Genomic DNA, 57671 nt, shown 5'->3' with positions numbered 1-57671 from the left:
CTTTGAAAGGGACACTCTAAAAATAATTTTTTTGATAGCTTATTTAAATAATTCCAAACATTCATTTCTTAAAACGTTTTTTGCGACTTTTATTTTCCTAAATGACTTATCGATTACCTCTTCGCAAGATATATTAATTTGTGATTGATTTACTGAAATTAAATCTTGAATTGAAGCACCATATACAATCTCTGATAAACCACTCCAAACACAAGCAGTTGCACACATTGGACAAGGTTCGCCAGTTGTATATATGCTATAGCCTTCTAAAGAGGGGTTTTTCAGTTTAGCTGTTAAACTACGAATAGCATTGATTTCTGCATGAGCTGATGGATCGTTGTCTTTCCTCACAGTATTATGAGCTACGGCAACGACTTCGTTCTCTTTAACAATCACTGCACCGTAGGGTGCATCGCCTTTTTTTGCTTCTGCCAATGCTAAATGCATAAAAGATTCTGGGTTCATATAAGCTGAGGTTAACATAAGGATAATGGTTAATAATATCGTATTTCTAATGTTATAACTGGGAATTAAGATGTATTAATGGTCGAATATGTTACTGAGCAGACAAGAAACAGAATTTTACTTAGAAGACCTAGAAACACCAATAGGTAAAGCGATAAATTTAACCCTTGCCTCTTTGGTGCTAATATCATCAGGAATTTTTGTGGCAGAAACATATAATATTCCTGATTATATGCGGTTTCAGTTAAATGTAGCTGATACTGCGATCGTCATCATCTTCGCTGTGGAATATTTGCTTCGCCTGTGGAGTGCGGAAAACAAAATTAAGTATATTTTTAGCTTTTATTCGATTATTGACTTAATGGCGATTCTGCCGTTTTTTCTAGGTATGGTAGATATTAGCTTTATCCGCCTATTACGATGGTTTCGGATTTTACGATTAATTAGATTTATAGATAGAAAGTTTTTATTCGCTAGTATCAGCAGTGAAGATGGAATGATTTTTGCGCGAATATTATTTACATTATTTGCAATTGTTTTTATTTACTCTGGCTTAATTTATCAAGTCGAGCATCCGGTTAATCCAGAAAATTACGGTACATTTTTGGATGCATTTTACTTCTCTGTTGTCACAATGACAACTGTAGGATTTGGTGATGTTATTCCAATTTCGGAATTAGGGCGCTTGCTAACAGTATTGATGATTTTTACCGGAATCGCACTGATTCCTTGGCAAGTGGGGGATTTAATTAAACAAGTGGTGAAAACTGCTAATCAGGTAGAAATAGTTTGTTCAGGTTGTGGTTTAGCTTTCCATGATGTAAATGCTGGATTTTGTCAGAGATGCGGGACTAAGTTACCTAGTCGCAGGATTGATTAAACATCTGGTTAAATTAAATATGCATTATCCATAATCCTTGGAGAGATGTAGCAGTGCTACATCTCTCCATTCTTTTTAACTCTTATAGGATATCTCCCTTGATGTTCAGTTTAGGGTGTCGTCTGCGGTGGATTAGTGGAATTAGGAAATGGAAGGATTGGTACGATTACAGGCTTTGCTTTTGCGCCTTGCAGTTGAATTTGGGCTTGATTGCGGCCGTCTATTGCTTGTTGGTAATTAGGCTTGTATTTTATTGCTCGATCGTAAGAAGCGATCGCATCTTGATATCGTTTTAAATTTAATAGAGCATTGCCTCTACTATACCAGCTTTCGGAATGGTCTACTTTATAACGAACTGCCTTATTATAAGACGCGATCGCATCTTCGTATTTCTGCAATATGTATTGTGAATTCCCCAAATTATACCAAAGTTGATAGTTATTTTGCTTAATTGTCGCCGCTTTACTATAAGCCTTTATTGCTTCTTCATAGCGTTGGTTTTGATGCAGCGACCATCCCAAATTATACCATGCTTGATAGCTTCTGGGGTTGTATTTAATTACTTGATTAAAAGATTCAATCGCTTCTGGATAACGCTGTAAATTCAGTAATATATTACCTCTAGATAACCAAGCTTGGTAATAATTTGGCTGATATTGCACCGATTTATCATAAGCTGCAAATGCATCTTGATAGCGTTTTAAATTAACTAATGCATTCCCTAAATTATACCAGGCTTGCTCGTAATCTGGTTTTAAATCAACGACTTTTTGATAGGCTGCGATCGCTTCTTCATATTGCCTAGAATTCTGCAAAGCTAATCCTTTTTTATACCAAGCTTCGTAATTATCTGGTTTGAGTTCAATTGCCTTTTCATAAGACTTAATTGCCTGGTCATATTGGTTTAAATTACTGAAAGCTTCACCCCTAGCATTCCAGACTTCTGAGTTGTCATTCTTTAATTCTAAGGCTTTGTCAAAAGAGGCGATCGCTTCTTGATATCGCTGTAAATTTCCTAAGACAGTACCACGTCCAATCCAAGCATCTAAATAATCTGGCTGAATTTGAATTGCTTTGTCATACGCCACTAATGCGTCTTTGTATTTTCTTAATTTATTTAGCGTTTTACCTTGACCATTCCAAGCTTGAGCATAATCTGGTCTAAGATTAACGGCTTTTTCATATACTTCTAGCGCGTCTGGATAGCGTTGCAAATCAAAAAATGTATTTCCTTGTTTAGATAATTCTATAGCATTATTTGAATTAATGTAATTCCAAATAAATATTGATGCTACTCCGCCAACAGCAAAGAAAAATATTGTTAGTAAAATTTTACCTAAAATACCTTTTTTTGGTTCAGGTTTGTTGATATTTTTTGGTGAAGAAGGAGGAGTTAACGCTATTGTCTGAACAGGTGGTTGTCTTAACTCTTTCAGCGCTTGTAATGCCACCGTTGCCGAAGGATAGCGTTGCCGAAAGTCGTAGCACACCATTCTATCTAAGAATTGAGAAAATTCTGGTGTTACCGTGGCTTTATCGTGCCAGATAATTTCATTAGTATCAGCATCTTTTACTATTTCTTCTGGTGATAATCCAGTGAGAGCTTGAATAGCAATTATTCCCGCAGCATAGATATCACTGCTTAATTTTGGCGTACCATGAGCTTGTTCGCCAGGAATATATCCAGGCGTACCGATAGCTACTGTTGCTAAAGTTTGACCTTGGGGAGTAATAACTTGAGTTGCAATTTGTTTAACTGCACCAAAATCAATTAAAATTAGTTTGCCATCTGGTTGGCGTCTCAGAATATTGTGGGGATTGACATCACGATGAATTACATTCTGTTGATGGACAAATTCTAAGATTGTCAAAAGTTCTTGTAAAAGTGAAATGACTTCTTCTTGACTGAGGATTTTACCTGATGTTAATTCTTTACTCAGGTCATGACCTTCGATCAATTCCTGTACAAGATAGAATTCGGCATTTTCCTCAAAGTAAGCTAAAAGTTGGGGAATGCGATCGTGAGTTCCTAATTTATACAGAACTTGTGCTTCCGTATCAAATAAACGCCTAGCTGTTTCCAAAGTTACCGGATCGCTTGCTTGGGGTTTGAGTTTCTTAACAACACATAGAGGTGAACCAGGTAATTGGGTATCGCAAGCCACAAAAGTTTCACCAAAACCCCCACCTCCCAAGTTACTAATAATTTGGTATCTTCCTACAAGTGTGTTTCCTAGCATCTTGTTTGCCTAGTTAAGTGCAATGCGATCTGATTTCAATCTTGCCACAGGTTAAGAAGGAGTGATGGAGTGAAGGAGTGGGGAGCAGAGGGGCAGAGGGGCAGAGGAGCAGAGGAGCAGAAATAGAAAACTAATAACTAACGACCAATGACAAATGACTAATGACAAATATATATGATTCCTATTAGTGATAACATTCCTTGTCGAAAAAAACCAATTATTAATTACTGGTTGATTGCCATTAACCTGGCTGTATTTTTATGGGAACTTCAACTAGAGTTTAGCGGTCAATTAGGTTATTTTGTCAATACTTGGGGTATGATTCCAGCGCAGATTAGTGGAGCAGTTACCAATGCTCTCTTTTTCAACTCTGCTGCTTGGATAGTTGTCATTTGGCGGGTATTTACCCTATTTTTTAGCATATTTCTGCACGGCAGTTTTAGTCAAATATTAGGAAATCTACTATTTTTGTGGGTTTTTGGGAAAACTGTAGAAAATCTTCTAGGACACAGACGCTATCTAGGATTTTATCTGGCTGCTGGTGTAGTGACAGGTGTAATACAAATTCTGCTTGAACCGAGTTTGACAGTTCCATTAATTGGGTCAAATGGTGCGATCGCAGCTATTTTAGGAGTATACGTTATGAAGTTTCCTAAAGCTAAAATTGACACTGTTTTGCCGCTAATAATCTTATATATTCCTATCCAACTACCAGCCTTTTTCTGTATATTTTGGTGGTTTGTACAACAATTATTTTATGGTATCGGCAGTTTAAATATTCCTCCTGTTGGCGTAAATCAATCGGGTGTTGTCTTCTTAGGGCAGGTTGTGGCACTATTAATTGGTGCAGCTTTCATCCGATTGAAGAAATAAATTTTAATTTAACTATCTGGCTATTATTTGTAGGGTGGGTACTATTAACTGATTGATGTCACAAAGCCCAATTTTGATATTTTTGGCAGTGCTTACCCTACAGTTATCGAAACTCATATATACCTTTTGGCTGAAATACATAAATTGTTTTTGCTTAATAAAGCATAATTAATCGAACTTTACGCTGGATTAATTTTTAATTTTTAATTTTTAATTCCACCTTGCGGTACTAGAAAATACCTCCTCTTCAAGCCGATATTGTTAAATATTAGCGGTGTACAATATGCAAAATGTTGAGAAAATTAACTTTAAACTTACTGATGAATTAGCAGTTTTGCGGCAGCGGTTAGCTGAGTTAGAGCAATCAGAGATATTTTATCAACAAAGGCAAGCAGCACTTGAAGAACAATTAACAGAACTAAAAAGAAAGCTGCCAGTAGAAGCAGAAAATCCTTCTATTGAAATTAAGGAAACATCTGTATATGCCAATCTGCCTACAGAGGTAGCAGTAATTTTAGAGCAACTCCAACAAGAAATTGCGGCGCGACAGCAGCTAGAAGTATTTCTCAAGGAGAGTGAAGAACGGCTGAGGTTAACTCTAGAAGTATCCCAGATGGGCTTGTGGGATTGGAATATTGTTACCAATAAAGTCATTTGGTCTGAAAATTATGAACTGCTTTTTGGTCTACTCCCAAGTAGTTTTGACAGCCCTTATGAGACGTTTAAAAAATGCGTTCATCCTGAAGATAGCCAATCGGTAATGCAAGCGATCGCCCACGCTTTAGCACAAAAGACTGACTACAATGATGAATTTCGCATAGTTCGCTCAGACCAAAGTACACATTGGATTTCTGCTAACGGAAAATTTATCTATAACGCTCAAGGGCAAGCGGTGCGAATGATCGGCGTTTGTATGGAAACTACTGTGTGTAAGCAGGCAAAAGAAAGTACTCGCGAACTCACAACACAAGTTCAAGAACAGGCAAATGTTTTAAATGCCATCCTCACCGCCTCAGTCGATCATATTTACATCTTTAATCGCCAAGGTTGTTATCAGTATGTCAGCCGTGATGGAGCAACTATACTAGATTTAAATCCCCAAGATATTATCGGCAAAAGTTTGCCAGAAATGGATTTACCCACCGACCTAATAACCCAGATAGAGAATCAACGACTTGCTGTGATGAAAACTGGGCAACCGATTAAAGATGAGTGTAAATATATTAATCGTGATAGCCTACATTATTATGAATATATTCTCACACCATTACGGAATGTTGACCAAACTATTGAAGGCGTAATTACTGTTTCTCGCGATATTACCGAACACAAACGGGCAGAAAAAATTTTACGTGAAAGTGAAGCACGGTTTCGGCGTTTGTTTGAATCTAACTTGATTGGGGTTGCTTTTTGGAATGTGCATGGCTTTGTGATTGATGCCAATGATGCCTTTCTCCAACTAGCTGGCTACACTCGTGATGAGTTTGCTACTTTAGGCAGAATTAATTGGAAAGAACTTACTCCTGTTGAGTATCAGGATTTAGACGATCGCGCCCTTTTGGAGGTGCAAACCACTGGAGTTTCCAAAATTTATGAGAAAGAGTACATCCAGCGCAACGGCAAGCGAGTAGCGATTGTTTTGGGGATAGCTTTGCTAAATGATTCCCAAGAACATGGTGTTGCTTTTGTACTCGACATCACCAAGCGCAAATTGGCTGAAAAAGAATGCCATCGCCTACTCGGCTGCGAAAGGACAGCACGACAACAAGCAGAAATCGCCAACAAAATTAAAGATGAATTTCTGGCGGTTCTCTCCCATGAACTGCGAACCCCACTCAACTCTATTCTGGGATGGTCGAAAATGCTGCGGACTCGCAAGTTTGATGAAAAAACTACTCATCACGCCTTAGAAACCATTGAACGCAACGCCAAGTTACAAACCCAGCTAATTGAAGATTTGTTGGATGTATCGCGCATTCTCCAAGGAAAATTAAACTTGAATATCTGTCCTGTCAGCTTGGTAATGGTAGTTGAAGCAGCGCTAGAAACAGTAAAACTAGCAGCACAAGCCAAATCAATTCAAATTCAGACCGTATTTGATGCCAGTTTGGGACAAGTGATGGGCGACCCAAATCGGCTGCAACAAATTGTGTGGAACTTGCTTTCTAATGCAGTAAAATTTACACCAACAGGAGGACGGGTAGAAGTTCGACTCATGGAAGTTGGTAATCAGGCTCAAATTCAGGTCAGCGATACAGGTAAGGGAATTAGCCTAGACTTTTTGCCTTATGTGTTCGATTACTTTCGTCAAGCTGATGGCACAAGTACACGCACATTTGGTGGACTAGGTTTAGGACTAGCGATCGTGCGTAAGGTTGTAGAAATGCATGGGGGAAATGTTCAAGCCGAAAGCCTTGGAGAAGGATTGGGTGCAAGCTTCACTGTCGAGTTACCGCTTTTGCTTAGAAGCGAACACGTTTGGGGTGATGAGAATCAGTCTTCATATTCGGAGCCGGAATCCTCGCTGCTTGCGGACACTCAAGTTTTGGTAGTGGACGATGAACCAGATATCCGCGATTTAGTTACCTTTATTTTGCAAGACTACGGTGTAGAAGTAACCGCCGTGTCATCAGCACAGGAAGCACTAGAAGCGCTATCTGAGTCGATACCAGATGTTTTAATTAGCGATATTGGAATGCCAAAAACAGACGGTTATATGCTGATGCGTGAAGTGCGATCGCGATCCCCTGAACAAGGAGGAAACGTACCAGCGATCGCTCTGACAGCTTATGCAGGGGAAATGAATCAGCAGCAAGCATTAGCCGCAGGATTTCAAATGCATATCTCCAAACCAGTAGATCCAGATGTATTGGTAAAGGCGATCGCTGATTTGATAAAGTAGTCATTAGTCATTGGTCATTGGTCATTAGTCATTGTTTTTTGGTACATACGGAGTGTTTGGTTGGAGAAAAACTTCTGTTGAGCAGATCGTGAAAGAAGCCTTAACTTTGCCCAGTGCAGCGAGAACATTGTTGGCAGAAAAGCTGGTTGAAAGTCTTGAATTTGATGTAGACGAAACACTTCAAATACTGTGGACAGATGAAGCCAAAAAGTGTAGAGATGAAGTTCGTAGCGGTGCAGTTTCACCCATTTCTGGAGAGAAAGCGTTAGCTAGAGTAAGACAACTTTTGGAGTAATGAAATACGTCTTTACATCCAGCAGCATTGAGTGAATACGGAGAATGGGTTGGGGGATGAGGGCAAATTTTGCGACAATACAGTTCAGAATGAGCAACAAAATCCAGATTGTAGAGACGCGATTTATCGCGTCTTGAGAGGTCAATCGCATTGTCAGCCAAAACAATGCCATTGTTAGTCGAAACAATCGCATTGTCAGTCGAAACAATCGCATTGTTAGTCGATGCAATCGCATTGTTAGTCGGAACAATCGCATTGTTAGCCAAAACAATGGCATTGTCAGCCGATGCAATCGCATTATCAGTCGAAACAATCGCATTGTCAGCCAAAACGCGATCGCTCATACTCAGGAACACTACTAAAGGTACTAGTTATCCCTTTGAAAATCGCTATAAGATGACAAAAAGGGTCTTCTAGGTTTGGATGAAAATGACTGAGCAACGTGATGCTGATTTACCATCAACTGATTCTCAGCAATTGAGCGAACCGGCCGACAAAACGATTACCAAGTCGGCCGATAATTCCTGGAAAAATCAGATTGCTGGTGCGTGGAACAAAGCAACAACACGTCTAACACAACACCTACCCGTAGAACAACTGGCACAGACAGTTGTGGAATGGTTTAGTGTGAGCGATACTCAGGTTGCAGAGATTTTAGAGAAAATCCGAGCCGAACTGCCAACCACAGAAGCCCTCTTAATTGGTAAACCCCAAGCCGGAAAAAGTTCTATTGTGCGGGGATTGACGGGAGTTTCTGGTGAAATTGTCGGTCAAGGATTTCGCCCACACACGCAACACACCCAGCGCTATGCCTATCCTTCCAATGACCTGCCGCTACTAATTTTTACTGATACAGTGGGACTGGGTGATGTCAAACAAGATACTCAAAAAATTATTCAGGAGTTAGTTGGCGATTTACAACAGGAAACTCGTTCCGCCAGAATCCTACTTTTGACGGTTAAAATTAATGATTTTGCAACTGATACCCTACGACAAATTGCTCAACAACTGCGCCAGAAGTATCCAGACATTCCCTGTCTGCTGGTAGTTACCTGCTTACACGAAGTTTATCCTGGCGATACCGTCGATCATCCCACCTATCCGCCAGATTATCAGGAAGTCAACCGCGCATTTGTCGCAATCCAACAAGCCTTTGCAGGAATAAGCGATCGCTCTGTACTGATTGACTTTACCTTAGAAGAAGATGGCTACACTCAAGTATTTTATGGCTTAGAAGCACTGCGAGATTCCTTAGCAGAACTACTCCCACAAGCAGAAGCCCAAGCGATTTATCAGCTATTAGATCGAGAAGAAGTTGGGAAGCAAATTGGCAACCTTTACCGAGATACTGCACGCCGTTATATTTTGCCATTTGCGATCATGTCTGCAACTCTTGCTGCCGTACCTCTACCATTTGCCACAATGCCCGTACTCACTGCTTTGCAAGGATCAATGGTGGGACTGTTAGGTAAATTATATGGGCAAACAGTTACTCCATCTCAGGCAGGAGGCGTTGTGAGTGCGATCGCAGGTGGTTTTTTTGCACAGGCAATTGCCCGAGAGTTAATTAAATTTATACCAGGTTTTGGGAGTGCGATCGCCGCTTCTTGGGCAGCCGCCTATACTTGGGCACTAGGCGAAGCAGCCTGCGTTTACTTTGGCGATCTAATGGGAGGTAAGAAACCCGATCCCCAAAAAATTCAATTGGTGATGCAAGAAGCATTTAAAGCAGCGCAAGAACGGTTTAAGGGAATTAAACGCTATTAGACATCTGGTGAAATTAAATATAAATACAGCAGTTCTCTTATCTCTTACCCCCCTTAATCCCCCCGATATATTGGGGGGAAACAACCTCCCCTTTATAAGGCTACGGTGTATACACAAGTCGCTTCATCTGCACGTTTGTTGTATCGCCCCGCACGTTTGTTGCATCGCCCTGCACGTTTGTTGTATCGCCCCGCACGTTTGTTACATCGCCCTGCACGTTTGTTGCATCGCCCCGCACGTTTGTTGCATCGCCCCGCACGTTTGTTGCATCGCCCTACAAAAATTAACCCACCCAACGTTACGCAGCAACTTTAAAAGATTTGTGTATACACGGTAGCCTTTATAAGGGGAGAGTTAGGGTGGGGTAAAACCTTGGTTAATCAGCTATTTCAGACTTGTGTGTACACCGTAGCCAATACATACGGGCAGGGTTAGGGTGGGGTGATGCGTTGAGTGATTGTAAGCAAGTGGACTTAATATGAATCCATTCCTAGACATAACTATAAATAAAAAAAACTAGTCGAAATACTTATTTAAAAGTATTTTTTTTATCCGACTAGAGGCTGATGAAGATAAAACATTTGACTAGTTTCCTAGATAAGGAGAGGCTACACAAATATCGGATAAAAGTTTGGCGACTCTTTGATTTTGTGTAAGCAGTCTCTGCAATTAACGAGGAATTCAAATGTTTTATCACACTAAGAAACTCCAGTATTTTAAGCCGCCAGAAAAACCAGATGCGGTTTATGCAATGAAAATTCAAGAACTCATCGGCGGCACTTTTGGTGAAATGACCGTGATGATGCAGTATCTGTTTCAGGGCTGGAACTGTCGAGGCCCTGCCAAGTACCGGGATATGCTGCTAGATGTTGGGACTGAAGAAATCGGTCATATTGAGATGTTGGCAACGATGATTGCCCATCTTCTAGATAAAGCGCCGCTCAAAATGCAAGAAGAAAGCGTCAAAGATGCGGTTGTGGGTGCTGTGATGGGCGGTAGTAACCCACGGGATGTAATTATGGCGGCAGCGATGAACCCCCAACACGCCATTGTCTCTGGTTTGGGTGCAACACCATCTGATAGCGTCGGCTATCCTTGGAATGGTCGTTTTATTGTCTCCAGTGGCAACCTGTTGGCAGATTTCCGGTCTAATCTCCACGCAGAAAGTCAGGGACGTTTGCAAGCAGTGCGACTGTATGAGATGACGGACGATCCAGGAGTGAAAGATACCTTGAGCTTTATGATCGCTCGTGATACGATGCACCAAAACCTGTGGCTAGCAACCATTGAAGATTTAGAAAGTTCTGGAATGGAAACCACTCCGGTTCCCAGTTCCTTCCCGTTGGATTTGGAGAAACGCGAGTTCTCTTATCAGTTCTGGAATCACTCAGAAGGAACCGAAAGCGCCGAAGGTCGTTGGGCAAAAGGCCCCTCAATGGATGGCAAAGGCGAATTCGAGTATGTGAAAAATCCCCAACCACTAGGCCCAGAACCGGAACCACCTCAGCCCGATCCCCGACTGCATGGTACGCCAAAAGTTGGACAAACAGAAGGCAAAGGCGACGGTTCGAGTGCATCTTCTTTGATTGACCGCAGGACTATCGGTTAGCTAATCATATTTCCAGCACTTATACCATTCCACGAAACATCTGATACAGATACATAGCTTTGGTAGCACAGCTAGCTAGCTGTGTTACCTGCATCCAAAGGAGAGTGCTATATTGCAATACGGTTCAGTCTTTCAAGATGCGATAAATCGCGTCTCTACATCATCAGGGTTTTGTTGCTCATTCTCAACTGTATTGCGCTATATCGTCTCTCCTACACTTTCTCCTTTGCTGCTGGCACAATGCCAAACTTATTTAAACCTGCATCGATTTCCCTAAGTGTTTTAAAATCTTCCTCCGGTAAAGGATAGCTGCTACTACTGAACAAACCCCCGCTGAAAGTAGGCTGCTTTTCCAAAAAAGAGAAAGCTTGGCGAAACTGATGCGGTTTAGCTTTAATCGGCGAATCAAAGTGGCAGGGAATTATCCACTCAAAGTCCCAACTTGCAACTTTATCAGCCCAGTCAATGGTTTCCTTCGGTGCGCGGTTGAGAATTAGTGTTTGTAAAATTGGTGCGATAAATAAACGCCCATCACCTCGTAGGGCATTAAACGATCGCTGCCAATCTGACTGCCATTTAAAGGGATACAATCCAAAATAAGCTTTTCTTGAGCGTTCTGGTGCTTTCAAGGCATCTTGCAATACCTGACCCCATCGGCGTATATCCAATGCCTTTGGTTGAAAGTACAAAGCAAACAGACAGATGCGCTGCCAACCCTTACGGCGATTTACCTGACTATCTGCAACAATATCAGAAGCATAATCCTTGGCATGAAATAATAAGGGATATGAATCTAATAGAACGATCGCAGGTGGATCTTCTGGAATCGAAAGTACAGAATCCGTTACTAAAAGAGTATGCGATCGCTTGTGGAAAAAAGCAACTTCCGCAAACCTACCAGGGCCAAGACCGATGGGGCCCAGCATTGCATAATCAAACTCGTCAGCAAAGGGTGTTTTGCTACTATCTTCTGGAAGTACTTGAGTTCGTTTTGGGGGTAAGCCAAGCCAGCTAAGGGGAAGATTTAGCGGGAAACTCCACTGATGGGGAGCCACAAACACCTGTGCAGTCGGAAAGTATCTGGCGAAGGGGCCAACGAAAACTTTGTGTTCTATACCAGAGATAGTTGGCAGAATGATGTACTTAATGCTGCCATATTTCGCCACCAACTCATTCACAAGTCTCATACATTCGGGCGTTGGTGCAACAGGCGCATAGACGAGAAGGCCCCCGGTTTCCAACTTCACAACAGTCATGCGAATCGGGACAACAACGTAGAAAATGCCTTGAATCTGGTCAAAATTCCAGATTGTGTCCTTAAGCACTTCTTGACGAATTGTCTGCCGTCTACCGTAGGGGTAGAGTGGCACAACAGGCCATAATCCCCAGGAAAAATCCTTTGGATAAATCTGTTGTGTATTGACTATGCGTTCATCAGCCACTCTGCAACCCCTCCAAATTCCCAATACTCAAATTGTTTTTAGCAAATTGTTGAGATAATAATACCAATTTGTAATTCGCAATACTGGCCAAAGGTAAGAAGTAACCTACGTAATTAGTAATTCGTAATTAAGAGGGGTTATATTTAATCTGGATTTCCAGCTTTGCATCTGTAGGTTTTTTTGCAAATGGTATTACCAAAAGGAGATGTTACGGCACTGGGATTCTTTTTATGCGTCCTCATAAAGGATTGGTATCAGTCCTAAAAACAATTAATCGGAGAACATCGTGAAAATAGCGATTATTGCTAAAACATTAATTACATCTATAGGTTTGTTAACTTTGTTTGCTCCAAGTCAAGCATCGGCTCAACTGATACCGCAACCTTGGGTTTCAGTCGGTGGAAAAGATGGCGATGTAACTTATGCTGTCGGAGCTAGGGCTTTGAATTTCGGGGTTGAAGTGGGAACTGGCGCTGATGGTGCTACGGGAGTAGATGTTTTAAAATTTATCAATTTGCCAGTAATTTCACCTTATGTAGGAATTGGACTTTATTCGGAGGATAAAGGCGTTGCAGTTTCAGGTGGCGTTCAGGTAAGTGCTACTAATAACGTTTTTGTTGGTGCTGGTTACAATACTATTCGTGGCTTTAACGGGCAACTGGGAATAAGATTTTAACTTAATATCATGTCCGGTTAAAGACTTATCATTAAGACCGCAGAGGCGCAGAGGAGCAGAGGTGCAGAGGGGAGGAGTTTTTGGGCTTTCTGCATAGATTTAGGAATTATAACTAATTAGTCGGACATGATATTAAACCTGAAGAACCCCACCCCCGCCAAAGCTATGCTTTGTCTCCCCTCCCCGCTCTTCGGGCTACGGTGTACACACAAGTTTCTTGTGACCTGCAATGGCATTGTATAGACTGACAATGGTATTGCATTGACTGACAATGGCATCGCATCGACTAACAATGGCATCGCATCGACTGACAATGGTATTGCATCGACTAACAATGGCATCGCATCGACTGACAATGGTATTGCATCGACTAACAATGGCATCGCATCGACTAACAATGGCATTGCATCGACTAACAATGGTATTTCTCTCGTTCTCATGCTTTGTATAAGAATGAGTTAAGCCTCATCAAGCTAGGTTTTTAGGTACTTGTATGTACACCGTAGGCTCTTCAGCAGGGGCTGGGGGTAGGGTGTATTGACCTTTTTTTTAATTTTTAATTGGAGCGAAGCGACTTGACTGTGGTTAGCATAACTAATTATGCAGGGGGAGTAATTGAAGTTGAGATTAGTTCTCTAACATGCTCTGCGGAATCTTGTTGTAATGCTGATGCCGCGATCGCTTCACTTTCAACTATACAAAACCTAGCGATCGCCTGCTTCACTCCAGGTATACTTTGAGGATTTACGCTCAACTCATCCAGCCCTAAACCCAATAAAATTGGTGTTGCTAAAGTATCTGCTGCCAATTCTCCACATAATCCTACCGAAATCCCCGCCCTATGCGCAGCTTGGACAGTTTCCTGCACCATTCGCAACACGGCTGGATGTAGTGCATCAACCAAATTTGCCACGCGGGGATTAGTGCGATCGCTAGCCATGACATACTGACTCAGATCGTTAGTCCCGATACTAAAGAAGTCTACTTCAGCAGCTAACCGATCGGCGATCGCTACTGCTGAGGGAACCTCTACCATAATTCCTACTTTCATCGCTGGATCAAATGCAATACCAGCTTGATTTAGTTCAGCCTGCGCTTCGCCCAAAATTACCTTAGCTGCGCGTACTTCAGTTACAGTAGCAATCATCGGCAACATGATTTTAATTTGGTGTCGGACACTAGCTCTCAAAATTGCCCGTAACTGAGTTTTGAAGAGTTCTGGACGATCTAAACAGAAACGAATTCCCCGCCAACCTAAAAAAGGGTTAGCTTCTGGGAAGCCTACTTTAATATAGGGAAGTGGCTTATCACCACCGACATCGAGAGTACGAATAATTAGCGGACGATTATCTAAAACTTGAGCGATCGCCTGATACACTAATAATTGTTCTTCTTCAGTCGGGGCGCTAGTTCGGTCTAAATACAGAAATTCAGTGCGGAGTAGTCCCACACCTTCTGCACCGCTAGCCACAGCAACTTGCACATCATTTATACTACCAATATTGGCGAAGACGCTAATTTGCCGACCATCACGAGTAATCGCTGGCTGATGTGCCGTAGCTCGTGCTTCCTGTTGGGCAGTTTGCCAAGCTTCTTGCTTTGCTGCGAGTAAATCCAAGATGTCTGATTCTGGTTCTACCCAAGCTCTGCCACTTTCACCATCAAGTGCCATCATTGTGCCATCTGCCAAGTGCAACACCTGGGCATCCACTCCCAAAACTGCCGGAATACCCAATGTCCGGGCGATAATGGCACTGTGGGAAGTTGCACTACCAGAAGTTGTACAAATACCCAACACCTTTGTCGGATCTAGTCCAGCCGTATCTGAGGGGGTTAAATCAGTCGCCACCAAAATCGCTGGTGACTCCAGATGCAAGTTAGCCGCAGCATTCCCAGCGAGTAATCGCAGCACTCTTCGCCCGACATCTACAACATCGTCAACTCGCTCTTGCAGATAAGAATCCTCAAGTGCGCGGTAGGAAGTCGCTACTTCATCGACTACAGCTTGCCAAGCGGCTTCAGCATTTATATGGTTATCTAAAATGCGCTGATGAGCCGCTGACAACAGTACTGGATCTTCTAAAAATAGTAATTGGGCATCAAAGATGGCGGCTTCAGCATCACCAATTTGCAGAGATGCTTGTGAGAAAACGGCTTGAATTTCTTGTCGGGCAGTATTAATCGCTGCTTGTAATCGCTGCCACTCTGCATCAGGATCGTCTACGTGGTATTCCGTAATTTGGATGTGAGTGGGTTGATAACGAACAACAGGTGCGATCGCTACTCCTGGAGAAGCTGCAATCCCCGAAAGTTCGCCGTGAGTTGTTGGTGTAACTTCATGGTGAAATGCTGGTGGAGAATTCAAGGCAACATTATCTTCACCAAAGTTATTGGCGAATAATGCCTGTAATGCCGCTAGCGCCTCATCTGCATCAGAACCAGTGGCAGCGATCAGCAGTTCGTGTCCTTGACGCACCCCCAAAGTTGTGACTTGGTTAATACTGTCACCCCTAACTAGCTCAGTATTTCTCGTTAAATTCCGTACCAGAATTTGGGATTGAAACCGGGTTGCCGTTGCTACAAACTGGGCGGCGGGGCGGGCGTGTAATCCTAAGCGATTGCTCACAATCAGCCGGATTTCTCGCGTTGGCGATTCTATATTGGTTGTTGTTGGGGTGACAACTGACAACGCCCTACTAACTACACCCAATTGAGTTGCTTTTGCTAAGAGTGCGCCGCGTGCTTCCGCCATCACTTGGTGAATATCTCTACCAGCTGCCGCCGCGACTACAGCAGCGATCGCGCCTTCTACTAGAGGTGCTTCACACAAATACACTTTCTCCTGCTGTGCTTCTGGCAAAAACTCGATTGCCATTTCCGCACTCAGCAAAGCACTACCCAAATCCATTAACACCAAGACACCATCATCAGAAAAAACAGAAGCGATCGCCTCATAAACCTGAATCGGATCTGTACCCAATGGATTTTCCGGATCTTCAATACCTGCTGCAACAGCAATGGAAACTTGGCCTTGAACCATTTGCGCGGCGAGTTCCCGCACACCCAAAGCTAGTTGTTTACTGTGAGAAACGATAACAATTGCGATCGCGGCCACACCGTCAACCTTGTTGAGAGGTTTGCGTTTAGCTAGTTATCCATTTCATTTTCCCATTCCGCACCGCTAAAATCAGAGGAGGCAGAGGGCAGGAGGCAGGAGGCAGGAGGAAAGAATTATGAATCAAAAATTCAGTCCTGGATCTAGAGCCGCAGTTTAAAAAGAAGAATTGTATTTAACGGAAAATCCCGATACATACAAAGCATCCTTGCTTCAATCCCACGCATTGCGTCTGGGTTTTTCCTACCTCCTGCCTCCTGCCTCCTTCAATACAATTGCAACTGCCCGAAAATATTCCGGTCTTTCCAGCTAGAGATACGAATAAAATAGCCTTCTGTTACGGAAATACGTGGTGTCCACTCATAAACTCCATCGCTAGCAGTACGGGAAGAAATGTTTTGGATAAGTTTGTTCCCATCGTACAACTTAATCGAGACATCGCCGTCAAAATTATCCCGCCACAATATTAAAAAAGGCTGATCTTTCTTTGGAAGTACTTTACCATCTGGTTGAGCGATCGAGATTTTTGGCGCAATCTGATTTGTGCTTTTCTTACGGAATCCCAGATAATGAGGTAGGTGTCGGAAAGTAGGATTTTCTTGCAGATTAGACAGTTGGGGAACAATAATGTTTCCCTTTTGGGAATTGAACAAATAAGTCGATCTGCCGCCGTCAACGGTAATGATATCGCTTTTGACTCCTAATTTACGTAATAAATCGGCTGCCTCATCCAGAGTTGCTTGGTTCACCGTCATAATCAATAACAACTCGTCACCTTTAACACCATCCTTGTTTAGAGTACCGATGACTTGATATTTATTCGCTTGGTTTTGGGCTAATACTCTCGCCGGATGATCGCTATATCGGTAAGTGACAATCGCATTCTTCACTGCTTTTTGGTTAAGAGGCGCACCGCTAGCTTGGTTGTAATCGGTAATATATGCCTGTTTATCATCCCAGACTAAAGTCTTGAGGCGAATATTACGATAATATTTATCTTTTGGTTCCTTGATTGGGCCATAAGGACTACTGCCACCAGTGATGACTACACCATTGAGTTTAATTGGAAAGGATAATTGAGTACTAGATTGATATTGCTCAAAAAAAGAACAATTAATCATCGAAAAAACGTTGCTTGCGTAAAGTTTTTTATATTCATCCGTAACTTCAGAAAACAACTTATTTTGGAAAAAAGGGCTGTAATGTCCACCTTCTCCTTTATAATACTTACCTTCATTTAGACCCATATTATCTATCTCTCCGGTAATTTGGTCTATATGCATTTTGCGGATATTAATAACTTGTAAATATGCTTCGTTACCATTCGTTAATTGTTTTTTATATAAAGCTGCACCGTCTACAGTTTGGAGAGGCTGATAAGAAGATAGAGGGTTGAAAGTTTGGGCAATCCACAGGCTACTCAGAATCGGCAGAAGAAAAAGCAGTAAATTGATTAGAACATTCATCGTCTTGCGATCGCAATTCCACAAAAAGTTGTTGTTACTACTTTAAGGTTAATCAGTTACGATGTCTGCGGTTTTTGCTAGCCTACCCATGACGGTATTCACTATATGCGATTAAAATTAAAAACGCAGACATAATCCAATTTAGCCAATAACACCTGCAAACCATCCAGACTCATATCGAAAGTTGAGAAACAAAACCCAACATCTACTCTTTGTTAACAGTAATTGCATTGAGCACTATCGTTTGCAAGGTGCTTTTGTAAGCACCTCGCAACCCGTCTCGCTTAACGATTAGAGAATCTAATTACAATTAAACAAGCACAAAATTCTTTTCAGTTAGTGACAGGCCAGCAGATAGTTGTGTAAATTTTACCTGAGTAAACCCAGATGCACTGCCGTCCTGGTCAAAGAACAATGCACCTGTATCAAAATCGTAGATAAATCGTTGATTGGTTGTCGTTGCAGATGTTCCAATGGTAAACTGACTTGTCTCAAGTGAACCTTTTGATAACCCGCCACTAAAACCAGGAGCATATACCTGAATTAATTCATTAGTGGCGTTGAAGTCATAAATAGTGTCAACACCCCCATTGTAATTATAGAAACCAAAGGTATCAGTCCCATCACCTCCAATTAGGCTGTCATTACCGTCTGCACCAAAAAGGATATCATTACCATTGCTGCCAACAATATTGTCATCATAGCTCGTACCTGAGATATTTAATTGTTCGATATTGTTGTAATTAACTCGATACAAGCCCACCGTAATTGAGCCATTATTAGTAGTGGCATTGAACGTCGAAGTAATTCCCCCAGCACTATAGTTGTAAATGGTGAACAACGAATCGTCACCATTACCCCCATCTACCGTTTGAGTCACTAAATCAGACAGGTCAGTATCTACGGAATTAGTGATTAGATTGAAGGAATCATTGCCATCGCCCCCAGACAGAAGGTTATCGCCTGTTGAATTGCTAAAGCTCAAGCGATCGTCACCAGCGCCTCCTTCTAAAGTATTATTACCAGACGGGCGAGAGTCGGAGTAGTCGGAGGAGGCATAATAGGAGTAGTCGCCAGAAATGTCAAGCGAATCATTGCCATCACCTCCAGAGAGCAAGTTATCACCTGTTGAACCACCAGCACTCAAGGTGTCGTCACCTACACCTCCATTAAGAGTGTTATTGCCTAATGAGCGAGAGTCGGAGTACTGGCCAGAATTGTTGCTGTAGTTGCCAAATATGTCAAGAGAATCATTGCCATCACCCCCAAAGAGCAGGTTATTACCTTTTGAACCACCAGCACGCAATGCATCGTTACCGACACCTCCGTTGAGAGTATTATTGCCTAATGAGCGAGAGTCGGAGGCGTAGCCATAATTGTTGCTGTAGCTGCCAGAAATATCAAGGGAATCATTACCATCGCCCCCAGAGAGTAGGTTATCACCTTTTGAACCGCTAGCACTCAAAGTATCGTTACCTGTACCTCCATTGAGAGTGTTATTGCCTAATGAGCGAGAGTCGAAATTGCCGAATCTGTTATTAACTGTGTCGCTGAATATGCTGCCAGAGATATCAAGAGAATCATTACCATCGCCCCCAAAGAGCAGGTTATCGCCTGTTGAACTGATAGCACTCAAGCTATCGTCACCAATACCTCCTTCTAAGGTGTTATTTCCCGCACCACCTCTGAGCAGGTCATTACCACTCAAGCCGTCGATGATGTCGTCACCCCCCTGACCATTGATGACATCATTAGAGTTGTCAAAACCCGTAATGTTGTTATCCAGGTCATTCAGGAAAGTAACAGTGTTCCTGTTGAACACAGTAGTTTGAGTGGAATCAGCATCAAACACATCAAAACTGTCGCTGATGCTGGTTTGTCCATTAAACAGGATATTGCCAATAGCTGGTCGTGAAGAAGTTGCTGGCAGATTATCCAGGTTTTCTAACTTGAAGTTTTGCAAAAGAACTTTGCTGTCATTACCGAAACCTTCAAAGGTAATTTCTAAGTTGTTACCATTTTGAGTTAATTGCAGATTTGGAGCAGTGAAGAAGATACGACCTGTAAATTGCAAGGTGTCTAAGGAGTCAACCACGGTTGCTGAGGGATTTGAACCTTTACCTACGCCACCGAAATCGGTGATAATATCAGTATTAGTGCCGTCATCGTAGCTGTTGCTCAAGTCATAAACAAATTTATCATTGCCCGTGCCACCAGTTAGGGTGTCCTCACCACTCCCACCTGCCAAGATATCATTACCTGCACCGCCAATAATCGTATCTTTGCCATTGCTCCCGGAGAGCGTATCGTTCCCACTGTTCCCCAGAATGTTATCGTCGTAAGCTGTGCCTAAGATATTTAATCGTTCGATGTTCTTGTAGTTAACCCGATTTGTGGCCACCGTAATTGAGCCAGTGTTAGTAGCGGCATTGAATGTCGTTGCGATCCCCTTGGTAATATTGACATTGGAGATGTAATCAACAGACAATACATCGTCACCCTCACCCCCATCTATCGTATCTTTGCCACTATTGCCTGTTGAGAGTGTATCGTTGCCACTATTGCCAACAATCTTGTCGTCGTAAACTGTACCTGAGATATTTAATCGTTCGATATTCTTGTAGTTAACCTGATTTGTGCCTGCCGTAATTACTCCCTTGTTTGTAGTGGCATTGAATGTTGTTGCGATCCCCCCTGTAGGATTGCTGTAGGTGTAATCAACGGACAACAGATCGTCACCTGCTCCCCCATCGATTGTATCTTTGCCACCATACCCCCCAGAGAGGGTATCATTCCCATTGCTCCCCACAATGTTGTCATCGTAGATAGTACCTGAGATATTTAATCCTTCTATATCCTTGTAGCTAACCCGATAAGTACCCGCTGTAACTTCTCCAATGTTAGTAGTAGCATTGAATGTCGTTGTAATCCCTTCTGTAGCTAACGTATAATCGACAGATAACAAATCGTCACCTATACCTCCATCTACCGTTTGAGTTGTTAAATCAGAGGAAGCAGTCTCTGGGGATGTCGTCTTTAAATAGAAAGAATCATTGCCATCGCCCCCAGAGAAGAAGTTATTGCTTGTTGAATACTCAGCACGCAATGTATCGTCACCACCACCACCATTGAGGGTGTTATTGCCTGAGGAGGTTAAAAAATTGTCGAAGGGAGTGACATAGCCAGAAATGTCAAGAAAATCATTGCCATCTCCCCCAGAGAGTAAGTTATTCCCTGTCGAAATCTCAGCACGTAATGTATCGTCACCAGTACCACCATCAAGGGTATTATTGCCTGATGAACTAAAATTAGGCTCCGACCTATAAGTATAAATGCCGGAGGTGGAGAGATAATCATTGCCATCGTCTCCAGAGAGCAAGTTATTGCCTGATGGAGAATCAGCATTCAAGGTATCGTCACCAGCGCCACCATTGAGGGTGTTATTACTTGAGGAGGGGTAATAAATGTATCCGCTGACGCTACTATAAACGTTAGAGGTAGAGAGATAATCATTGCCATCGCCCCCAGAGAGTAAGTTATTGCCAGATGTTGCCCCAGCATTCAAAACATCGTCACCAACGCCACCGTTGAGGGTGTTATCACCTGTTGAAAATTCGACATTCAAGATATCATTGCCCGCACCACCAACGAGAGTATCATTGCCTGTGAGGGAGTCATTCCCCACACCACCAACGAGAGTATCATTCCCCACACCACCAACGAGGAAGTCATTACCCGCACCACCTCTGAGTATGTCGTTGCCACTTAAGCCGTCAATGAGGTCATCCCCGCCCTGACCATTGATGACATCATTTGAGTTATCAAAGCCGCTAACATTATTGTTGAGGTCGTTAAGAAAAGTGACTGTATTCAAGTTGAAGATAGTGCTTTGAGTGGAGTTAGCATTGAAGACATCAAAGCTATCTATAGTGCTAGTTTCTCCATCAAATAAGATATTGCCCAAGTCTACAGTAGCACCTGTAGATTTGCTGAGGTTATCCAGGTTTTCCAAAGCAAAGTTTTGCAGGATAACTGGGGGATCAAAAAACCTCGTTATATAAGCATCCCCTGCAAAGCTGATTTCCAAATTGTTGCCTTTTTGGGTCAACAACAAATTTTGGGCTATGGCACCAGTGCCCTGGAATTCTAGGGTATCCACTTCGGCAATGACTGCTGCTGTCGGGTTTGTCCCTTTACCTACACCACCAAAATCGGTGACGATCGCAGTATTGTTATTGTTGTAGTTGTAGTTGTAGTAGTAGTAGACGAATTTATCATTGCCGCTTCCCCCACTTAAAGTGTCTTTACCACCGTTAGGATATATGGTATCGTTGCCTGCAAGACCCTTAATGGTATCCGCTTCATTATAAGTACCCTCTAGGATATTATCACCGTTAGTTCCAATGATATTTGCCATAATTTTTACCTTTCTAAATCATTTTTTTCAGTAATTTCAGTTGTCAATTTGCAGATTGTGGTATTTAAGGGCGCAAAAATCCACCGAAATCTACATACTTTATACGTCACCCTTGAAAAACAGTAAATTTATCAAAAATTTCCCCAATTTCAAGGTTTTTACGTATACTTTTTTATCTCAAACTATTTAAGTCTTAAACACTGTACAAATTAATTAGCGTGTGAATTTGCGAGAACTGGTCATTTCAGGTTTTTTATCATCCTTTTTGAGTAACAATTACTCTTTTAAGTACCAAAAAATTCAGCTTCAATGCCTAAAATTCATCCTTAATATTTATTCTTTTGCCAGCGCCTAAGTCTTACTAGAAGATAAAAATAATCAACAATTGACTTTTAATCGGGAAAAAGATTTTGATGCCTTCCTTGTAGCCTGTTATCCGTGGGTGTCTAGGTTGAAAATAGAGAACATCTCAAGAGCCTCAAAAGAACTACACAGTCAATATCATACTTAGATGTTTATACTTAAATACTCATCTTTGCATACTCTTCACATTACTGGCTGAAAAATGTATACACAAGTATTGAGCTTTGTATATTCTTCATCTTCTTCTCGTGTCTAGGCAATAATAAAGTAGAACCTAGTAGGCAAATCTTTTAAAGAGTGATAAAAAATACATATTTTTTTAAAGGCTGCGATCGCCTGCGATTTTGCTAGCCTATGCCTTGGTTAACTTCTACTACGATCGAGAGCGATCGCCTGCCAATATATATCCGTGCAAGAATCGCTATAGGTTATAAAAATTATCAACGCAGACATAAATCAACTTCACCAAGAATACTGCAAACTAATCGAATGTGAAATGCCCTTTTGGGCATTTCACAACCTGTACTTAGAATGATAGCAAAGCGGTAATCACGATTAAACGACCACAAAGTTGTTTTCGGTTATTGTCACACTACCCAAAAGTTGTGCAAATTTTACCTGACTAAATTCATCTGCACTGCCATCGGCATCAAAGTACAATGCACCCGTAATATTGTCATAGATAAATCGTTGATTAATTGTCGTTGCAGATGTTCCGATTGTAAATTGATTAGCGAAAAGTGAACCTATTGAGAACCTTGGAGATGTTTCGAGTATAAACGGACTACCGTATCTTAATGATAACGATGACTGCGATACCTCGTTCTCAAAACCAGCAGCCGATATCTGAATTAAGTCATCGGTGGCGTTGAAGTCATAAATAGTATCAACACTTCCATAGTAACTATTGAAAACAAAGGTATCAGTACCAGTTCCTCCATAAAGACTATCATTACCCTGGCCACCTGTGAGGATATCATTGCCATCATCCCCAGAGAGTAGGTTATTGCCTGAATAGACAGCAGCACTCAAGCTATCATTACCTGCACCCCCATCTATTGTATCATTGCCTCTATTGCCAGAGAGCGTATCGTTGCCATTGCTCCCTACAATGTTGTCATCGTACTCTGTACCTGAGATATATAATCGTTCGATATTCTTGTAGCTAACGCTATTCGTGCCCGCCGTCATTAAGCCAATGTTAGTACTGGCATTGAATGTGGTTGTGATTCCCGGTGTACCATAAAAATAGACGGACAATAAATCGTCACCCTTACCCCCATCTATTGTATCATTGCCACTCCTACCATAATTTCCATCATCATTGTTGCCGGAGAGAGTATCGTTGCCATCGTTCCCCACAATAAAATCATCGTACTCTGTACCTGCGATATACAATCGTTCGATATTCTTGTAGCTAACGCTATTCGTGCCCGCCGTAATTGAGCCAATGTTAGTAGTGGCATTGAATGTCGTTGTAATTCCTGCGCTAGCAAACCTATAATTGCCAGACAATACATCGTCACCCTTGCCCCCATCTATCGTATCATTGCCACTACCGCCTGTAGAAAGCGTATCGTTGCCATCGTTCCCCACAATAAAATCATCGTACTGTGTACCTGAAATATTTAATCGTTCGATATTCTTGTAGCTAACGCTATTCGTGCCCGCCGTAATTAAGCCAACGTTAGTACTGGCATTGAATGTTGTTGTAATCGCCCCTGTAGCATTATAGTAGTAATCGACGGACAACAACAAATCGTCACCTGCTCCCCCATCTATCGTATCTTTGCCACCATCGCCTGTAGAGAGCGTATCGTTGCCATCGTTCCCCACAATAAAATCATCGAACTTTGTAGCTGAGATATTTAATCGTTCGATATTCTTGTAGCTAACGCTATACTTGCCTGCCGTAATCGATCTAATGTTAGTAGTGGCATTGAATGTTGTTGTGATTCCTCTAGTAGGATCGCCAAAATTGACTGACAAAACATCGTCACCCTTACCCCCATCTACCGTTTGTGTCACTAAATCAGAGGGGATATAATAATCTACGGATGGGAATCTTAGATAGAAAGAATCATCACCATCGCCCCCGAAGAGCAGATTATCGCCTGTCGAACCGCTAGCATCTAAGGTATCATCACCAGCGCCACCGTTAAGGGTGTTATTGCCAGATGAGACAGAGTTAGTGGAGGTGTCGCCACTTCCACTCTGGTTGCCAGAGATGTTAAGAAAATCATTGCCATCGCCCCCAGAGAGCAGATTATCGCCTCTTGAACCGCTAGCACCCAAGGTATCGTTACCAGCGCCACCGTTGAGGGTGTTATTGCCAGATGAGACAGAGTTAGTGGAGGTGTAGTAGTACACGCCGCCATTTCCAGACTCATAGCCAGAGATGTCAAGATAATCATTACCATCGCCTCCAGAGAGCAGGTTATCGCCCTTTGAACCCCTAGCACTCAAGGTATCGTTACCAGCACCACCGTTGAGGGTATTATTACCTAACAAGAGAAGGTCGTATGCGTATAAGGGGCCGGAGTTGTACTGGTAGCCAGAGGCAAAGAGAAAATCATTGCCATCGCTCCCAAAGAGCAAATTATCGCCTAGTGAATAGTCAACATTCAAGGTATCATTACCAGCACCACCATTGAGAGTATTATTGCCCGCACCACCCCTCAAAAGATCGTTGCCACTTTTGCCATCAATGATGTCATCACCCCCTTGACCATTAATCACATCATCTGAGTTGTCAAAGCCGTTAACATTATTGTCGAGGTCATTTAGAAAAGTGGCTGTATTCAAGTTGAAGATAGTGCTTTGGGTGGAGTCGGCATTGAAGACATCAAAGCTATCTGTGATGGTAGTTTGCCCATAAAAAAGAATATTGCCCACGTCTACAGTGGCTCCTGTAGATAAGCTTAGGTTATCCAGGTTTTCCAGAGCTAAGTTTTCCAGGATGAGTTTGCGACTACCAAACACCCCAGAAAAGGTGATTTCCAGATTGTTGCCATTCTGAGTCAACAGCAGATTTTTGGCAGTCAAGCCTACACCTTGAAATGTTAGGGTGTCTACTTCCGCAATGACTCCTGCTGTCGGGTTTGTCCCTTTACCTACGGCACCGAAATCAGCAATCTTACTATTGTTGTAAAGGAAAGAGTTGTAAACAAATTTATCTTTACCACCGCCACCTGTGAAGATATTTTTGCCATTGCCATCTATGAGGATATCACCGCCATTACCACCGTTGAGGGTATTATTACCAAAAGCGCCAGAAACAGAAAGAGAATCATTGCCATCGCCCCCAAATAGCAGGTTATCAGCTGGTGAATTGCTAGCATCCAAGGTATCTTCACCAGTACCACCGTTAAGGGTGTTTTTGTCAGCCGAGTCTTGTTGCGGGAAGGAGTATTGCTGATCGGGAGAGGAGCTAGAGACGGAGAGAAAATCATTGCCATCGCCCCCATTCAGTAGCTTATCGCCTGATGAATCGCTACCACTTAAGGTATCGTCACCAGCACTACCAATGAGAGTATCATTTCCTGCTACACCACCCCTCAAAATGTCATTGCCACCTTTACCGTCAATAATGTCATCACCTCCTTGACCATTAATCACATCATCTGAGTTGTCAAAGCCGTTGACATTGTTGTCGAGGTCGTTAAGGAAGGTGACTGTGTTCTTGTTAAAGATAGTGCTTTGGGTAGAGTCGGCATTGAAGACATCAAAGCTGTCTGTGATACTAGTTTGCCCATCAAACACGATATTGCCAACCTGGGCTAAATTGTCTAGGTTTTCCAAGGCAAAGTTCTGCAAGACTACTTTGACACCACCTTTCCCTTCAAAGGTGATTTCTAAATTTTTACCATTTTGAGTTAATTGCAAATTTCTGGCAGTGAATTGCTCATCTCCTGTAAATTGCATGGTATCTGCTTCAGCAATTACCGATGCTGATGGGTTTGAGTTTTTACCAATGCCACCGAAATCAGTGATGGTAATGGTACCAGAAGCGCCCTTGCCGCCAGCGTAAACAAATTTATCCTTGCCGCCGCCACCAGTTGTCAAGTCATTAACATAACTAATTACCTTATCATAATAAAAGGTGTCATTCCCATTGCCACCGTTAAGGGTGTTATTACCATAGAAGATATAGGAGTTAGAGGTTGAGACAATATCGTTAGAGGTCAAGAAAGTATCATTGCCATCGCCTCCAAAGAGCAAGTTATTGCCTGATGAATGTTCAGCATTCAAAGTATCATCACCAGTGCCACCGTTGAGGGTAGTATTGCCTGATGAATAGTCAACATTCAAGTAATCGTTACCAGGATCGCCGTTAAGGATGTCGTAGCTTCTCTTACCATATAGTTTATCGTCACCTGCTAAACCATTAATCAGGTCATCACTCGTTGTCCCATAGAGAGTATCATTACCGTTAGTGCCATTGATATTTGCCATAACTTTCTACCTATCTAAATCGATTTTTTCAGTAACTTTCAGTTCTAAACCTACGGTTTGTACATTTTTAGGGTACAAAGAATTTAGCGAAGTTTGACATTTTTGGCATACTTTCATTTCTTCCCTCTTGAAGAAAAGTAATCTTTCTCTAAGCTCGACTTTATCCAAAATTAAGAACTCGCTTTCTTTATCCAGCAAAAACCCTAGCTTTTTGGCAAATACTTTTTCCACGTCACAAATTATAGATGAAGTTAAAAAAGTAAAACCACTGTCCTACAAAGGTTTCAGCTTAAGCGATCGCGTTGCGAAAAAAATGGATAAAGTCGAGCTAAAATCGCCTGTGGTTTTTACTAGCCTACGCGTGTCAATGTATTGTATTTAAGCAAGAATTGTTAGAAGTTGCTAAAATTACAAACGCAGACATGATCCAACTTAGCCAAGAACACTTGCAAACCATCCGCACCCATGCCGAAAGCACCTACCCAGATGAGTGCTGTGGTATAATTTTGGGCTATCTGGCTAATGAGGGCAAAACTGTGGTAGAAGTCATGCCAACAGAAAATGCTTGGAATACAGAAGCGGCTGCTGAGTTTCCAGGTGAACGCACAACAGAAAGTAAAAGACGGCAATATACGATCGCACCCGAAGTTATGCTAAAAACACAAAGGGAAGCACGCGATCGCTCACTGAACATTATCGGCATTTTTCACTCCCACCCAGATCATCCTGCTATCCCTTCAGAATGCGATCGCCTATACGCTTGGCAGGGATACTCGTATATAATAGTTTCCGTCCAAAACGGCAAAGCTGGAGAACTCAAAAGTTGGAGCCTTGATGATACTCATCAGTTTCAAGCAGAGGAAATTGAAAATATAATTTAACGCCTTAGTTTAAAGACACTCACTCATAGCGGTTTTTGCCGCTATCACAAATGAAAATTCGTCTTTCCTACTCCTAATAAGATCCAGTTTTTCGATAGGATTAATATTCCGCTTTCCCACATCATAACTGCTATGCTCAATCCCAATCTGGACGAAATCCAGCTGACCAAAGACGATTACGAACGCTACTCCCGACACCTGATTTTACCGGAAGTAGGACTAGAAGGACAGAAGCGCCTGAAAGCCGCTAGTGTAATGTGTATCGGTACAGGTGGACTCGGTGCACCACTACTTTTATATTTGGCGGCGGCGGGTGTTGGACGCATCGGGATTGTCGATTTTGATGTTGTCGATACTTCTAATCTGCAACGCCAAGTAATTCACGGGACATCCTGGGTGGGTAAACCCAAAATTGAATCGGCAAAAAACCGCATTCACGAGATTAATCCCTATTGTCAGGTTGATTTATACGAAACTCGTCTGACTTCCGAAAACGCGCTGGAGCTGATTCAACCTTACGATATCGTAGTGGATGGTACTGATAACTTCCCCACCAGATATCTAGTTAACGACGCCTGCGTATTGCTGAATAAGCCTAACGTCTACGGTTCAATTTTACGCTTTGAAGGGCAAGCTAGTGTATTTAATTACGAAGGTGGCCCTAATTATCGTGACCTTTTCCCAGAACCACCACCACCAGGAATGGTTCCTTCTTGTGCAGAAGGTGGCGTATTGGGAATTTTGCCAGGAATTATTGGTTTAATCCAAGCAACCGAAACTGTTAAAATTATTCTGGGACAAGGCAACACTCTCAGTGGGCGATTGCTGCTATACAACGCCTTGGATATGAAATTTCGGGAGTTAAAACTGCGTCCTAACCCGATTCGCCCAGTGATTGAAAAGCTGATAGATTACGAAGAATTCTGCGGGATTCCACAAGCTAAGGCAGAGGAGGCAAAACAGCAGATGGAAAGTCAAGAAATGACTGTCAAGGATTTGAAAGAGTTGCTAGATAGCGGTGCAAAGGATTTTGTACTGTTGGATGTCCGCAACCCCCATGAGTACGACATTGCCAAGATTCCTGGTTCGGTGTTGGTGCCCTTACCCGACATTGAAAATGGGAATGGTGTTGCTAAGGTGAAGGAAATATTGAACGGCCACCGCTTAATTGCTCATTGTAAGATGGGCGGGCGATCGGCAAAAGCCCTAGCTATTCTCAAGGAAGCCGGAATTGTGGGGACGAATGTTAAAGGCGGAATTACCGCTTGGAGTCGAGAAATCGATCCTTCAGTTCCTGAGTATTAACAAGAGAGGCAGGAGGCAGCAGGCAGGAGGAATACTAGCCTCTGTTTTCTGCCTTCAGCAGAGCGAGTTTGCGGTTTAAGTCCCCACTTGCCATCTCCTGATGACCTTTTTGGAATTAAAAATTAAAAGTTAAAAATTAAAAATTATTCTATTTTTAATTAATTAATTTTGGTACAGAGCTAACAATGATAAATAGCGTAGTGTTAGCGAGGCCACGTACTCCTGCAAAGAAGCAAGCTAGGCGCAGCGTCTCGTAGAGAGCGTCTTGAAATTTTTAATTAATAATTTTTAATTTTTAATTTTTAATTGGAGCGAAGCGACTTGACTACCTCGAAATCTCATCTGAATATTTTATGGGTGCAAGTTTGGGTGTTGGCAGCTGTGCAGGGAGCAATTACCCTCTCGTGGTTAATTTATAATATCTATTTACCGCAACTTTTGACTCAGTTTGGTTTTCCTGCTTCATTGGCAGTTGGTTTGGTGCTAGTCGAAAATGCTTTGGGTGCGGTGTTGGAACCAGTGATGGGCGGACTTTCAGACCAAGCTAGGCGCTGGGTAGGAACTCGGTTTCCTTTCATCTCAGTAGGTATGATTCTCGCATCGGCTTTGTTCATTGCCATACCATGTGTTGTAAGTTTGATCCCGCCTACTACCGTGATGCGATCGCTCTTACCTATAGTATTAGTAGCCTGGGCATTGGCAATGACAATATTTCGCTCTCCAGCTATGTGCCTATTAGGTATGTATTCGACACCAGCCCAGTTACCTTTAGCAGTAAGTTTTGTAACTTTGGCAGGCGGTGTGATTGGAGCTTTTAAACCAATAAGCTACAAGTTTATTCTGAGTTTAGGCCCAGTTTATACCTTTGCGATCGGTTCTTTTGTGATGCTGGGGGCGGCAGCCGTGTTTCGCTTAGTCAATCCCCCAGAAACACCAGTGGATAGACACCAAGCAGAAACAGTAAAGTTGCCCTTAGAGAAATTGGCGTTGATTTTAGGAACTGGTTTCGGTGTTGCGTGGGGTATCCGTTTTCTCATGGATGTCTTGGGTAAAGTACTCAAGACCCAACTGAATACGGATAATGTTGATGTGCCGATGGTTTGGATTGGAATAGCGATCGCTATTGCCAGCATACCAGCAGGAATCTTCGCCGTTAAAATTGGTAATAGTCAAGCAATGCTTTGTGGGATCTGTGCAATCATTCCTGCATTATTGATAATGATATCTGTGGGCGCACAAATTCCGATAATTGTTTTAATCGTTGCTGGCTTTAGTTTAGTTGTCAACGGGGCAATTCCTTTTGCTTTGGGGCTAGTACCCCAGCGGTGGGCAGGATTAGGAATTGGGATGTATTTTGGTGGGTTTGCTTTAGCCATGAGTTTGTTTGGCGTTATATTTTCCCAACTGCAACAGATAACACCTTTTATTGGTGCTGTTGGGGGTGGATTGGCATTTTTCCTGGCTGGTGTTTGCATTGCGGTGAGTGGAATTTCTGAAACGCAAAGTAACGCAGAGGTTTAACGCAAAGGTACGCAAAGTTATTCTCTGCGTACCTCTGTCTAGGAATTACGTTAGCGTAGCGGGACAAAGCCCATTACGAATTACGAATTACGAATTACGAATTAGTTACAGGTTTCACTTGACTCAACAAATCGTGCAGTTTTTCGCCTTCAATGACCTCTGTTTCTAAGAGTTGAGTAGCGATCGCTTCTAGCAAGTCTCGATTCTGTCTGAGAATCTCTAGGGCTTGTTCGTGGGCTGTTTCCACGATTTCCTTGACTTCGCTATCAATGGCTTTGGATGTGTCTTCACTTACCGCCCGCCGGGGATTAGCACCACCATTACCCAGGAACATCGCTTGTTGTCCTTGTTGGTAAGCCAATGGCCCTAAGACTTTGCTCATACCATAAGCTGTTACCATCCGTTCTGCCAAGTCAGTTGCTCGTTGCAAATCGTTGGAAGCACCTGTAGTAATACTGTTAAACACAATCTCTTCGGCGGAACGTCCACCCAACAAAGTTGCAATCTGACCCCGCAGTTCTGCTTCATTCATCAAAAAGCGGTCTTCAGTTGGTAATTGCAGAGTGTAGCCCAAAGCTGCCATCCCACGAGGAATAATCGAAATCTTTTCTACACGACCGTTTCCGGTTGTCAGCGCCCCAACCATTGCGTGACCAACTTCATGGTATGCAACAATCTTTTTCTCAGTCTCGTTCATCACGCGACTCTTCTTCTCTAAACCGGCAACTACCCGCTCAATTGCTTCGGCAAAGTCTTCTTGAGCAACCCTTTCACGCAGATTGCGCGCTGCCAATAATGCGGCTTCGTTCACCAAGTTTGCCAAATCTGCGCCAGCAAAACCGGGGGTACGAGTAGCGATCGCTTTTAAATCTACATCATCTCCTAATTTTACCTTTTGAGCGTGAATCTTGAGAATTGCTTCACGACCAGATAAATCGGGACGGTCTACCAACACTTGGCGGTCAAAGCGGCCTGGACGCAATAAAGCAGGGTCTAGGGTTTCGGGGCGGTTGGTCGCTGCTAGCACAATCACCGTTGCATCACCAGCTGCAAACCCATCCATCTCAGTTAGTAATTGGTTGAGGGTTTGTTCTCGCTCATCGTTACCACCGTAGAAGCCGTTACTGCTACGAGACTTACCAATTGCATCTAATTCATCAATGAATACAATACAGGGAGCTTGTTTTTTAGCCTGTTCAAACAAATCCCGGACTCTAGAAGAACCTACACCGACAAACAATTCGACAAACTCGGAACCAGAGATGCTGAAGAATGGAACTCCTGCTTCTCCTGCTACGGCTTTCGCTAAAAGTGTCTTACCAGTACCAGGAGGGCCAACTAACAACACACCTTTGGGAATCCTAGCGCCAATTTGCGTAAACCGTGCCGGAGTCTTGAGGAAATCTACAATTTCTACTAACTCAGTTTTTGCTTCTTCTACCCCAGCCACATCTGCAAAGGTGATTTTCGCGGATTCGCCTTCAACGTAAACCTTAGCTTTGCTCTTACCAATGGAAAGCGCACCTTGGGGGCCACCGCCACCACCACCACGAGCAAGAAAGAACTGCCAAATACCAATAAAAATCAGTGGTGGAATCACCCAACTTAAGAGGGTTGTAAACCAAGTATTTTTGGGTGGCGGTGTAGCAGCAAACTCAACTCCCTTTTCTTCTAGAAGTTTGGGTAACTCTAAATCAAAGATTGGTGTCGTTGCAAACACTTGAGCCGGCTCGGCATTTTCTGCTTTTAATTGGTAGATAATCTGGTTTTGACCAACGGAAACGCGGCTGACTTCCCCTTCCTGTACTTGATGAATAAATAGACTATAGGGAACACCAGTAGGGCCAGAAGCAAATAAATTAGGCAAAAATAAATTTAAGAGCAGGAATAGCCCTGATACTGCCAGTAATACATTAGCAACGATCCGAAACCGAGGTGACTTAGGCTGTTCTTTAATTCCCATAAATGTTACCAATCCTTAAATGATGAAAACTAACTTGAAAATTGGGCATAGGATATGGGCAAGTGGGCATTGAGCATTGCTTTTCCCATGCTTCCCCTGTTCCTTATTTCCCTTAACGCTTTGAGAAACTTGATTAAAGACTAGTCAAAAATGCTGGTATATTCGCATCTGAGCAATGTCTACAACGGGCTGTAAGGCTCATGATGCTCGTTAGCCCTTGCATCTATGTTTGGGAGAAGACTCGCTAACGGTAAGGCAAAGTTGTTCAGCTTCTCTCGATCTTCAAGTATACTACCGTTTCTCATAATTTTTCCCATTTAACAACGTTTGCAGCTTTTTTTTACTTATTTATGTAACTAAACTTAACAATTTAATGAATCTTTGTGAACTAACGAGCCAATACGGTTTACCGTACTCAAAAAATATGCAGAGATTGGGAGACGCAAAAAGAAATCCCCCACGAAGAGTTATTTTGAAGTTTTAGCGGAGCTTTCCTTGCTCCACTCCTGAATTCTTCAATAATTTCACTTTTAACTTTGGAACCGCGTTTTCCATATATGCGGTTCCTCCAAGGCATTAATGTCCATCATTTGACCAGTGGGGGCGATCGCTAGATAATTTAATCACACCGTAAGAACGCCCAACCTGCCATAAAGTAGAATTTTCATAACTGGTTCGTGGCTGATTAATATTAACTGTCGTTCCGTTAGCGTTTTTGATATTTAAGGTTCCTGACCAAGTAATTTCCCAATCAATTGCTAATCTTTGGGTATGACGAGAGGTAAGAACAGGTCGAAAAGCAATATTATAAGCAGCCACCATTTCTTTAGCAGCTTGGACAGAACCAGCATTGGTGTAATGTAGCCAATTAATATCTACATTAGGCATAGGTGGAACATCTTTGGCAGCAATTTCATTATTGCTAATTCGGAAAGCATAGTGCATTAAATAAGCTCGTTCCGAGGGTCGGAATACTGAAGCCACACTGATGTTAGCTCCGGCATTTTTTAAGGCTTGCTCAAAAGCTTGTACTTTTTGACGGAAGGGAGAAGCTAAATCATCAATTAAGTCGCTGTCGGGGAAAACATTAACCCAAGCTTTTCCACTCAATCGTTGTCTTAATTTTTTAGCGTATTCAGTTATGTTGTCTAAAGCCAACTCCAAATCAATGCCAAGCTTGGTTTTTGTTGTATTAGAAAGCTGTTGAGCTAATTCGGCTCGAAAATTGATATCTCTGATTTTATAAGTTTCGGCTAGTCCTTTTGTACTGTTGGGGCCAAAGTCTCCATCAGCTACTAACGGCGGATTCAAACGACCGATCGCTGTTAAACTTTTTTGTAAGTCCTTGACCTCATTATCTCCAAAGTTAAGATAGGTTAATAATTTTTTACCGCCATTGGTATAGATAGCGAAATAAATTGCAAAACCTTGCTCTAGCGCTTTTTTATAAGTAGCAGTATCGACAATTCCCGTTACTGTTAAAGCATTACTAGTCTGATAATCACGAGTTGCTTGAGCTGTAATATTCCCAAAATCTCCATCAACGACAGCAATAGGGAAGTCATAATCTAAAAGAAATTTCTGCCAAGCAATTACAATTGGCCCTTCGGATTTTTTCTGGAGAGTCGGAAGTTGCAAAGCTTGAAGTTTAAAGCTCATAGTTTTTATTGAATGAAACAATTGTGTTCAGTTGATTTTTATGTCACTATTCGTCGTATAATTCAAGTTACTACCGCTGCCAATTTGGTATCTCGTACTTCATTAGAGCGATTGGAGTTCAATAAACGCTGTTTTGCAAAACCCACTTTGGATTATAACATCCGCAGTTATATTAACTTTTCTCACGAATACTTAAAATAGAAAGTAGTTATCTCTTTAACTTGTTGGCAAATGGGGTCAGAAATTTTCTGGAAGTCAGCCACAGCAAATTGCGTAGGCTAGGAAAAACCCCAAGGATCGCCCATACTGTTGTCAAAGATCCGCCACTTCTGATTTGGGACGGGGATACTTTGCGTTAGGTAATGAAACCAAAGCGGCTATTCAAAAATCTCTGGCTATAATTACCCAAACTTGTATAACCATAGCGTAGGCAAAGCCCGCTGTAGGCATCGCTCATCGTCGTATATATATACGCCTCTATCCTTTTGTCCTTTCTGTGATATCTTACGGTCAGTCGCTACGCCTAATACGTTAATTAAATTCATCCTATCAGGTGAGTCTAATGGGTGAGGTACAACGAACACGAAGTATTGTACCTTGAGGCTATCAAATGGTTGTGTAGTACCCCAATTTCTCGGCTCAAAAATTAGGAAGTAGATAATGACTGTAAACCAAATTATTGGAGATTCAAAAAATAATATTTTTGCAAACCTTGGTAAAAATTTTTTTGCCTGGATGATGGCTTCAAGTACTAGTAAATATGATAAAATTGTCAGCGATCGCAAACGTTCTATTTTTGCTAATCTCCAAGGTAAAGTTTTAGAAATTGGTCCCAGAACAGGCGCTAACTTACCCTACTATCCTAAAGATATCCATTGGATCGGAATCGAGCCAAATTTACAGACGCATTCTTCTCTTCAAAAACAAGCAGAAAAACTGGGTTTAAATATCGATCTCCGCATTGGTAATGCTGAATGGTTAGATGCCGAAGATAATAGTATAGATACTGTTGTTAGTACATTAGTTTTATGCTCTGTGCCAAATATAGATTATACATTGCAGGCAATTTTAAGAGTACTTAAACCAGGTGGACGCTTCTTATTTATTGAACATGTTGCCGCACCTAAAGGAAGTTTATTGCGACAATTACAAAACACAGTTAGTCCAATTGGGAAAGTAATAGGTGATGGTTGCCATCCAGATAGAGAAATTTGGATAGCATTAGGAAAAGCTGGTTTTAGTAGCATCAATTATGAGCGATTTGATGCACAATTGCCAATTGTTAGTCCTCATATTATCGGCGTAGCGACAAAATAAAAGTATGAATAAACCCCCGGCTAAAGTCGTGGGGTTTATGAGGTTTTCCACCAGAGATTTTATGGATTCTCGCGCAGGAAAGTATCAATATCATTTAGTTCCTGCTGATTGAGGCGGAATTCTCCAGCACCAATGATTCCTTCCACCTGCTTAGGATTGCGTCCGCCAACGATCGCCGCAGTCACCGCCGGATTATTTAAAGTCCAAGCGATCGCTACTTCACCTGGGGAGCGATCGTGTTGTTGACCAATGTGTTGCAACACCTCGACTAACTTCAGGTTACGAGATAGACGTGGCTCCTGGAATTCACTACTGTTTTTGCGCCAATCATTATCTGGGAAATTAGCAACCCGCTCAGGTGTCATCTTTCCTGTGAGCAAGCCAGATTGCATGGGTGAATACACAATCACACCTATGTTATTTTCTTTACAAAAAGGCAGAATTTCCTTTTCGACATCGGGCTTCACCAGCGAATAAGGCGGTTGCAATGACGTAACTGGTGCAATCTCTTGGATACGTTTCAACTGTTCGACATTGAAATTGGAAACTCCGATATAGCGAACCTTACCCTCATCCTTGAGCTTGGCCAAAGTTGTCCAGCCTTCTTCGATTTCTGAGTCAGGGTTGGGCCAGTGGATTTGGTAAAGGTCGATGGTTTCAATGTCGAGTCGGCGCAAACTGGCTTCAACCTCCCGCCGCACAGAATCTGCTTTGAGACTGCGACTAATTTCGCCCTTTTCATCCCAGATCATTGAGCATTTCGTGAAAATGTAAGGGCGACTAGATCGACCTTTGAGTGCCTTAGCAACAACCTCTTCAGAATGCCCTAAACCATAAATAGCTGCGGTGTCAATCCAATTAACACCAAGATCGAGAGCGCGATTGATCGCTGCGATCGATTCCTGGTCATCTTGCTCTCCCCAACCAAAAGCCCATTCACCTCCACCAATCGCCCAAGCACCAAAGCCGATTGGAGTGATGTTAAGCTCCGAATTTCCAAGCTGTTTGGTTTGCATATCTACTTTCTTCAAGAATTTTTGAGTCAATTGCTACTTTATGCTGCAAATATTCTTTCAACAGCTATCTAAAGTGTGAATTACTACTGGTGCAAACACGACAGTAATCACTCTTGAATATTGTGTTGATACACACTACTTATATACTAAACTTGCTCAAAGATAGTAACATTTGTCAGTGTCGATCAAAATAGAGAAGTAAAATGTCAGAAGATTTAAAAGGCAAAGTTGCGCTGATTACAGGCGCAAACAAAGGTATTGGGTATGAGATTGCCCGCCAATTAGGTTCTAGAGGTGCTACTGTTATTGTTGGTTCAAGAGATATAGGACGTGGTGAAGAAGCGGCGAATAAACTTCGTCTTAGCCAGATCGATGCCCGAACAATTCAACTTGATGTGAGCGACCAAAAAACAATCGACTCTGCGGCTAAACAAATCGAGGGTGAATTCGGAAAACTTGATATTCTTGTGAACAATGCTGGAATAGCAAGTGATGGCGATCGCCTTCCACCTAGTCAAGTTGATATTGAAACACTACGACATACTTATGAAACGAATGTATTTGGAGTGTTTGCAGTTACAAAAGCGTTGTTGCCACTTTTAAAGAAGTCAGAAGCAGGGCGAATAGTGAATTTATCAAGTGGTTTAGGTTCTCTGACTCAAAACTCCGATCCAAATTATGAATTTGCTAATTCTAAGCTTCTTGCTTATAACTCATCCAAGACAGCAGTGAATGCAATCACAGTTTTATTAGCTGCCGAACTTAAAGATACCCCAATTAAAATCAATGCTGCCGATCCTGGTTTTACAGCAACTGACATTAATCAATATCAAGGATATCGCACTGTTGAGCAGGGTGCGATCGCAGCAGTAAGACTCGCTACTCTACCTAATGATGGTTCTAGCGGAGGATTTTTTGATGAAAACGGTGTGGTTCCTTGGTAAAAAGTAGAAAGCATTGGGCACGGGTTATTCCCCTTGTCCGATCGCAAGCTACGTGCAGCATCTCCTAGAGAGCACGATCGCGAAATTACTAAATTTACCGAATATTAACTTCTTGAAGGTAATTTACTCCTTGAAGATATTCAACTTTAGTAACTGAGTTTTTAGGGACGAATAAATTTGTTCTTTTTGCAGAAGCTATCTTTTGATTGTCAGTCAGTACGCGTTGTTTTTGAGTATACTCATTCAATTTGACTTGAGCTTGAGCATAAACTAAAGTATCTTGGGGAATATTTCTGAGAAATTTTACGGCACGATTGAAATCACCAATAGATGCTTTTTTATAGGCTTTCTGTAAAAAGTAGGCTGCTCTGATCTGCCGCTTTCGATTGTACTCAGCTAACTTGTCTTGAACTAAAGCACCTGCATGACTTTCTTGAGGAATTTGACGCAGATATTGTAAGGCGGCAGAAAAATCTTTGTCAGCAGCTTTTTCGTAAGCTTTTGCTAATAAATCTTGCGTTTGTGCTTCAATGTTGACAGATGCTTTTTGAACTATTTTGTCTGTTTTAGATTGCCAATATGCAATCTTGGGAACTTTCGCAGCAGCATGAAGAACATCTGACCATCTGTCCTCCTGAAAAGCTAGTTGTGCTATTTCGTATTGCTGTGCAGCTACTTGCCATTGCTCTTGCCATTCTTCAATTGTGGCTTGTGCTTCTGGATAAACATTGCTGTGGGAGGGAATTGATTTAGCAAGTGCGATCGCTTCTTCTAAATCTCCGGCTTGATATTCTTTTTTTGCTTTAAATAAAGTATCTGTTTCTGAATATGCAGGTGCAGTATTAACTAAAGAATATACACCAAATCCCATCAATAAAGAATTAGCTGCTAGCCCTACTTTCATTCCTGTGAATAATGGGGATAATTTCCCAGACGCAGGATTTTTTGCTACTTCTAGAGAAAATTGAGAATCTTCCTGTAATGTTTCTGATGGCTGAGGTTCCCAGATTATTTGTTTGAGTACCCGCAGTACTTCACCCGCAGACTGAAAGCGGTCTTGGTGATTATAACGGATCATTTGGCTGAGAACAGCAGCTAAATAATCGTTAACTGGCGTGTTTTGAGAACGCCAAAAAATTTCATTAGTAGAAGGATCGGTTTTTAATTGTAGTGGTTCTAGCCCTGTTAAAGCCTGGATAGCAATCATACCCAAAGCATAAATATCACTATTGGGCTGTGTTTGACCAATAAATTGCTCTGGCGGTATGTATCCCAATGAAGTGACGGGAATTCTATAAATGGGCAATTCTGCACCTATGCCAAAATCGATCGACTGGATTGAGCCAAAGTCAATCATAACTAACTTGCGATCGCGATCGCGCCTGATCAAGTTTTCCGGCTTGATATCGCAATGGATCACGCCTTGAGAGTGGACAAATTCTAGAATACCTAAGACATCTATCAAAAATTGTACAACTTCGCTTTCACTCCACAGACACCCAAAATATTGATCGATGGGCAATTCCGCAGTCAGCGCATGTCCTTCAATACACTCTTGCACTAAATAAAATCGCTCGTTTTCTTCAAAGCAGGCGATGAATTCAGGAATTTGGTCATGGCTTCCCAGAAGCTTCAGGGTTTCAGTTTCAGTCAGAAACAGTAACCTCAGCATCTCCAAGTAGCCGGATTCAGAACTGCTAACTTTAATCTGCTTAATAACGCATTTGGGATTCTCTGGATAATCTACATCTACAGCAATGTATGTTTGCCCAAACACCCCTGCACCGAGGCTTTGGACAACTTGGTAACGCCCTTGTAGTAATTTACCGATTATGTGGTGGGTCATGACCTGGTTACTCAGTAAGTCCTTTTGTTTAGTTTTTCTGACATTCCCTCCTGTTTCCGGAATACTTTAGAAATAAATAACCAGAATTTTGACACTTTAAATATAAGTTAATTTTTTTTAAGTATTTTTGCGTAGAAAAAATAATTTTTTTAGAAAAACAAATACTTTGCAAACAACATGCGAAGTATTGGTGATGCTACATTCTTAACTGGGAGATTGATGTTTATAATAGTTGTCTTGTAGAAAAAATACCTTACAGCCAACGCTGACTCATACCATTACTGCTTGATGCTCATTAAAAGCTATAGTCTTATTCACCATAGCTTAGAGTTTTTCAAGCGTGCCATTCAAGTATGAGCCAGCGTTGGATAGTCGGGAGTTTGTGGTAGTGTAATGAAACAGGTAGGGTTAATGCTTCCCCTTGATATAAACCATACCGAATATCAGATTAACTAAATAATCCTTAAACCTAAAGTTTTTTCGGAATCAAAGCTCTAATTTTATGGAGAACTATCAGTTTCAGGAAGGACAATTGTAATTCCATATTGTGGAGCAGTTGCTAATATCCTGTCAATCACTTCTTGAGTTACAGGTAACGGTGGAACCGATGAATTATCTACTTTAGTTCCAACTTGTGCAAAAAACTTTTCTAGTCCACCTGGAGTAGCCCAAATCAGCATTTTAGCTGGTGTAGAACCAATATTTTTAAAACTATGGAGTTGACCTTTAGGAGAATGCAAGAATGTTCCGGGGGTTGCTACAACTGTTTGTTCATCAAGATAAAACTCAATCGAACCTTCAAGAATGTAGAATGCTTCATCTTCTCGACTATGAATGTGTGGCGGCGGGCCTAGTTGGGGTGCAAGTACTACTTCAAACAGTGCATACTTGCCATCTGTTTGTTCACTCGTAGCTTTAAAGGTGGCTACATCGCCTGCTACTGAATAACTATCACCATCACCTAGTTGCGATAAGATCCCATGATTAATTGTCATTTTCATCATCTCCTAATTTTTATGACAAACAGATTGCCCTGCTTGCACAAATCAATAAAACACATCCTAGCCATGATTCAAAAGCCCAGTAATTAAAGCTCTTCAGCGATTAGAAATCGCGGCTACATAACCAAAGTCCGCCTGCGCGGACTAACGCCAAAATAGGGTTTCAAATTTAATCTAACGAGAGTAATAAAAGAGCGTTAAGATCCAATGCGCTACCCACTATTGTTTTCCGAAAATTAATTAGGATAATTAGCTTTCATGCTAAAACTGATATTTACCGGAGGCTTCTATCTAAAGAATTAGTTGTTTTCTGCCTGTGGGGTTGGCTAATACCATTTCTTTGTGAGGCTGCGCCAAACCCTTTTAACTTCTTTCTTTACTTTTTTTATTTCTTTCTTTGTGTCCTTTGCGTCCTTTGCGGTTCGTTTTTCATTCTTCTTTCTTCTACTTGCAGATAATCCATAAAATATTATTATTAGTTATGAATGGAACATGAATAGCGAACGGAGGCGGCAGATCGTGAACGACTGGAATTTACCCTGGGAAGGTGGATGCCGTTGCGGACAGATACGGTTTCAGGTGAGTGCCCCGCCTCTGCTAACGATGGCTTGCCACTGCACGGGTTGTCAGCGAATGACCGCCAGCGCTTTTTCTTTAAGCGTCGCGATCCCAAGCGTTGGGTTCTCAATACTGAAAGGTCAGCCGACTATTGGCGGTTTGCACGGCGCGACCCGCCACTACTTCTGCCCGCACTGCATGAGTTGGATGTTTACTCGCCCGGAAGGAATAGACGAGTTCGTCAACCTTCGTGCGACAATGCTGGACGATGCGTCATGGTTCACACCTTTCATCGAAACTTGGACGAGGGAAAAGCTGCTATGGGCGATGACCTCTGCGGTTCATAGCTTCGAGACCCTGCCCAATTACGAAGACTATGCTCTCTTGATAGAAGAATACGCCAAGCAAGCGTCGAAACCTGCACGATGACGAACCGTTTTTGCACGGATTTACGGCTGGTTCTCGGTGCGATCGCTTACAAAACAGCTCCCTCCAAAGACTAGTGGCGAATACTTCAGCCATCAACTCAGACGGTTGCAGTCAGGTTTGGGGAATTTTAGCCACAAAAGTCAATAAACTTTAGCGTTGAACTGAAGCTTGTTTTAGCGGGGTTCCGTTCCAAGAGAAAGTAGGTTCGCCCTCGCAATAACTCCATCTTGCTTCCCAGGGCATGGGAAAATTAGGAACCTGAAAGCGGATTGAAAATCGTCCCCAGGTGTTGCTCAACTTGCCTGAGCCATCTTCTCGTGACGTGTCACATTTGACATTGGAGTTACCAACCCAATAGCCATGATAAATTCCACGATTGCTCGTTATTCCAGCTAGCCCTTCAATGAAGATAGTTCCTCCTGGATAAGTCCATATAGCAGTTTTACCGCGATCGCTTTGATAGACTACTTTGCCATAGCCGCTATTCCACACTTCATCTGCAAGCGCAATTTTTGGCACAGCCGCCCAAACAAATACTGCACTGACAATTACTAGTTGCTGAAGTTTCATTGCACTCCTGATTTCTAGTGAGCGTATAACACTACACACAGATGATATCGTTTGTGGTCATAAAACTAACAATTAAAAACAAAGGCTTTTCAATATTTAACTATTGACTTCTTCATCATGTTCAACCACCTCGGATTTATCTTGTAATGGCTTCACTACCCGTGCGATCGCTTCCTGAATAAAAGCTTTAATAAATTCATCTCGGCGATTAATTTGAAACTGTCGCTGTACAACTTCCGTCATTCCACCATCACCCCAATCTTGGTCATGACGAAAATATTCAATGAAACTTTTACCTGCAATTCGCGTTAAATAAGCTGCTGTCACGCCTTGAATCGCTCTACCAATAATAAAGGTGGCAACGTTAAGTTGCAAAGCTGTAGATAATAATTGAATTGCTCCTTTAACAATGCCTAAACTAGCGATGGTTTTCGCTAAAGAAAGAGCTAATTCTCGTCCCCGTTCCATATTCAATTCACAGCCATACACTCTGCCAATTTCCACAACCATTTGAGCATTAACTGCGGCTGTCGCCAATAAATCTACAACTGGTATCGGCGTGACTGATACCACACCAGCACCAATCCATTGAAACCGTTCTACGATTTTGTCAGCTTGACGGCGACGCTGGCCATCAATAAGTTTTCGCGCTTCGTCTCCCAATCGCAGAGATTGCAAAAGAATATTATCCGCCACCAAATCTTCACCTTCGGCGCGTAAAACAGCAGCCGTGCGCCGCAGCAAAGGGACAATATCCGATTCCGGCTGGAAGGTTTCGCCAGTTTCGAGTTGTGCGGGTTGGGGATTGGCAGCGATCGCTACCACATCATTAGTAGCAATAAATCCCCGTACCCGTTGACGCAATCTCGCAAGGATGGATTCTTTATCTTCATCTGTATATAAATCAGTTTTGTTGAGAACTAGGAGCGATCGCTTCCCAATTTCTGCCAACCCCCGCAACGGCTCATATTCTGAGCGGCGTAAGTCATTATCTACCACAAACAACAGTAAATCTGCTTCTGTCGCCAGTTCTCGCGCCATCTGTTCCCGTTCCGTTCCTGCCACTCCTGCTTCTAAAATCCCCGGCGTATCTGTAATTAAAATCTTGCGTTCTAATCCCTTCAACCGCAGACAATAGGTTTCTCCAACCTGAGTTGTACCCATCGGTGCATCTACTTGACCAACCATGCGTCCCATAATCGCATTAACTAGGGAAGTTTTGCCAGCACTCCCCGTACCAAATACTACTACTTGAATTTCACCTCGTGCGAGGTTGGCTTCAATCTCTCGCGATCGACTTAATAAAGCTTGACGTGTGACTTCATCTTGAATTTGCGCTACCTGTTGCCGCACAGCCTGGAGAGTTGTAGAAGCTGCGTCAGATTTAGCAGCCGGAATTTGTGCCGCAGTCGCTCGCTTTGGGTTGCGACGCGATCGCTTTTCCCCGGATCTAATCACCAATACATAATAGACAAAAGCGGCAACCAAAGCTCCAATCAGGATAATCAGCAGCAACAGTAGCAAATTGCCTAGCAACGGCGAATAGGATAATTGCCAATAGAGGCGTGACAGGGAATCAATTAGCCATAGGGCTAGCCCCAAAATGACGATCAGACCGACAATCAGCGTTACTATGCGTGACAGAGGCATGGCTGGGAAGGTTTAGTAAGTATTCAGTAGGCAGATGCTTCTAATCTTAATAGTTTCAGCATTTTTTACCAGAGTAGGGGACTTGCAAAGAATAAATTACTCAAAAAAATTAAGAGAGCAAGCTTAAATACGAGCGAAATTAATTCAGTTACCTACTATCTTCCCAATACACAGTTAAAGCAACTGTTGCATCATGAGTTGTGCAAATAGCCCTGATTGATTTCCTAGTTCAACAAAACTACCCTGCTGCACTACTTTGCCATTTGCAAGTACGTAAATTCGGTCAGCGTTTTGAATAGTACTAAGGCGATGAGCGATCGCAACCCTAGTTACCTTTAATTGTTGTAAACTTTCACTGACAATTGCTTGGGTTCTGTTATCTAAAGCGCTAGTCGCCTCATCGAATAGCAAAATCCGGGGTTTCAACACCAACGCTCTAGCAATCAACAGCCGTTGTCGTTGTCCACCAGAAAGATTACTACCTCCCTCACTGACGATTGTATGCATCTGCATCGGCATTGCTGCAACATCATCTGCAAAACCTGCCATCTGGGCTGCTGACCAAGCTTCGTCCATCGTCACTAAGGCACCACTGGCAATATTCTCGAAAATAGAGGCTGACATCAACCGACTATTTTGCAGTACCACACCCAATTGACGGCGTACAGCATGGACATCCAAAGAAGTTAAGTCTTGCCCATCGTAGTAAATTGTGCCAGATTTCGGTAATTCAAACCCCAACAGTAACCTTAATAAAGTTGATTTCCCACTGCCAGAAGGCCCAACAATGGCAATAAATTCTCCTGGTTCAGCGCGAATGTTGACATCATCTAACGTCAAGGGGCCATCGTCGCGATAGCGGAAAGTTACCCGATCTACAACTAATTTGCCCGATAACCTACCCGGATCTGCTTGAGCGGAACTAATTTCCGGTTCAGCTTGCAAAATTGGTTGGGCCCGTTGCCACAAGGGTAAAACTTGCAAAACTTCCACAACTGTGCTGCTTAAGCTAGTGGCTCCGTTAATAAACGTGCCAAAAGCAACGTTGAATGCTAAGAAAGTGCCAGTGGATAAACCTCCTCCTCCAGGAGTTTGAGATTGCCCAATTAAGCTAGTCGCAAACCAGAAGAGGGCAGCAGTGGTTAACACAGGTAATACTTGATTGATTACCGCGAGGCTGTCTTCAATGCCTTGGGTACTCAGCATTAATTTCAGTTGATGCGTATACTGTTTACCCCAGTAGGCGAAGGCGCGGGTTTCAGCTTTGGCGATTCGGAGTTTGGCAACTCCATTAATTAACTGCACCATCACACCAAAGATTTGTCCTTGCAGCTCTAGTAATGGGCGAACTTTACGGACAATAAGAGTACCAGAGATGATAGTGACGGCAATATTTACCAGTGCCACTGCACAAGCGATAAGAGCTAAAGAAACATTGTAGTAAAATAACAATCCCAGATTCAGGAGTGAGAACAAACTGGAGAAGATTGTTTTTAAGACTGTGTTACCCAGTCGCTGGCGAATTTGAGTAATAGCCGTGACTCTAGAATCCAAGTCACCAACTGAGAAAGAGCGAAAAAAGGAAACCTTCAAGTTTAACAATCGATCCCACACTGCGGCTTGGGTGGAGGAATCGGCAAAAGTTTCCAGCCTAATCGTGGCAAACCCAAGGGCTAGTTGAAACAGCGTTCCGCCAAAGGCAGCAGCCACCAAACCAACAGCAATTTGGCTCAACAAGCCTCGATTAGCATCTGGGATCGCTTTGTCGATCAGGATAGCTGTAGCTTGAGGTGTCAGCATTCCTAACAGACTGATGGTAATTCCCATTACTAAAACTATAATTAGTTCTTTGTAATGTCCTTGGAGAGCAAACTGAAGTAAATCAAGAGTTTTCAGCTTTTTATCGGGTAAGGGTCGATAGAATGCGTAGGCAGTCTTAGCTAAGGCTGCTGCTATGTTGGCATCGACAGAGATAGGCGTTCGTTCCCCAGGAACGTAGAGTTTGTAACGTGTATCAGACACTGGTAATAGTGCCACTGGCAGTTTATCGGCAAGCGTAAATGCCAACATCGGCCCGCAATCCTTTTGCCACCAGTTGTCCCGCAACTGAATTCGTCGCAAGCGGATACGCGAAGCACGGGCGATCGCTTCTACAGGATCTTGGACTCGATTAGAATCTTCTGAAGCAGCTGGCGGACAAATCTTAATTCCCAATGCTCGTCCCACAGCACCAGCAGCAATTAGTAAGGCTTGGTTTGGGTCAGTTGCATCAAGATTACTACTGAATCCTATATTATTTAGTCCGTCTGACTTTGGCTGTGGTAATACAGATGCTAATTCTGCTAACGTCTCTTGCATCACTTGGCTCTCAAGACGTTCTCTGGCTTGAAATCTCAATAATTCTGCATCCATCTCCTGCCGTTGCAGCAGATTAATGCAGTGGAGGAAGTAAGTTTGTAGTTGGGACAAACCACCTAATAAGGAATCGATATCTTCTATGTCTGCGGTGTTAACACTTTTCAACTCCACAGTGTTATCTGCTTGTAACCACATATTTTCAGCCAAAGGCAACATTCCAGAGGCAGAAGTTAACGGCAGTTCTGCAAACCCCATCCATCTAGCGCGCCCTTGGAAAATTTGCACCCACAATATTTGATGCGGCTGGAAGATTTGGTCTTCGACTAAGGAGAACTGGCGGATTTTTGGCAGTGATGTTGGTGTCGTTGGCGTAGTGATACCAGCAAGTACCGAACCTAATTGATAAATCCAGCGTTCTATCAGAGTTACTACTTCTTTATTAGCGTCAGCAAACAACTGGTTAAAGTCTGCTCTGGATACTTTGAGAATTTCTGTCTCCTCCAGTGACACTGCTAAAACCTCTTGCTGCTTGCCTTCTAAACTTGGTGCGATCGCAAACATCGCCTGTCCGGCTGTGCTACTAAATAAATAGCGACGAGTGCCTTCGGGAATGCCATCATTAACTGCGATCGCAAATAGCGCCAAGTAACCAGATTTTACTAGCCAAATTGACTCAGGGTCATCTAGTAGTAGTGATTCATTGCATTGAAAACGATAGTGTTGTCCTTTGAGATTTGCGAAGGATAAGAGGGATGAGGGAGACAAGGGAGTAATTTCTTCCCCTACTCCTCTGCTCCCCTGCTCCCTGGTCACTAAGCGTAGCCGAAGTGCTGCTCCCCTGCTCCTCTGCTCCCTTGCCTCCTCCCCTGCTTCTTCACTGCGAATTAATTGTAAATATGGCCCTTCAACTTGCTGCAATTCTTCATGGCTTCCGCATTGGACTATCTTGCCGCGATCGAGGACAATAATTTGATCGCAATCTCGGATAGTCGAGAGTCGATGCGCCACGATGATGCAAGTGCAACCGCGCAACCGCAGATTACGACTGACGTTCTTTTCTGTTTCGGCATCCAAAGCGCTGGTAGCTTCATCCATGATCAGGATACTGGGATTATTCACCAAAGCACGGGCAATTTCTAGACGCTGCCTCTGACCACCACTCAAATTAGTAGCACCTTCCAAAAGGTCAGCATGATAGCCTCCAGGTAGTGAAAGGATGACATCGTGAAGCGCTGCGTCTTGACAAGCTCGGACGAGATGACTCTCAGGTATGGTAGTATCCCAAAGCGTCAAGTTGTCTCTGACGCTGCCAGCAAATAACAAAATCTCTTGCTCTACGACAGAAATAGAATTGGCTAGTACCTGGCGAGAAATTTGCTCTCTGGGTTTGCCGTCGAATCGAATTTCTCCCTGCCACGATTCGTAAAGTCCACATAAAAGTTTGGCAACAGTAGACTTACCAGAACCACTCCCACCCACCAAGGCAACTCGCTGCCCTGGCTTGAGCAAAAGATTAAAATTTTCAATTAGCGGCGCGGCAATTTGGCTATAGCCAAATGTCACATTGCGTAATTCAACATAGCCCTGAAGTTTGGGCAGAGTGTAAGGAGATAAGAGAGACAAGGACGACAAGGAAATATTTTCTTCCCCTGCTTCCCCTGCTCCCTCTGCTCCCCCTGCCCCCCTGCCCCCCTGCTCCCCTGCTCCCCTGCCTCTTTCCTGCAACTGCGAATCAATGGGATTACGTAAGACATCATCGAGGCGAGTCAGATTACCTTCCATCTCTTGGAGTTCGCTTCCCAGACTGATGAGATTACTTACTGGGGCGAAAAACCTTTGCATCATGCCGAGAAAGGCTATTAACATGCCGATGCTCAAGGCTCCATCCATGACTCGCAAACCGCCTACAGCTAAAAGCAGCATGGAAGCGATCGCTGACAGAAAAGATGGTAAAACACCTATTGTCTGGTTTGTTTCCTCTAATTCCTGCTGGGTGTTGATGGCTTTGGCATAGTGACCCGCCCAGCGGGAGAAAAAATCTGACTCTAATCCAGATGCTTTCAATGTCTCCATACTCTGAAGACCAGAAATTTCTACGCCGCGAACTTTTCCCTCTTCTTGGATGAGTTTGATATTGGCATCTACGCGCCGCCCTCTCACCCACTGTAGAGCGGCAAGGTTGATAATGACAAAGGCGATCGCAATTAAAGTTAGTACAACATCATATTGCAGCATCACTACTACATATATAAATACTGACGCTGCTGCAATTACTGTAGTCGCTAATTCACCCGAAAGCATATCGGCGATGCTGTCGTTGAGTTGCATCCGGCTACTGATTTCCCCAGCATAACGCTGATCGTAAAAACTGACGGGTAGGCGTAAAATGTGCCACAGATACCGACTCTTCATACCCACGGACAACTTAATTTTCATTTGACGCAAAAACTGCAACTGTAGCAGCGTCAAAAATCCACTGAGTCCGGCTGTGAAGATCATGCCTAAAATTAGGGGACGCAACCATTCATACCGATGCTCAATCAATACGTTATCTACAAATACCTGGGAGAATGCAGGTAGCGCCAGTCCAGGAATTACTAACAAAAATCCTGCCAGCACGCAGTAAAGTAATGCGCCAATGGAGCCTCGCAACCGCGACCACAAAGCTAAGATTGTACTGGGCTTGCGTCCTCCGCGTTGAAACTCTGAACCAGGCTCTAGAACTAGCACTACACCCGTGTAAGCACCGCTAAATTCTTCTAAGGAGACGATGCGCCGTCCAGTCGCAGGGTCATTGAGATAAACTCGCTGTTTGGTGATTCCTTCTACTACTAAAAAATGATTAAAGTTCCAAAATACAATGTAGGGAAATTTTAACTGCAACAAGCCAGCTAAGTTGGTTTTAAAGCTTTTAGCGCTGAGTCGATAATTTCTGGCAGCCTTCAAGATATTTAAGGCACTAACTCCATCTCGCGAGACACCGCACGCTTGCCTCAGTTCTGTGAGTGGGACAATGCGATTGTAATAACCGAGAATAATTCCCAAAGCAGCAGCGCCGCATTCTACTACCTCCATTTGCAGCAGAGTAGGAGTATGACACCGCTTGTTTTTACGCAAGCGCCCTAATATATTTTGCAGATTTCGCCAGAACATAAAAATATTTTTTAAAACTTGGACTTTGGCTTAACTTAAGCGTTTAAACATAAATATTTAGCTATTTTTCAACATGACTAAAATTGCTGTATTAGACTAATGTTCCCTTCGGAAGTCTTGATTGCATTAATTAAGCCAAATTAATAAGTAAAAAGGTATATTGCTTTCTCATTTTGCTTAAATGCTTTCTTATTTCAGTAGATTTAGCAAGCAAAAAGGCATATTACTTTCTCATTTTGCTTAAATGCTTTCTCATTTCAGTAGATTCAGCAAGCAAAAAGGCATATTGCTTTCTCATTTCAGTAGATCGCGTACTCATTTCAGTAGATTCAGCAAGCAAAAAGGCATATTGCTTTCTCATTTCAGTAGATCGCGTATTCATTTTAGTGTTTTCCGCAAATAATTAGATACATTGTTTTCTCAGTACCCCAAAATACATTCTTATTTAAGTAATTTCTGCACTTTAGTACAGCGTCAAGGTTGATTCGATCGGTAAAATTTTTAATAATTACTTCCTCATTCCCCTCGTCCCCAATATCACGAAATGCCACTCCAGGATCTTAGAATCGGCAGGACAAAAGTAATCGGGGCGCGTTCTTCCACAGTGACTTGTACTGAGGTGGTAGTTCCAGAAGTGACTTTCATGTGTGGCCCTTGGGAAGAAGACCATTTGTAGTCGCTGAAGGTGGAATTGTCTGGTTGCAGTCGCGCAGTAATTAGCATCTGTGGCCCTTGTGACATCAAAGCTTCCACAAATTCGGAATTGCCGACTACACTTAATGCACCTTCTTTAGTCACAGGAAAGGCTGAGACTTCTGTGACAGCACCGATGATGCCACCAAAGCGTTCGCGTTGCACTGTACTAGGTGTGACTTGTAACTTCATCCCTGGTTGAATTTGCTTGCCATCGCCAATGGGAAAAAATGCCACACTCACAGGTTGAGCCGATCGCTTTTGTGCGGCGATCGCTCCTATGGGTGTACCCTGTAAAACAACCTGTCCCGGACTTGCGGAGATTTCTAAAATTCGTCCAGAGTAACTGCTCTTGACTAAGCTGTTGCTTGATAGTTGCAGTGCTAATTGAACAATATTCCGCTGGACTTCCTGAATTTCTTTTTTGCGGGTAGTTACGGTTTCTAAATCTTGTTGCGCCGCAGTCGCTTCTTTGCTATCTAGTTGCTTTAACTGCGCTTGCAAATCTTTAATTGAGTTCAAATTCTCTAGGTATTGTCGTTGGGCATCTGCTTCCTTGACATCCAGTTGCTTGAGTTGCGATTCGGCTTCATTAATTTGGGTGACAGCATTTAGGTAGTCTTGCTGTGACTGTAGGACTGTATCGCCAGAAATTGCTCCCTCCTTCAATAGCTCCTGGCGGTTGGTCAATCTCTGTTTGAAGGTAGGTAAGAGATCCCGCAGTGCTTGTAAGCTTTGGGTTTGATTGGCGCGATCGCGTTGAATCGAATTTAGCCCTTTATCTCTTAAAATTGGGGTGAGTTTCTGTACTGCTTGGAGGTTTTGCTGCAAAGATTGGCGTTGCTGTTTAATCGCTTCTTTGTCTGCGTTTTGTCGCTGTACTTGCACTAAGCTAGCAGCGCTATCTTCTGTTTGTAGTTGCCCTAATTTAGAGCGGACTAGTTGTAGCTGTTTCATCAGTTCGCTTTGGTCTAGCGTCGCCAGCACATCTCCTCTATTTACATAGTCGCCAACTCGGACGTTGATTGTTCGCAATTTGCCTGCGATCGGTGACTGGAATGAAGTAATTGTACTGGGATAGACTATTATTCCAGTACCCGTTACTGTAATTGGGATTCGACCTAAAAAACTCCAAGTCAGCCCCGTTGCCACCAACGAACCAACAGCAACTAGAGGTAGCCACTTTTTCGGGCTGACTACCTGCATAATTTGATCTAGTTCTTCAGGCGAAGAAGCACGCTCTAAAGCTTCTTTGCGAAATAGGTCGCTTTTTTGATTAATCACTATAAATCATCCCAATTTGCATTGCATTCAGAAGGAATTGGGTATTAGGCTGACAACTGAATAAAAAATTACCTTCTGTCTTCAGCGGAAGGCGGATATGTTTTGTTTGCTTTGGCATACTAATATTCAGATGCAAAAATCAACCTACCATCTGATGAAAGGTCGAAAGCTGAGAAAATCAAATTTTTTATTTTTAAATTTTGCGATTTTGTGTAGACGAAGAGTAACTTCTGTTAAAGTAACGATTTTGTAATTTTTATATGAAAACATTGACGGGTGGGTAAGAAGTAAGGGATAATAATGATTGGTCGCTTACCTTTTGACCTTTCGTTATTATCCGGCTTACACCCGCCAATGTTCGTGTAACGTTGTAAAGGGTTGTGATGCCAATAATAGCCAGACCACTATGTTATAAGATGTCTGTAGCTTATTCGTAAGGGTCCTTTGTAGTCCTTTGTCAGTTGTTCGTAGCAATTGGCAAAGGATTACTCTTTAATAACTCTCTTAACGAAATAATGCATAACTTACATGCTTGCTAGCTTAGTGTTGTTTTGATTTGTAGGGATGATACAAATCATACATATAGAAATTTTTGACAATACAAACACCTTAGAGTGACTTTTGGTTGAGGTGATAACTCAACAATAGCGTACTATGCAGATAAGCTAGTATCTATTGGTACTAGAAGCGCACGCGGTCTCTGCTATTATCAATCCCTTGATTTGATTTTTGAATAACCTTAGCATCTCCTCCACCAATTGCTATTGCAACACCAATTTGATTGGATACTTGTACGTTTCCACCTTTGGCTTTAACGTCAATTTTAGCCTTGGTATCGATATCTACACCTCCGCGTCCTCCGACAATTCCACTGATTTCTTCATCAGCTAACTCTGTCATGACTGCGAGTGTTTCTTGTTCAAATGTTACAACTGACATAAAAATTCCTTCCTGGTACAAAATGGTTTTGGAACAGTGAAATAGTAACTCAACATGAGCCTACTATGGAGATAACCTAGTACCTATTAGTACTAGAAGTACACACGGTCTCTGCTGTTATCAATCACTTGATTTGAATTTTGATAAACCTTAGCATCGCCTCCACCAATTGCTGTTCCGTTACCAACTTGATTGGATACTTGTACGTTCTTACCTTTGGCATTAACGCCAACTTTGGTTCTGTTATCAATATCTATACCGCGTCCTCCTCCGACAATTCCACTGATTTCTTCATCAGCTAATTCGGTCATTACAGCGAGTGTTTCTTGTTCAAGTGTTACAACTGACATAAAAATTCCTTCCTTGTACAAAATGGTTTTGGAACAGTGAAATAGTAACTCAACATGAGCCTACTATGGAGATAACCTAGTACCTATTAGTACTAAAAGTACACACGGTCTCTGCTGTTATCAATCTCTTGATTTGAATTTTGATAAACCTTAGCATCGCCTCCACCAATTGCTGTTCCGTTACCAACTTGATTGGATACTTGTACGTTCTTACCTCTGGCACTAACGCCAACTTTAGTCTTGTTATCGATATCTATACCGCGTCCACCGCCGACAATTCCACTGATTTCTTCATCAGCTAATTCGGTCATGACTACGAGGGTTTCTTGTTCAAATGTTACAACTGACATAAAAATTCCTTCCTTGTACAAAATGGTTTTGGAATAGTGAAATCTTTCTTTTAGTTAACCAAATAATAAAAATCTTTAGACGCTTAAAAATGATAAATATCTGACGATTTTTATTATCAAAGTTGTTGTTTAAGCACACTAAATTAATGTGCGCAACGACATTTGTTTTTGGTTTGTTTTGCAATTTCACTATGTTTAAACAATACAGTTTTTTGAAAGATTTTTATATAAAGAAATGATGAAGTTAGCAAAGAGTTTTTTAAAGATTAGTATTTTAAGAAATATCAAATATTGGCATTAATTCAATTTAATAAAGGTACGATAAGTCGATACTATATCTAAAAATAAATTTTTTAAAAGTTACTATAGGTATTACAAAACCTTGCCGAATAAGCAACGGCTAACATATTAAATTATTCATAAAAATAATATCCCCAACTTCTAAAGAAGTTGGGGATACGCACCTTCAATTGGGTACATAAACCGTGAGTTGAATTTTAGTTATACCAATTCTGTATGAAGATGCGCCAAACTATATAAGAAACGAACTGCATAGACGCATTCGCGGCTTCCCGCAGGGTAGGGCGCATACTTCTACGGAGAAGCAAGCTACGCGCAGCATCTCGTCAGAGAAGTACACAAAGGAAGAAAGAAAATTTGGCGCAACCTCACAAATAAATGGTATTACCATGAATGCTAAATAGGTGAAGTCACTGTTGAATCTATTGTTTGTACAACTCCATTTATAAACGTAAATCTTCTTCTTGTGCGTGTTCTTTGTTTAATCTTCGTATTCACAACGTCCTGATTTGAGTCTTGAACAACAGCATCAGTACCATCAGTTGAAAGCGCAGTTATCTGTGATGAAAAATCCAAAACAATACCCCCCACTATTCCTTTTAATTCACTATCTATCAGTTCCTCGACAAGAACTTTTCGATTCCAGGTAGATTTGAAACTCACTTGATTGATATTAGTCATAAATTCCTCCAGAAGTATACAGACAATTTTTGTCTGAGATGTATTTACAAATAGCAGTTTATTTAATAATTTGTCAACAGATTATAAAAAATATCCTACTTTTACTAACTAACTAACTTCTCTCATTTTTTAGTTTTTACTTCTCTAAATTTCCCAACTTGTATTATTAATTTTTCTTCGATATACAAACTTAAAACTACGATTTTTCATGAAAAAAGATTGTCGGCTAGTCTTTGCCATCCGACAAAAGTGAACTATCAATAAAAGCTGTGGTGAAAATATTCATTCGATACTTGCCAAACTACTGTTGAAGTTGGCAGCATCACGCATCTTTATTACGGCACTGAACCGCTAAAATCTCAAATTTTCAATCTCAATTCAAACTTCTGGCACAAATAGTTCTTTATGAACGCAGAAGTGACATGAGAAAATTCAGAAGTCAGAATATTCTGACTTCTGGCTATTTTACTAAACAATGAGGAGTGTATAATTGGTGTTATACTAGGTATTGGTTGAGCAAAAACGAAGATTAATTTGTAGCATTGTCTTCGTCAACAAACTTTCATAAAAATTACAACCTTTACGGGCTAATATTTTTATGATAGTTGCTTCCCTGCCTTTATTTACCTCTCAAAAATCACCTTGAGTTGTTTTATGATGTTGGTTCGCTCAAATTCGCCTCATGTATTAGAAATTAAATTTCTTACACTTTACTTTCGTCGAATTTGGCAGATCAATTACCTTAGAGAGGCCCTGAAAGATCTCCAAAAAATAGATCAAGAGATGTACCCACGTTTCCAAGTAAACTGCCCACTGATCCGAGTAAACCTCCGAAAACTCCTCCCGTTACTCCTTCTAATTCTTCCTCATTAATTTCTTCCAAAATAGCTTCTTGATTGTTGGGTTGTGTCAATTCATTAACGTTAGTCATAATTTTCTCCAAAAAGTACGTAGGCATTTGTGCCTTTGATGTACTTATAAATATCAATTTATCTAAAAGCTTGTCAACCGTTTTTAAAAAAGATCCTACCTTTCCTACTTTTCCTGCTTTTCCTACTTTTAAAACCCACTTTTTTATTTTTTTTCCTAGCGTTTTCACGATGTCAATATCAGAGCAAAATGCACAAATATAATACTAAAGGAGGATGTTTTATATAACAATTTGCTCGTCTAGTTGATATGCTTTGAGTTTTTGTGTAAAACAGTGAATTTACAAACAAAACTGTGTACAAGTTCCTTATACACAGCATGTAAAAACAAATATAGCTTATATCAAAAGACTGATTTATTAATTTTCAATTAGTAATTTAGTATTGTTTGGCGGTTACAAAGTACTACAATATTTAAATTATATATTAGCATTATGAAAACCTGATAATAGAGGTGAAATAAGCGGTTATTTAAAAAAGTTACGCTAAGGATTTGCTCGGACGCTTTCAATATTCCGTAGCTTGCTGCCGCAGACATCGCTAGAGATAAAATTGTCTGGTGCAATCAGTAAAGAACTGGCATTAAAAATTGGTCTGGCAATTATCGTAATCGAATTGCTCCTCACACCTTTTGCAGGTTGGCAGAACTTTTGGAGCTATTTTGGGTTTCGTGGTTGCCGTGATTCCAGAAAGATTGGTATCGGGAGTTATGCCAATACTTTTCGGATAAACCCGACAATCTCTCTTTTGGTCTGGGGAAAGGTTAAAGGGGAAAGGGAAAGAGGGAGAAAAAACCTTTAACCCAAACCCAGTAACCTTTTCCCCAAAGGTAATTCTGAGTTCAAAATGCTTATCCGAGGCGGATTGCCTCATATATAACCAGCAAAGGATGCAGGGGAGGAATTTTGTAAGGTGCTAAATCATTCCGCTTTCTCTGCAATCCCAAAAATTGCAACAATGTGAGAATACATCGGTCTACATCAATTCAGGTAATATTTTAATATGCAGACTATTACCAAAAAGTCAATAAATAAATCTTGGGCTGGTGCGATCGCAGAACCAGCAAAAGAATTTCCCCTTACTCAACTGTCAATTATTTCTGGCAAAATCCCAGATGGCTTGCGTGGCACACTTTATCGCAATGGCCCCGCACGGCTAGAACGCGGTGGCGCTCGTGTCGGACACTGGTTTGACGGAGATGGGGCAATTCTCGGCGTCCATTTCACAGATGCCGGAGCTAGCGGAGTCTATCGCTATGTGCAAACAGCAGAATATATAGCTGAAACTGAAGCAGATAGGTTTCTTTATGGTGTCTATGGGATGCATCCGCCAGGCCCCATCTGGAAGCGCTGGGGCCAACAGATCAAGAATGCAGCGAATACTTCAGTGTTGGCTTTACCTAATAAACTGTTGGCTTTATGGGAAGCAACCAATCCCTACGCCCTTGATTTGCAAACTTTAGAAACGAAGGGATTGGATGATTTAGGCGCTTTGGATAATGGATTACCTTATTCTGCTCATTACAAGCGCGATCCAGACACAGGCGAGATTTTTAACTTTGGAATCAGTATCGGAAGTTCTGTACAACTAAATCTCTACAAAAGCGATGCCACTGGCAAAATTATCCAAAAAACTGCTTTTAAGCTAGATCGCTACTCGATAATGCATGATTTTGTTTTAACTCAAAGGTATCTGGTGTTTTTCATGCCACCGTTGCGGATGAAAATGCTGTCACTTTTGCTAGGTTTGACTACCTTTAGTGAATCTCTGTTGTGGGAACCTCAGTTAGCAACCCAGGTGTTAATCTTCGATCGCGAAAACTTATCCTTAGTTAGTCGTGGCGAAACCGATCCTTGGTTCAATTGGCATTTTGGTAACGGCTATGAAGATAAAGACGGTTCCGTGGTTTTGGACATGGTGCGATATGCAGATTTTCACCAAACTAACGAGTATCTCAGAGAATTCGCAAGTGGTGAGACGCACACAGTAACTCAAGGAACATTGTGGCAAGTCCGCCTCAATCCTCAAACTGGTAAAGTTATAGAAATGCAGGAAGTTGTCAACCGCAAGTGTGAATTTCCTGTAGTGCAGCGATCGCAAGTTGGGCAACCTTGCCGCTATACTTATGTATCATTAATGCCCCAAAGAAGGGATATAGACAAAGAATGGTTCGGTGCGATCGCCCGCTTTGACTATAAAACTGAAACCCTCACCGAAGCAGACTTAGGAGAAAACCGCTATCCTTCAGAACCCATCCACGCCCAAGATGTCCAAAACCCTGAGCAAGGCTGGGTGTTAACCGTTGTATACGATGCTAATACTCATAGTAGTGAAGTTTGGGTATTTGATAGCGATCGTCTGGATGCAGAACCAGTTTGCAAACTAGGATTACCTAGCGTCATTCCCCACAGCTTCCACGGCACTTGGAACCCAGCTTAACAATTTGGGGCAGGGGAGCGGGGGAGCAGGGGAGCAGGGGAGCAACACTTCTCTACGAGACGCTGCGCGAACGGCTACGCTCTGTTACGCAGGAGAAGTTGCAGTAAGTTTTTCCCCTCCGCCCCTCTGCCCCTCTGCCCCTCCGCACCTCTCCCCCTCTGCCCCTCTGCCTTTTATGCCCAATGCCCAATTCACTCTAATCTTTGATAATTGCTAAGTGTAAAAACGTAGTATCCTACATATTGGTATCTAAAAATAAGTCCAAAATCATGAGGAGAAACCCGATAGCATTACTACTTAGCGGAGTGATTGTCAGCTTTGGACTGTCATCATTGTTAGCTCAAGCACAACAAAAGGTTTCTGATGCCCAAGTCGCGGCAATGGTAGAGGCGCTACGACTAGCTGCACCGCAGACCGGCATCGCAAATGATGGACTTTACAGTGAATCCCCGCACGACATGAAAGCAAAAATTAAAGTTGGAACAATTCACCTAGAAGGCACTTGCTTCAAGTGCGGCAAGTACTCCGACCTCAAACTTTTAGGTAAAGACCTACTTTGTCCAGACTGCT

Annotated in this window: 41 protein-coding genes and 2 pseudogenes; 19 read left to right on the top strand and 24 right to left on the bottom strand. The window is 42.2% G+C overall.

The genetic code is table 11. From position 1 onward, the window contains the following. Window positions 1–39: 39 nt before the first annotated feature. Window positions 40–465 (bottom strand): nucleoside deaminase, encoded by a 426-nt coding sequence (locus AC1F2U_RS24685; protein WP_480263481.1) that lies wholly within the window; start codon window positions 463–465, stop codon window positions 40–42. Between the two features lie 88 nt (window positions 466–553). On the opposite strand from AC1F2U_RS24685, the gene AC1F2U_RS24680 reads away from it, so the two are divergent. Then, entirely contained in the window at window positions 554–1345 is a 792-nt protein-coding gene (locus AC1F2U_RS24680) for an ion transporter (RefSeq protein WP_334844704.1), read from the top strand. A gap of 110 nt (window positions 1346–1455) precedes the next feature. Here AC1F2U_RS24680 and AC1F2U_RS24675 read toward each other — a convergent pair whose 3' ends face one another. Continuing rightward, window positions 1456–3585, bottom strand: a complete 2130-nt coding sequence (locus AC1F2U_RS24675; protein ID WP_480263480.1) for a tetratricopeptide repeat protein — start codon at window positions 3583–3585, stop codon at window positions 1456–1458. A gap of 174 nt (window positions 3586–3759) precedes the next feature. On the opposite strand from AC1F2U_RS24675, the gene AC1F2U_RS24670 reads away from it, so the two are divergent. The 7 genes from AC1F2U_RS24670 (at window position 3760) to AC1F2U_RS24640 (ending at window position 11031) form a co-directional block, all read left to right on the top strand. Then, a complete protein-coding gene (locus tag AC1F2U_RS24670) occupies window positions 3760–4458 on the top strand; it encodes a rhomboid family intramembrane serine protease (RefSeq protein ID WP_480263479.1) in 699 nt (232 codons plus the stop codon). Window positions 4459–4741: 283 nt separating this feature from the next. After that, entirely contained in the window at window positions 4742–7360 is a 2619-nt protein-coding gene (locus AC1F2U_RS24665) for a hybrid sensor histidine kinase/response regulator (RefSeq protein ID WP_480263491.1), read from the top strand. Window positions 7361–7391: 31 nt separating this feature from the next. After that, window positions 7392–7655 carry an addiction module protein gene (locus AC1F2U_RS24660; protein ID WP_480263478.1) on the top strand — a complete coding sequence of 88 codons (264 nt, stop codon included), beginning with the start codon at window positions 7392–7394 and terminating at the stop codon, window positions 7653–7655. 149 nt (window positions 7656–7804) lie between these two features. Next, on the top strand, window positions 7805–8017 hold the full coding sequence (locus AC1F2U_RS24655; protein ID WP_480263490.1) for a hypothetical protein: 213 nt from the start codon (window positions 7805–7807) through the stop codon (window positions 8015–8017). 67 nt (window positions 8018–8084) lie between these two features. Further along, window positions 8085–9422, top strand: coding sequence for a GTPase family protein (locus AC1F2U_RS24650; RefSeq protein WP_480263477.1), 1338 nt, complete (start codon window positions 8085–8087; stop codon window positions 9420–9422). 105 nt (window positions 9423–9527) lie between these two features. Then, window positions 9528–9737 (top strand): hypothetical protein, encoded by a 210-nt coding sequence (locus tag AC1F2U_RS24645; RefSeq protein WP_480263476.1) that lies wholly within the window; start codon window positions 9528–9530, stop codon window positions 9735–9737. A gap of 370 nt (window positions 9738–10107) precedes the next feature. Further along, window positions 10108–11031, top strand: coding sequence for a manganese catalase family protein (locus AC1F2U_RS24640; RefSeq protein ID WP_480263475.1), 924 nt, complete (start codon window positions 10108–10110; stop codon window positions 11029–11031). Between the two features lie 212 nt (window positions 11032–11243). Here the strand turns inward: AC1F2U_RS24640 and AC1F2U_RS24635 are convergent, their stop codons facing one another. Further along, a complete protein-coding gene (locus tag AC1F2U_RS24635) occupies window positions 11244–12473 on the bottom strand; it encodes a DUF4336 domain-containing protein (protein WP_480263474.1) in 1230 nt (409 codons plus the stop codon). A gap of 286 nt (window positions 12474–12759) precedes the next feature. On the opposite strand from AC1F2U_RS24635, the gene AC1F2U_RS24630 reads away from it, so the two are divergent. Continuing rightward, window positions 12760–13149, top strand: a complete 390-nt coding sequence (locus AC1F2U_RS24630) for a hypothetical protein (protein ID WP_480263473.1) — start codon at window positions 12760–12762, stop codon at window positions 13147–13149. Between the two features lie 261 nt (window positions 13150–13410). After that, window positions 13411–13611: a hypothetical protein gene (locus AC1F2U_RS24625; RefSeq protein WP_480263472.1), complete on the top strand. Its 201-nt coding sequence runs from the start codon at window positions 13411–13413 to the stop codon at window positions 13609–13611. Between the two features lie 136 nt (window positions 13612–13747). Here the strand turns inward: AC1F2U_RS24625 and ptsP are convergent, their stop codons facing one another. The 5 genes from ptsP to AC1F2U_RS24600 form a co-directional block, all read right to left on the bottom strand. Continuing rightward, on the bottom strand, window positions 13748–16264 hold the full coding sequence (gene ptsP / locus AC1F2U_RS24620) for a phosphoenolpyruvate--protein phosphotransferase (RefSeq protein ID WP_480263471.1): 2517 nt from the start codon (window positions 16262–16264) through the stop codon (window positions 13748–13750). Between the two features lie 266 nt (window positions 16265–16530). After that, the gene (locus AC1F2U_RS24615; RefSeq protein WP_480263470.1) at window positions 16531–17730 is read right to left on the bottom strand and encodes a hypothetical protein; all 1200 of its coding nucleotides are present in this window, start codon (window positions 17728–17730) and stop codon (window positions 16531–16533) included. Between the two features lie 310 nt (window positions 17731–18040). Next, window positions 18041–22147, bottom strand: a complete 4107-nt coding sequence (locus AC1F2U_RS24610; RefSeq protein WP_480263469.1) for a beta strand repeat-containing protein — start codon at window positions 22145–22147, stop codon at window positions 18041–18043. A gap of 918 nt (window positions 22148–23065) precedes the next feature. Next, window positions 23066–26965 (bottom strand): beta strand repeat-containing protein, encoded by a 3900-nt coding sequence (locus AC1F2U_RS24605; RefSeq protein ID WP_480263468.1) that lies wholly within the window; start codon window positions 26963–26965, stop codon window positions 23066–23068. Window positions 26966–26971: 6 nt separating this feature from the next. After that, window positions 26972–27196, bottom strand: coding sequence for a hypothetical protein (locus AC1F2U_RS24600; RefSeq protein WP_480263467.1), 225 nt, complete (start codon window positions 27194–27196; stop codon window positions 26972–26974). 191 nt (window positions 27197–27387) lie between these two features. Here AC1F2U_RS24600 and AC1F2U_RS24595 point away from each other — a divergent pair, with 191 nt between their 5' ends. The 3 genes from AC1F2U_RS24595 (at window position 27388) to AC1F2U_RS24585 (ending at window position 30672) form a co-directional block, all read left to right on the top strand. Beyond that, on the top strand, window positions 27388–27846 hold the full coding sequence (locus AC1F2U_RS24595; protein WP_480263466.1) for a M67 family metallopeptidase: 459 nt from the start codon (window positions 27388–27390) through the stop codon (window positions 27844–27846). A gap of 132 nt (window positions 27847–27978) precedes the next feature. Further along, entirely contained in the window at window positions 27979–29151 is a 1173-nt protein-coding gene (gene moeB, locus AC1F2U_RS24590) for a molybdopterin-synthase adenylyltransferase MoeB (RefSeq protein ID WP_334901050.1), read from the top strand. Window positions 29152–29472: 321 nt separating this feature from the next. Continuing rightward, window positions 29473–30672: an MFS transporter gene (locus tag AC1F2U_RS24585; RefSeq protein ID WP_480263465.1), complete on the top strand. Its 1200-nt coding sequence runs from the start codon at window positions 29473–29475 to the stop codon at window positions 30670–30672. A gap of 94 nt (window positions 30673–30766) precedes the next feature. Here AC1F2U_RS24585 and ftsH4 read toward each other — a convergent pair whose 3' ends face one another. After that, a complete protein-coding gene (ftsH4, locus tag AC1F2U_RS24580; RefSeq protein WP_480263464.1) occupies window positions 30767–32635 on the bottom strand; it encodes an ATP-dependent zinc metalloprotease FtsH4 in 1869 nt (622 codons plus the stop codon). A 576-nt stretch (window positions 32636–33211) separates the two neighbouring features. Continuing rightward, a complete protein-coding gene (locus AC1F2U_RS24575) occupies window positions 33212–34294 on the bottom strand; it encodes a peptidoglycan-binding domain-containing protein (RefSeq protein WP_480263463.1) in 1083 nt (360 codons plus the stop codon). Window positions 34295–34954: 660 nt separating this feature from the next. Between AC1F2U_RS24575 and AC1F2U_RS24570 the strand changes: the two genes are divergently transcribed. Further along, a complete protein-coding gene (locus AC1F2U_RS24570) occupies window positions 34955–35611 on the top strand; it encodes a class I SAM-dependent methyltransferase (protein ID WP_480263462.1) in 657 nt (218 codons plus the stop codon). A 59-nt stretch (window positions 35612–35670) separates the two neighbouring features. Here the strand turns inward: AC1F2U_RS24570 and AC1F2U_RS24565 are convergent, their stop codons facing one another. Next, window positions 35671–36627: an aldo/keto reductase gene (locus tag AC1F2U_RS24565; protein WP_480263461.1), complete on the bottom strand. Its 957-nt coding sequence runs from the start codon at window positions 36625–36627 to the stop codon at window positions 35671–35673. 203 nt (window positions 36628–36830) lie between these two features. On the opposite strand from AC1F2U_RS24565, the gene AC1F2U_RS24560 reads away from it, so the two are divergent. Then, on the top strand, window positions 36831–37571 hold the full coding sequence (locus AC1F2U_RS24560; protein ID WP_480263460.1) for an SDR family oxidoreductase: 741 nt from the start codon (window positions 36831–36833) through the stop codon (window positions 37569–37571). A 94-nt stretch (window positions 37572–37665) separates the two neighbouring features. On the opposite strand, the gene AC1F2U_RS24555 is transcribed toward AC1F2U_RS24560, so the two are convergent. Next, window positions 37666–39417 carry a protein kinase domain-containing protein gene (locus tag AC1F2U_RS24555; RefSeq protein WP_480263459.1) on the bottom strand — a complete coding sequence of 584 codons (1752 nt, stop codon included), beginning with the start codon at window positions 39415–39417 and terminating at the stop codon, window positions 37666–37668. A gap of 500 nt (window positions 39418–39917) precedes the next feature. Next, window positions 39918–40412: a quercetin 2,3-dioxygenase gene (locus AC1F2U_RS24550; protein WP_480263458.1), complete on the bottom strand. Its 495-nt coding sequence runs from the start codon at window positions 40410–40412 to the stop codon at window positions 39918–39920. 498 nt (window positions 40413–40910) lie between these two features. Here AC1F2U_RS24550 and AC1F2U_RS24545 point away from each other — a divergent pair, with 498 nt between their 5' ends. Next, window positions 40911–41405 (top strand): GFA family protein, encoded by a 495-nt coding sequence (locus AC1F2U_RS24545; RefSeq protein ID WP_480263457.1) that lies wholly within the window; start codon window positions 40911–40913, stop codon window positions 41403–41405. Between the two features lie 150 nt (window positions 41406–41555). Here the strand turns inward: AC1F2U_RS24545 and AC1F2U_RS24540 are convergent, their stop codons facing one another. From AC1F2U_RS24540 to AC1F2U_RS24490, 11 genes and pseudogenes are all read right to left on the bottom strand, one after another. Then, a complete protein-coding gene (locus AC1F2U_RS24540) occupies window positions 41556–41975 on the bottom strand; it encodes a hypothetical protein (protein ID WP_480263456.1) in 420 nt (139 codons plus the stop codon). Window positions 41976–42071: 96 nt separating this feature from the next. Beyond that, window positions 42072–43625 (bottom strand): YcjF family protein, encoded by a 1554-nt coding sequence (locus AC1F2U_RS24535; RefSeq protein ID WP_480263455.1) that lies wholly within the window; start codon window positions 43623–43625, stop codon window positions 42072–42074. A gap of 174 nt (window positions 43626–43799) precedes the next feature. Next, a complete protein-coding gene (locus AC1F2U_RS24530) occupies window positions 43800–46748 on the bottom strand; it encodes an NHLP bacteriocin export ABC transporter permease/ATPase subunit (protein WP_480263489.1) in 2949 nt (982 codons plus the stop codon). A 108-nt stretch (window positions 46749–46856) separates the two neighbouring features. Next, window positions 46857–49136: pseudogene (locus AC1F2U_RS24525) on the bottom strand (NHLP family bacteriocin export ABC transporter peptidase/permease/ATPase subunit); the annotation flags it as partial. Between the two features lie 223 nt (window positions 49137–49359). Beyond that, the gene (locus tag AC1F2U_RS24520; protein WP_480263454.1) at window positions 49360–49518 is read right to left on the bottom strand and encodes a hypothetical protein; all 159 of its coding nucleotides are present in this window, start codon (window positions 49516–49518) and stop codon (window positions 49360–49362) included. A 155-nt stretch (window positions 49519–49673) separates the two neighbouring features. Continuing rightward, the gene (locus AC1F2U_RS24515) at window positions 49674–51113 is read right to left on the bottom strand and encodes an NHLP bacteriocin system secretion protein (protein ID WP_480263453.1); all 1440 of its coding nucleotides are present in this window, start codon (window positions 51111–51113) and stop codon (window positions 49674–49676) included. Between the two features lie 681 nt (window positions 51114–51794). After that, window positions 51795–52052 carry a hypothetical protein gene (locus AC1F2U_RS24510; protein WP_480263452.1) on the bottom strand — a complete coding sequence of 86 codons (258 nt, stop codon included), beginning with the start codon at window positions 52050–52052 and terminating at the stop codon, window positions 51795–51797. Between the two features lie 92 nt (window positions 52053–52144). Then, window positions 52145–52402 (bottom strand): hypothetical protein, encoded by a 258-nt coding sequence (locus tag AC1F2U_RS24505; RefSeq protein ID WP_480263451.1) that lies wholly within the window; start codon window positions 52400–52402, stop codon window positions 52145–52147. Between the two features lie 92 nt (window positions 52403–52494). Next, on the bottom strand, window positions 52495–52752 hold the full coding sequence (locus AC1F2U_RS24500; protein WP_480263450.1) for a hypothetical protein: 258 nt from the start codon (window positions 52750–52752) through the stop codon (window positions 52495–52497). A gap of 696 nt (window positions 52753–53448) precedes the next feature. After that, on the bottom strand, window positions 53449–53733 hold the full coding sequence (locus tag AC1F2U_RS24495) for a hypothetical protein (RefSeq protein WP_480263449.1): 285 nt from the start codon (window positions 53731–53733) through the stop codon (window positions 53449–53451). A 742-nt stretch (window positions 53734–54475) separates the two neighbouring features. After that, window positions 54476–54832, bottom strand: coding sequence for a hypothetical protein (locus AC1F2U_RS24490; protein ID WP_480263448.1), 357 nt, complete (start codon window positions 54830–54832; stop codon window positions 54476–54478). Window positions 54833–55214: 382 nt separating this feature from the next. Between AC1F2U_RS24490 and AC1F2U_RS24485 the strand changes: the two genes are divergently transcribed. From AC1F2U_RS24485 to AC1F2U_RS24475, 3 genes and pseudogenes are all read left to right on the top strand, one after another. Beyond that, entirely contained in the window at window positions 55215–55463 is a 249-nt protein-coding gene (locus tag AC1F2U_RS24485) for a hypothetical protein (protein WP_480263447.1), read from the top strand. Between the two features lie 201 nt (window positions 55464–55664). Continuing rightward, on the top strand, window positions 55665–57101 hold the full coding sequence (locus AC1F2U_RS24480; RefSeq protein ID WP_480263446.1) for a carotenoid oxygenase family protein: 1437 nt from the start codon (window positions 55665–55667) through the stop codon (window positions 57099–57101). 269 nt (window positions 57102–57370) lie between these two features. After that, window positions 57371–57671, top strand: a pseudogene (locus tag AC1F2U_RS24475) (hypothetical protein); the annotation flags it as partial.

It is taken from the genome of Nostoc sp. LEGE 12454 (genome assembly GCF_056620565.1).
This window is presented reverse-complemented; position numbering and strand designations above follow the sequence as displayed.

What these genes read in the sequence shown, in the direction of transcription:
- AC1F2U_RS24670 (WP_480263479.1), top strand. Translation starts at nt 3,760, where the DNA reads ATGATTCCTATTAGTGATAACATTCCTTGTCGAAAAAAACCAATTATT.
- AC1F2U_RS24480 (WP_480263446.1), top strand. Translation starts at nt 55,665, where the DNA reads ATGCAGACTATTACCAAAAAGTCAATAAATAAATCTTGGGCTGGTGCG.
- AC1F2U_RS24565 (WP_480263461.1), bottom strand. Translation starts at nt 36,627, where the DNA reads ATGCAAACCAAACAGCTTGGAAATTCGGAGCTTAACATCACTCCAATC.
- AC1F2U_RS24500 (WP_480263450.1), bottom strand. Translation starts at nt 52,752, where the DNA reads ATGTCAGTTGTAACATTTGAACAAGAAACCCTCGTAGTCATGACCGAA.
- AC1F2U_RS24595 (WP_480263466.1), top strand. Translation starts at nt 27,388, where the DNA reads ATGATCCAACTTAGCCAAGAACACTTGCAAACCATCCGCACCCATGCC.
- AC1F2U_RS24505 (WP_480263451.1), bottom strand. Translation starts at nt 52,402, where the DNA reads ATGTCAGTTGTAACACTTGAACAAGAAACACTCGCTGTAATGACCGAA.
- AC1F2U_RS24535 (WP_480263455.1), bottom strand. Translation starts at nt 43,625, where the DNA reads ATGCCTCTGTCACGCATAGTAACGCTGATTGTCGGTCTGATCGTCATT.
- AC1F2U_RS24605 (WP_480263468.1), bottom strand. Translation starts at nt 26,965, where the DNA reads ATGGCAAATATCAATGGCACTAACGGTAATGATACTCTCTATGGGACA.
- AC1F2U_RS24550 (WP_480263458.1), bottom strand. Translation starts at nt 40,412, where the DNA reads ATGACAATTAATCATGGGATCTTATCGCAACTAGGTGATGGTGATAGT.
- AC1F2U_RS24510 (WP_480263452.1), bottom strand. Translation starts at nt 52,052, where the DNA reads ATGTCAGTTGTAACATTTGAACAAGAAACACTCGCAGTCATGACAGAG.
- AC1F2U_RS24545 (WP_480263457.1), top strand. Translation starts at nt 40,911, where the DNA reads ATGAATAGCGAACGGAGGCGGCAGATCGTGAACGACTGGAATTTACCC.
- ftsH4 (WP_480263464.1), bottom strand. Translation starts at nt 32,635, where the DNA reads ATGGGAATTAAAGAACAGCCTAAGTCACCTCGGTTTCGGATCGTTGCT.
- AC1F2U_RS24570 (WP_480263462.1), top strand. Translation starts at nt 34,955, where the DNA reads ATGACTGTAAACCAAATTATTGGAGATTCAAAAAATAATATTTTTGCA.
- AC1F2U_RS24540 (WP_480263456.1), bottom strand. Translation starts at nt 41,975, where the DNA reads ATGAAACTTCAGCAACTAGTAATTGTCAGTGCAGTATTTGTTTGGGCG.
- AC1F2U_RS24665 (WP_480263491.1), top strand. Translation starts at nt 4,742, where the DNA reads ATGCAAAATGTTGAGAAAATTAACTTTAAACTTACTGATGAATTAGCA.
- AC1F2U_RS24685 (WP_480263481.1), bottom strand. Translation starts at nt 465, where the DNA reads ATGAACCCAGAATCTTTTATGCATTTAGCATTGGCAGAAGCAAAAAAA.
- AC1F2U_RS24560 (WP_480263460.1), top strand. Translation starts at nt 36,831, where the DNA reads ATGTCAGAAGATTTAAAAGGCAAAGTTGCGCTGATTACAGGCGCAAAC.
- AC1F2U_RS24495 (WP_480263449.1), bottom strand. Translation starts at nt 53,733, where the DNA reads ATGACTAATATCAATCAAGTGAGTTTCAAATCTACCTGGAATCGAAAA.
- AC1F2U_RS24640 (WP_480263475.1), top strand. Translation starts at nt 10,108, where the DNA reads ATGTTTTATCACACTAAGAAACTCCAGTATTTTAAGCCGCCAGAAAAA.
- AC1F2U_RS24520 (WP_480263454.1), bottom strand. Translation starts at nt 49,518, where the DNA reads ATGAATACGCGATCTACTGAAATGAGAAAGCAATATGCCTTTTTGCTT.
- AC1F2U_RS24675 (WP_480263480.1), bottom strand. Translation starts at nt 3,585, where the DNA reads ATGCTAGGAAACACACTTGTAGGAAGATACCAAATTATTAGTAACTTG.
- moeB (WP_334901050.1), top strand. Translation starts at nt 27,979, where the DNA reads ATGCTCAATCCCAATCTGGACGAAATCCAGCTGACCAAAGACGATTAC.
- AC1F2U_RS24575 (WP_480263463.1), bottom strand. Translation starts at nt 34,294, where the DNA reads ATGAGCTTTAAACTTCAAGCTTTGCAACTTCCGACTCTCCAGAAAAAA.
- AC1F2U_RS24650 (WP_480263477.1), top strand. Translation starts at nt 8,085, where the DNA reads ATGACTGAGCAACGTGATGCTGATTTACCATCAACTGATTCTCAGCAA.
- AC1F2U_RS24610 (WP_480263469.1), bottom strand. Translation starts at nt 22,147, where the DNA reads ATGGCAAATATCATTGGAACTAACGGTGATAATATCCTAGAGGGTACT.
- AC1F2U_RS24680 (WP_334844704.1), top strand. Translation starts at nt 554, where the DNA reads ATGTTACTGAGCAGACAAGAAACAGAATTTTACTTAGAAGACCTAGAA.
- AC1F2U_RS24555 (WP_480263459.1), bottom strand. Translation starts at nt 39,417, where the DNA reads ATGACCCACCACATAATCGGTAAATTACTACAAGGGCGTTACCAAGTT.
- AC1F2U_RS24615 (WP_480263470.1), bottom strand. Translation starts at nt 17,730, where the DNA reads ATGAATGTTCTAATCAATTTACTGCTTTTTCTTCTGCCGATTCTGAGT.